This window comes from Patescibacteria group bacterium (assembly GCA_028707065.1).
GTDB lineage: Bacteria > Patescibacteriota > Patescibacteriia > Patescibacteriales > WJLG01 > JAQTUZ01.
The window spans coordinates 113,036-167,794 of the sequence record JAQTUZ010000001.1; the positions used below are offsets into that span (position 1 = coordinate 113,036).

Annotated in this window: 55 protein-coding genes and 7 tRNA genes; 50 read left to right on the forward strand and 12 right to left on the reverse strand. The window is 46.6% G+C overall.

Annotation, left to right across the window (positions count from 1 at the left end):
• The first annotated feature begins 148 nt into the window (after positions 1–148).
• The 24 genes from PHE24_00635 (at position 149) to PHE24_00750 (ending at position 22,627) form a co-directional block, all read left to right on the forward strand.
• Positions 149–222, forward strand: a tRNA-Val gene (locus PHE24_00635).
• Positions 223–226: 4 nt separating this feature from the next.
• Positions 227–297: transfer RNA gene (locus PHE24_00640), tRNA-Ala, on the forward strand.
• A 92-nt stretch (positions 298–389) separates the two neighbouring features.
• Positions 390–462: transfer RNA gene (locus tag PHE24_00645), tRNA-Gly, on the forward strand.
• A gap of 165 nt (positions 463–627) precedes the next feature.
• Positions 628–709: transfer RNA gene (locus PHE24_00650), tRNA-Leu, on the forward strand.
• 126 nt (positions 710–835) lie between these two features.
• Positions 836–912: transfer RNA gene (locus tag PHE24_00655), tRNA-Pro, on the forward strand.
• A 273-nt stretch (positions 913–1,185) separates the two neighbouring features.
• The gene (locus tag PHE24_00660; protein ID MDD4901627.1) at positions 1,186–2,931 is read left to right on the forward strand and encodes an ATP-binding protein; all 1,746 of its coding nucleotides are present in this window, start codon (positions 1,186–1,188) and stop codon (positions 2,929–2,931) included.
• A gap of 162 nt (positions 2,932–3,093) precedes the next feature.
• Entirely contained in the window at positions 3,094–4,260 is a 1,167-nt protein-coding gene (locus tag PHE24_00665) for a class I SAM-dependent methyltransferase (protein ID MDD4901628.1), read from the forward strand.
• 155 nt (positions 4,261–4,415) lie between these two features.
• A complete protein-coding gene (locus PHE24_00670) occupies positions 4,416–6,464 on the forward strand; it encodes an ATP-binding protein (GenBank protein MDD4901629.1) in 2,049 nt (682 codons plus the stop codon).
• A gap of 182 nt (positions 6,465–6,646) precedes the next feature.
• The gene (locus tag PHE24_00675) at positions 6,647–7,027 is read left to right on the forward strand and encodes a response regulator (GenBank protein MDD4901630.1); all 381 of its coding nucleotides are present in this window, start codon (positions 6,647–6,649) and stop codon (positions 7,025–7,027) included.
• An 88-nt stretch (positions 7,028–7,115) separates the two neighbouring features.
• A complete protein-coding gene (locus PHE24_00680; protein ID MDD4901631.1) occupies positions 7,116–7,514 on the forward strand; it encodes a response regulator in 399 nt (132 codons plus the stop codon).
• A gap of 202 nt (positions 7,515–7,716) precedes the next feature.
• A complete protein-coding gene (locus PHE24_00685; GenBank protein ID MDD4901632.1) occupies positions 7,717–8,133 on the forward strand; it encodes a response regulator in 417 nt (138 codons plus the stop codon).
• Complete coding sequence (locus PHE24_00690; protein ID MDD4901633.1) at positions 8,105–8,503, forward strand: response regulator; 399 nt, start codon at positions 8,105–8,107, stop codon at positions 8,501–8,503. Before PHE24_00685 ends, PHE24_00690 begins: the two co-directional genes overlap by 29 nt.
• A gap of 35 nt (positions 8,504–8,538) precedes the next feature.
• The gene (locus PHE24_00695) at positions 8,539–9,246 is read left to right on the forward strand and encodes a type II secretion system protein (protein MDD4901634.1); all 708 of its coding nucleotides are present in this window, start codon (positions 8,539–8,541) and stop codon (positions 9,244–9,246) included.
• A gap of 195 nt (positions 9,247–9,441) precedes the next feature.
• Positions 9,442–10,077 carry a hypothetical protein gene (locus tag PHE24_00700; GenBank protein ID MDD4901635.1) on the forward strand — a complete coding sequence of 212 codons (636 nt, stop codon included), beginning with the start codon at positions 9,442–9,444 and terminating at the stop codon, positions 10,075–10,077.
• 107 nt (positions 10,078–10,184) lie between these two features.
• On the forward strand, positions 10,185–11,897 hold the full coding sequence (locus tag PHE24_00705) for a GspE/PulE family protein (GenBank protein ID MDD4901636.1): 1,713 nt from the start codon (positions 10,185–10,187) through the stop codon (positions 11,895–11,897).
• Between the two features lie 117 nt (positions 11,898–12,014).
• Positions 12,015–13,223, forward strand: a complete 1,209-nt coding sequence (locus tag PHE24_00710; GenBank protein MDD4901637.1) for a type II secretion system F family protein — start codon at positions 12,015–12,017, stop codon at positions 13,221–13,223.
• Positions 13,224–13,265: 42 nt separating this feature from the next.
• A complete protein-coding gene (locus PHE24_00715) occupies positions 13,266–13,721 on the forward strand; it encodes a prepilin-type N-terminal cleavage/methylation domain-containing protein (protein ID MDD4901638.1) in 456 nt (151 codons plus the stop codon).
• Between the two features lies 1 nt (position 13,722).
• Positions 13,723–14,388 carry a hypothetical protein gene (locus PHE24_00720; protein MDD4901639.1) on the forward strand — a complete coding sequence of 222 codons (666 nt, stop codon included), beginning with the start codon at positions 13,723–13,725 and terminating at the stop codon, positions 14,386–14,388.
• A gap of 7 nt (positions 14,389–14,395) precedes the next feature.
• Positions 14,396–15,337: a class A beta-lactamase-related serine hydrolase gene (locus tag PHE24_00725; protein ID MDD4901640.1), complete on the forward strand. Its 942-nt coding sequence runs from the start codon at positions 14,396–14,398 to the stop codon at positions 15,335–15,337.
• 6 nt (positions 15,338–15,343) lie between these two features.
• A complete protein-coding gene (locus PHE24_00730) occupies positions 15,344–19,534 on the forward strand; it encodes a hypothetical protein (GenBank protein MDD4901641.1) in 4,191 nt (1,396 codons plus the stop codon).
• 7 nt (positions 19,535–19,541) lie between these two features.
• Positions 19,542–20,228 (forward strand): hypothetical protein, encoded by a 687-nt coding sequence (locus PHE24_00735; GenBank protein ID MDD4901642.1) that lies wholly within the window; start codon positions 19,542–19,544, stop codon positions 20,226–20,228.
• A 30-nt stretch (positions 20,229–20,258) separates the two neighbouring features.
• On the forward strand, positions 20,259–21,524 hold the full coding sequence (locus PHE24_00740) for a hypothetical protein (GenBank protein ID MDD4901643.1): 1,266 nt from the start codon (positions 20,259–20,261) through the stop codon (positions 21,522–21,524).
• 12 nt (positions 21,525–21,536) lie between these two features.
• Positions 21,537–22,181, forward strand: a complete 645-nt coding sequence (locus tag PHE24_00745; GenBank protein MDD4901644.1) for a type II secretion system protein — start codon at positions 21,537–21,539, stop codon at positions 22,179–22,181.
• Positions 22,178–22,627: a hypothetical protein gene (locus PHE24_00750; protein MDD4901645.1), complete on the forward strand. Its 450-nt coding sequence runs from the start codon at positions 22,178–22,180 to the stop codon at positions 22,625–22,627. Before PHE24_00745 ends, PHE24_00750 begins: the two co-directional genes overlap by 4 nt.
• Positions 22,628–22,746: 119 nt before the next feature.
• Here the strand turns inward: PHE24_00750 and PHE24_00755 are convergent, their stop codons facing one another.
• The 3 genes from PHE24_00755 to pilM all read right to left on the reverse strand — a co-directional run bounded on the left by PHE24_00755 (position 22,747) and on the right by pilM (position 25,423).
• Positions 22,747–23,388, reverse strand: coding sequence for a LytR C-terminal domain-containing protein (locus tag PHE24_00755; protein MDD4901646.1), 642 nt, complete (start codon positions 23,386–23,388; stop codon positions 22,747–22,749).
• Complete coding sequence (locus tag PHE24_00760; protein ID MDD4901647.1) at positions 23,369–23,935, reverse strand: hypothetical protein; 567 nt, start codon at positions 23,933–23,935, stop codon at positions 23,369–23,371. Before PHE24_00760 ends, PHE24_00755 begins: the two co-directional genes overlap by 20 nt.
• A gap of 69 nt (positions 23,936–24,004) precedes the next feature.
• Positions 24,005–25,423 (reverse strand): pilus assembly protein PilM, encoded by a 1,419-nt coding sequence (pilM, locus tag PHE24_00765; GenBank protein MDD4901648.1) that lies wholly within the window; start codon positions 25,421–25,423, stop codon positions 24,005–24,007.
• Between the two features lie 130 nt (positions 25,424–25,553).
• Between pilM and PHE24_00770 the strand changes: the two genes are divergently transcribed.
• From PHE24_00770 to PHE24_00785, 4 genes are all read left to right on the forward strand, one after another.
• Positions 25,554–26,369, forward strand: coding sequence for a radical SAM protein (locus PHE24_00770; protein MDD4901649.1), 816 nt, complete (start codon positions 25,554–25,556; stop codon positions 26,367–26,369).
• A 145-nt stretch (positions 26,370–26,514) separates the two neighbouring features.
• Positions 26,515–26,982, forward strand: coding sequence for a DUF192 domain-containing protein (locus PHE24_00775; protein MDD4901650.1), 468 nt, complete (start codon positions 26,515–26,517; stop codon positions 26,980–26,982).
• 114 nt (positions 26,983–27,096) lie between these two features.
• A complete protein-coding gene (gene pyrF / locus PHE24_00780) occupies positions 27,097–28,419 on the forward strand; it encodes an orotidine-5'-phosphate decarboxylase (protein MDD4901651.1) in 1,323 nt (440 codons plus the stop codon).
• A 143-nt stretch (positions 28,420–28,562) separates the two neighbouring features.
• Positions 28,563–30,323 carry an ABC transporter ATP-binding protein gene (locus tag PHE24_00785; protein ID MDD4901652.1) on the forward strand — a complete coding sequence of 587 codons (1,761 nt, stop codon included), beginning with the start codon at positions 28,563–28,565 and terminating at the stop codon, positions 30,321–30,323.
• A gap of 212 nt (positions 30,324–30,535) precedes the next feature.
• On the opposite strand, the gene PHE24_00790 is transcribed toward PHE24_00785, so the two are convergent.
• Both PHE24_00790 and PHE24_00795 read right to left on the reverse strand, forming a co-directional pair.
• Positions 30,536–30,808: a hypothetical protein gene (locus tag PHE24_00790; protein ID MDD4901653.1), complete on the reverse strand. Its 273-nt coding sequence runs from the start codon at positions 30,806–30,808 to the stop codon at positions 30,536–30,538.
• Positions 30,809–30,927: 119 nt separating this feature from the next.
• Positions 30,928–31,713: a hypothetical protein gene (locus PHE24_00795; GenBank protein ID MDD4901654.1), complete on the reverse strand. Its 786-nt coding sequence runs from the start codon at positions 31,711–31,713 to the stop codon at positions 30,928–30,930.
• Positions 31,714–31,855: 142 nt separating this feature from the next.
• On the opposite strand from PHE24_00795, the gene PHE24_00800 reads away from it, so the two are divergent.
• A complete protein-coding gene (locus PHE24_00800; GenBank protein MDD4901655.1) occupies positions 31,856–32,413 on the forward strand; it encodes a ferritin family protein in 558 nt (185 codons plus the stop codon).
• A gap of 65 nt (positions 32,414–32,478) precedes the next feature.
• Here PHE24_00800 and PHE24_00805 read toward each other — a convergent pair whose 3' ends face one another.
• A complete protein-coding gene (locus PHE24_00805) occupies positions 32,479–32,916 on the reverse strand; it encodes an Ig-like domain-containing protein (GenBank protein MDD4901656.1) in 438 nt (145 codons plus the stop codon).
• 137 nt (positions 32,917–33,053) lie between these two features.
• Here PHE24_00805 and PHE24_00810 point away from each other — a divergent pair, with 137 nt between their 5' ends.
• The 11 genes from PHE24_00810 to PHE24_00860 all read left to right on the forward strand — a co-directional run bounded on the left by PHE24_00810 (position 33,054) and on the right by PHE24_00860 (position 39,732).
• Positions 33,054–33,962 (forward strand): DMT family transporter, encoded by a 909-nt coding sequence (locus PHE24_00810; protein MDD4901657.1) that lies wholly within the window; start codon positions 33,054–33,056, stop codon positions 33,960–33,962.
• Positions 33,963–33,966: 4 nt separating this feature from the next.
• Positions 33,967–34,647, forward strand: a complete 681-nt coding sequence (gene truB, locus PHE24_00815; GenBank protein ID MDD4901658.1) for a tRNA pseudouridine(55) synthase TruB — start codon at positions 33,967–33,969, stop codon at positions 34,645–34,647.
• Between the two features lie 42 nt (positions 34,648–34,689).
• Positions 34,690–34,929, forward strand: a complete 240-nt coding sequence (locus PHE24_00820; protein ID MDD4901659.1) for a hypothetical protein — start codon at positions 34,690–34,692, stop codon at positions 34,927–34,929.
• Between the two features lie 108 nt (positions 34,930–35,037).
• A complete protein-coding gene (locus tag PHE24_00825) occupies positions 35,038–36,525 on the forward strand; it encodes a fused MFS/spermidine synthase (GenBank protein MDD4901660.1) in 1,488 nt (495 codons plus the stop codon).
• A 33-nt stretch (positions 36,526–36,558) separates the two neighbouring features.
• Positions 36,559–36,873 carry a hypothetical protein gene (locus tag PHE24_00830; protein MDD4901661.1) on the forward strand — a complete coding sequence of 105 codons (315 nt, stop codon included), beginning with the start codon at positions 36,559–36,561 and terminating at the stop codon, positions 36,871–36,873.
• Between the two features lie 121 nt (positions 36,874–36,994).
• Positions 36,995–37,258, forward strand: coding sequence for an autorepressor SdpR family transcription factor (locus PHE24_00835; GenBank protein MDD4901662.1), 264 nt, complete (start codon positions 36,995–36,997; stop codon positions 37,256–37,258).
• A 104-nt stretch (positions 37,259–37,362) separates the two neighbouring features.
• Entirely contained in the window at positions 37,363–38,022 is a 660-nt protein-coding gene (locus PHE24_00840; protein MDD4901663.1) for an SdpI family protein, read from the forward strand.
• 60 nt (positions 38,023–38,082) lie between these two features.
• Positions 38,083–38,898 carry an RNA methyltransferase gene (locus PHE24_00845; protein MDD4901664.1) on the forward strand — a complete coding sequence of 272 codons (816 nt, stop codon included), beginning with the start codon at positions 38,083–38,085 and terminating at the stop codon, positions 38,896–38,898.
• A 159-nt stretch (positions 38,899–39,057) separates the two neighbouring features.
• Positions 39,058–39,132 (forward strand) — tRNA-Arg (locus PHE24_00850).
• Between the two features lie 81 nt (positions 39,133–39,213).
• Positions 39,214–39,681: a hypothetical protein gene (locus tag PHE24_00855; protein ID MDD4901665.1), complete on the forward strand. Its 468-nt coding sequence runs from the start codon at positions 39,214–39,216 to the stop codon at positions 39,679–39,681.
• Positions 39,659–39,732, forward strand: a tRNA-His gene (locus PHE24_00860). The genes PHE24_00855 and PHE24_00860 overlap by 23 nt, the downstream gene beginning before the upstream one ends.
• A 155-nt stretch (positions 39,733–39,887) precedes the next feature.
• Here the strand turns inward: PHE24_00860 and PHE24_00865 are convergent.
• Together PHE24_00865 and PHE24_00870 are read right to left on the reverse strand one after the other, a co-directional pair.
• Positions 39,888–40,343: a hypothetical protein gene (locus PHE24_00865; protein ID MDD4901666.1), complete on the reverse strand. Its 456-nt coding sequence runs from the start codon at positions 40,341–40,343 to the stop codon at positions 39,888–39,890.
• Positions 40,344–40,369: 26 nt separating this feature from the next.
• Complete coding sequence (locus PHE24_00870; GenBank protein ID MDD4901667.1) at positions 40,370–40,759, reverse strand: hypothetical protein; 390 nt, start codon at positions 40,757–40,759, stop codon at positions 40,370–40,372.
• 188 nt (positions 40,760–40,947) lie between these two features.
• On the opposite strand from PHE24_00870, the gene PHE24_00875 reads away from it, so the two are divergent.
• The 3 genes from PHE24_00875 to PHE24_00885 all read left to right on the forward strand — a co-directional run bounded on the left by PHE24_00875 (position 40,948) and on the right by PHE24_00885 (position 44,158).
• A complete protein-coding gene (locus tag PHE24_00875; GenBank protein MDD4901668.1) occupies positions 40,948–41,775 on the forward strand; it encodes a helix-turn-helix domain-containing protein in 828 nt (275 codons plus the stop codon).
• 64 nt (positions 41,776–41,839) lie between these two features.
• On the forward strand, positions 41,840–42,847 hold the full coding sequence (locus PHE24_00880; GenBank protein MDD4901669.1) for a M23 family metallopeptidase: 1,008 nt from the start codon (positions 41,840–41,842) through the stop codon (positions 42,845–42,847).
• 192 nt (positions 42,848–43,039) lie between these two features.
• Positions 43,040–44,158, forward strand: coding sequence for a dihydroorotase family protein (locus PHE24_00885; GenBank protein ID MDD4901670.1), 1,119 nt, complete (start codon positions 43,040–43,042; stop codon positions 44,156–44,158).
• 54 nt (positions 44,159–44,212) lie between these two features.
• Here PHE24_00885 and PHE24_00890 read toward each other — a convergent pair whose 3' ends face one another.
• On the reverse strand, positions 44,213–46,003 hold the full coding sequence (locus PHE24_00890; protein ID MDD4901671.1) for a dihydroorotate dehydrogenase: 1,791 nt from the start codon (positions 46,001–46,003) through the stop codon (positions 44,213–44,215).
• A gap of 288 nt (positions 46,004–46,291) precedes the next feature.
• On the opposite strand from PHE24_00890, the gene PHE24_00895 reads away from it, so the two are divergent.
• The 4 genes from PHE24_00895 (at position 46,292) to guaA (ending at position 49,771) form a co-directional block, all read left to right on the forward strand.
• Complete coding sequence (locus tag PHE24_00895) at positions 46,292–46,588, forward strand: glutaredoxin family protein (protein ID MDD4901672.1); 297 nt, start codon at positions 46,292–46,294, stop codon at positions 46,586–46,588.
• Positions 46,589–46,724: 136 nt separating this feature from the next.
• Positions 46,725–47,249 (forward strand): ferredoxin-thioredoxin reductase catalytic domain-containing protein, encoded by a 525-nt coding sequence (locus PHE24_00900; GenBank protein ID MDD4901673.1) that lies wholly within the window; start codon positions 46,725–46,727, stop codon positions 47,247–47,249.
• A 139-nt stretch (positions 47,250–47,388) separates the two neighbouring features.
• Entirely contained in the window at positions 47,389–48,099 is a 711-nt protein-coding gene (locus tag PHE24_00905) for a hypothetical protein (GenBank protein ID MDD4901674.1), read from the forward strand.
• 127 nt (positions 48,100–48,226) lie between these two features.
• Positions 48,227–49,771 carry a glutamine-hydrolyzing GMP synthase gene (gene guaA / locus PHE24_00910; protein MDD4901675.1) on the forward strand — a complete coding sequence of 515 codons (1,545 nt, stop codon included), beginning with the start codon at positions 48,227–48,229 and terminating at the stop codon, positions 49,769–49,771.
• 77 nt (positions 49,772–49,848) lie between these two features.
• On the opposite strand, the gene PHE24_00915 is transcribed toward guaA, so the two are convergent.
• The 3 genes from PHE24_00915 to PHE24_00925 all read right to left on the reverse strand — a co-directional run bounded on the left by PHE24_00915 (position 49,849) and on the right by PHE24_00925 (position 51,456).
• Positions 49,849–50,385, reverse strand: coding sequence for a hypothetical protein (locus tag PHE24_00915; GenBank protein ID MDD4901676.1), 537 nt, complete (start codon positions 50,383–50,385; stop codon positions 49,849–49,851).
• Positions 50,386–50,504: 119 nt separating this feature from the next.
• Positions 50,505–51,035 (reverse strand): hypothetical protein, encoded by a 531-nt coding sequence (locus PHE24_00920; protein ID MDD4901677.1) that lies wholly within the window; start codon positions 51,033–51,035, stop codon positions 50,505–50,507.
• 1 nt (position 51,036) lies between these two features.
• Positions 51,037–51,456 carry a hypothetical protein gene (locus PHE24_00925; protein MDD4901678.1) on the reverse strand — a complete coding sequence of 140 codons (420 nt, stop codon included), beginning with the start codon at positions 51,454–51,456 and terminating at the stop codon, positions 51,037–51,039.
• A 216-nt stretch (positions 51,457–51,672) separates the two neighbouring features.
• On the opposite strand from PHE24_00925, the gene PHE24_00930 reads away from it, so the two are divergent.
• The 3 genes from PHE24_00930 to PHE24_00940 all read left to right on the forward strand — a co-directional run.
• A complete protein-coding gene (locus PHE24_00930; protein MDD4901679.1) occupies positions 51,673–52,173 on the forward strand; it encodes a cupredoxin family copper-binding protein in 501 nt (166 codons plus the stop codon).
• Positions 52,174–52,301: 128 nt separating this feature from the next.
• Positions 52,302–52,538, forward strand: a complete 237-nt coding sequence (locus PHE24_00935; GenBank protein ID MDD4901680.1) for a hypothetical protein — start codon at positions 52,302–52,304, stop codon at positions 52,536–52,538.
• Positions 52,539–52,703: 165 nt separating this feature from the next.
• Positions 52,704–54,759 (forward strand): AIR synthase-related protein (locus PHE24_00940; protein MDD4901681.1); only part of this gene is annotated, 2,056 nt, incomplete at its 3' end.

A 54,759-nucleotide genomic window follows, 5' to 3' on the forward strand; every position in this document is an offset into this window, starting at 1 on the left:
ATCAATTAACAATTAAAAATTAAAAATGAGGAATTATTGTTTATTGAGGGTAATTAGCTCAGTTGGTTATCCGCCCCAGGCGGACCCGCCTTGGGCGGGGAGCGCTACACCCTTAAGCAAATAAAAAGTTTTTAAAACTAGAACACAGGGACAATTAGCTCAGTTGGTTAGAGCGCTGCATTCACATTGCAGAGGTCACTGGTTCGAGCCCAGTATTGTCCACCGAGGGCCTATAGTCTAGCGGTACGACGCTACATTCGCATTGTAGAGGCGGCAGTTCGACTCTGCCTAGGTCCACAAGAAGATTTTTTAGTCGTGAATTAATGATGAAGTCCTCCTTCGCGGCATTGGCGGGCTTAGCCCGCCGAAGTCCGCTTCGGCGGACGAAGGCGGGAGTAGCTCATCTGGTAGAGCGCGACCTTCCCAAGGTTGAGGCAGCGGGTTCAAGCCCCGTCTCCCGCTCATAAAATTAAAAATCAGTTTTTCTGATTTTTAATTTTATCGGACGAAAGGGGGTTGAACTAGGCAGGAGCGAGGCAAATTTTCTGCTATTTCAGTAAGTAAATTGTAAATTTTGAAGCGCAAATTAATTTATAATTTGTAATTCATAATTTATAATTCCAGTAAGGGCATGTGGCGAAATTGGTAGACGCACACGCTTCAGGTGCGTGCGGAGCAATCCTTGAGAGTTCGAGTCTCTCCATGCCCACTACATCAATTAAAAATTAAAAATGCAAAATTAAAAATATTTTAATTGACACGCAAATATTTATATTGTAAGGTAAATTCATTAATTGAATTTTTAACTTTTCACTTTTAATTTTTAATTGATTTTCGGGGTATGGCCTAACTGGCTATGGCGCACGCTTCGGGTGCGTGAGGTTCTGGGTTCAAATCCCAGTACCCCGACCATTTTCACGAGAGTTCTGGGGTTTCCGCGACATTCCGCCATGGGCGGATGCGCGGACCCGCTCGCGGCCCCTGGCCGACGTAGCGGGCAAGTCCCAGTACCCCGACAAATAAAAAAACGGCGAAAGCCGTTTTTTTTGTTGGCATACAGCTTTTAAAAAAGTTGGAAAACAAATTCGCAGCCGTCTTATTTTTATGTTATAATAATCATATTCGTCGTGGCGCAAATTATACAGGGACTGCGGCTAAAAGCGGCTAGCGGTCATCCATTAATTTATGCGAAGGAAAACGGCCAAGGAACCTGAAAAAAATATTTTCAGCAAATTAGGTTTGAAATTGATCATTCCTTTTTTTGCCATTTCTTTTATCGCCTTGCTTTTGATCGGCGGGCTTTTTTATTTTCAATATCAGGCGCAAATCAGCTTCGTGCAAAAGATCGAGCAGAATATTTCTTCCCCGGCCGCCGCTCGCGGGCTATTGGCGGAATTGCCGGCGCAGGAATTGGCGCGGGACAGGCAAATTTTTTATCTGGCCGGCGGCAGCGCGATTTTCATCCTTTTGCTTTTTATCGGTTTGATCATTTTTTTGATTTATCGACAGTTGCTTAGGCCGTTGAGATCTTTCGAGCAAAAGATCGCCGAAATGAAAAAGGGCGGCCTTGATAATAAGATCAAGCTGGCGGCTACGGATGAATTGGGCTATTTGGCGGATATTTTTAAGCAAATAAACGGTCATTTGCAAGAAACTTATGTCCGCGCGGAAGAGACGATCAAAAAAAGAACCAAAGACGCGGACAGGATGGTCGCGGTCTTGCAGAAGAAAAATTTAAAAATGAAGGATAAAGAAGCCACTCTGGCAAATCGGCTCGAAGACGCCTTTTTGCTGGAGAAAGAGCTGAAAGAAGGAAGGGATCGGGTGAGCGCGATCATCGCCTGCATGGGCGAAGGATTGATCGTCACCGACAAGGCGGGAAAAATTATTTCCCTTAATCCGGCCGCGGAATGGATGCTGAAAATAACCGCCAATAAGGTCGCCGGCCAGAATCTTGACGCCGTGGCGCCTCTTTTTATCGGCAAGGAGTGCGAGAAAAGGGTTCCGTTCGTGGATTATCCGACCATCAAGGCCATTCGCTTCAGAAAAATTTTGATTTTCAATCTGACCGATGACTATTATTTCTTATCGAAGTCGGGCGCGAAAATGGCGGTTATTTTATCATCTTCGCCGCTCTTGAAAGAAGGGAGGGTCTTCGGCGCCGTAACTATTTTCAGGAACATGAGCGCGGAGAAGCGGCTGGATGATGCCAAAAATAATTTTATTTCGATCGCTTCCCACCAATTGCGCACCCCGCTCACTTCAATGCGCTGGTTTTCCGAGATGCTTATTTCCGGAGATGCCGGCGTCATCAATAAAAAGCAGACAAAATTCGTGGAGCGCATTTATCAGGGCACGGAGCGCATGATCAGGTTGGTGAATCTTCTCTTGCAGATCGCTCGCGTCGAGGCGGGCCGCGTCAAGATCGAGCCGATCCCCATTGATTTCAAAAATACCATCCAGGGAGTGGAGATCACGCTCAAGACTTTGCTGGAAGAGAAATCGCAAAGATTGAAGATGATTTTCAAGCCCGATCCTTTTCCTTCCGTTTACATGGATCAGGAAGTGATTTGGCAGGTTTTTCAGAATTTGCTTTCCAATGCCAGCCGTTACGCGTCCAGGAGAAGCACGATCACCGTAACCGCTGAAAAAAAAGGCGAGCTGGCGGAATTTTCCATCGCCGATAAAGGGATCGATATTCCCCACGACGCGCAAGACCGGATTTTCCATAAATTTTTCCGCGCGGAAAACGCCATCAAGATCGTCCCCGAGGGTTCGGGGCTGGGCTTGTCTTTGGTAAAATCGCTGGTCGAGGGCTGGGGAGGGAAAATCTGGTTCAAATCCCAAAAAGGCAAGGGGACCACTTTTTATTTCACCGTTCCTCTCTCCGGCATGAAGCCGAAGCGCGGGGATGTGGGCTTGGCAATATAGCGAATAAAGCAAAAAACAAAAAGTAAAATTTTTTTCAAGGCAGGCTAACCATTAACCGGAAGAATCAATTGCTCGGGATTAAGCCGTAAAAAATTAGGGATTAATCCCGAACAGTTGAACGGTTCAGCTGTTTAAACACGCACCTTTTACAAGGGAGCTATCATGGACAGAAGAGAAGCGCTGGAAAAATTTGTTCCTGGCGAAAGGCGGCCTTGGGCATTGGACGTTCTTCAATTGCCGGATAGAGAAATTATTCCCCTGAAAAATAATTTTCATGACGCGGTCATCAGGGGGATTTACTCGAATTATTTTGAAGGGCAACAAATTCTTGCCGCCAGTGGAGATTATACGTTTAAGGGGGGAAATCTGGAAATTTCTCGCGGGTTTTTGATGAATAATTGCGCACCGTTCAGCTTGAGTGATTGGCATGCCCAGCAGCTGCAATGGCAGTTAGCGCGGATAAATAAAAAAATAGAGCGTTACGCGGTTGTCGGCACTGATGCCAGTCTGGCGCAAGCTTTAAATGTTTATTTTTTGCTGGAAGATGTTGTCATCCATGTTTTCGAGCAAAATCCGGAAAGCATAAAATGCGCCAAGCAGTTAGCGGAGAGTTTAGGGTTAGGCAGTGTTTTTAATTTTCATCAAGGCGATGCCGCCGCAATATTGCCGGAGGTGGCGGAAGAAATCGGCGGGTTTGACGTGATTGATCTGCAGTTGGTTCTGCAGCATCTGCGAGGCGATTCTTTCAATAAATTTTGGGAAGGAGCGGTGGGCGCTTTAAAAACCGGCGGTTTGATAAAGATCAATGAATTAATGATCGGCACGCTCGGTTTGGTAAAGACATATGACAGTAAAGATTCTGTTTTAGCCGCGAAAAAAATTATTGAAAGTTATTTTTTCGGCGATAATGGTCCAAAAGTTCCAAGTTTTCTCAATGTCGGCTGGCATTGGCCCAAAGGCCACGCCTGGGGAAACAAAGAAAGGCTGGTTGGCGATATTCTAGCGTGCACAGGAGAAAAATTAATTCTTCGCGAAGATTTCGGGCTCTCTTTGCCGGAGAAGGAAAGTTTTTCTGGCGATGTTCTTCGCTTGACCGGCTTAAGATACGTAGTGGCAAGTTTGGCGGCGGCCATGGCTGCCAAAGCCAATTCTTTAAAGGGTGTTCAAGGCCAAGAAGAGATGGCTGGAAAGTTTGCCGGTTTAGCCGCTTGGGCTTTTAAAGAAGGCCGACGAGTGGATGAAATTCTCACCGGCCAGGAATTCGAGAAAAGATTATTCAGCGTCAATTTTTCAGAAGTTGCCGGGATAGTCTTGGAAAAAGCAGTTTGAACAAAAGTGTGGCGTGAAATTCTGTTTAACATAATTTCACGCCACACCGCTTAATTCCACTTTTGTTAAATTTTTAAAGCAGCGAGTTTTTCTTAATTAATAAATCACCAACGATGTTGCATTATATTCAACTAGGGCTAATTATTATTATTTCTTTGGTTAATTTTTTATTAGCGCTTATTGTTTTGCGAAATAATCCCCGAAATATTATTAATAAAGTTTTTTTTCTGATCAGTGTTTTTTTGGGCCTTTGGGGATTTTCCCTCCTCTTTTATCAATTTCCCCTTATTTTTTCCAGCCTGGCTTGGATTAAAATGACTTATCTGTCAGCTTCTTTTTATTTAATCTTTGTTTTAGCTTTTTCTTTTATTTTCCCCACCGCTATTTATCGCCAATTTTGGCGCCCGGCGGCGTTTTTTAGCTTGATCTTTTTGGCCGTAACGATTTGGCTGTTATTTTTTACAAAAATTTGGATAATTGACGTGGTGGTTGATCCGCAAAAGGGCTTGCAAACTATTTGGGGAAACGGTTATTATTTATGGCTGCTTATTATTTGGATCAGTATTATCTGGACCTTTATCAATCTTATTATTAAAAGCCGCCATTCTTCAGGATTGCGAAAACTGCAATTAAAATTTTTTTCTTATTCGTTTGTTTTGTTTTCTTTTTTAGTCACTGTTTCCGACGGAATAGTTCCGATTTTTTTTAATGATACCCGCCTTTTTTATACTAGCGCTATTTTTAGCATTATTTTCAGCGGCGTCACCGCTTACGCGATTTTGAAACACCGCTTTATGGATATTCATCTGGTGGTCGCCCGCTCGATCTCTTATTTTCTTTTGCTTTTTTCTTTCGGCGTTTTTTATTCGCTGACCTTATTCCTTTGCGCCACTTTTATTATCGCCGAGCCGATCGCCATCGGCACTTATGCCTTGTTTTCTTTGATCGCTTTGGCCGTTGCTTTTTCTTTTCAGCCGCTGCTGGCTTTTTTTCAAAGAATCACCGACAATATTTTTTACAAGCAAAATTATAACGAATCCCGCCTGCTCTATGACTTGGCGCTCTTGATGGCTTCGACTTTCAGCTTGGTGGAATTGACGGACAAATTGCTGGAAAAGATCATGGCCGCGATCCGCGTCAGCTTCGGCGCTTTCGTTTTGATCGACAATAAGAAAATTTTTCATCTGGTCCAGCGGGGCTATGCCGGGAAGATGAAAATTTCCGACGGCGATATTTCCCGGTTCGTCAAACAGACGCAGATAGTTTTATTCGATGAATTGCCGGAAAACGCGCTGAAAGAAACGATGCGGCGGTTGAATATCAATGTTATCATTCCTTTGCGCGTCAAAGGAGAAACCGAAGATGTTTTGATCTTCGGCGAAAAGCTTTCCGGCAACCCTTATACCGATAAAGATATCAGTTTTTTCCAGGTTTTTGCTTCAGCCGCGTCCGCGGCGATCAAAAATGTTTCCAACGTCGAGCAGATTATGCGGCTTGATGAGCTGAAGTCCGAGTTCGTCAATGTTGTTTCGCACCAATTGCGCACGCCGCTTTCCGTCGCCCGCTGGAATTTCGAGATGATCTTGGATAATGTTTTCGGCAAATTGCCGCCCAAAGTGGAACAGATCACCCGGGACACGTATTTGCAATTCGTTACGCTCAATCGGGGCTTGAATAATCTGATGGCGGTTTTGGAGATTGAAAAAAATGAAGTGCTGATGAAGTATGATAAAATCGATATTGATCAGGCGATTATCAAGGAAGTGATCAGCGATCTCGCTGAAGTGATCAAAGAAAAAAAGATCACGATCAAGCAAGAAAATCCGATTGCCAGAAAATTCAGCCTTGACCAAAAGAAAATAAAAGCGGTTTTTGAGATTATTCTGGATAATGCCATCCGCTATTCTCCGGACGGCTCAACCATTACTATTTCCCAGACCTTGCGGAAGGGCAAGAGAAAAAATGAAATTTTGATTTCCGTGGCTGATCGCGGGATCGGCATTTTGTCCGTTAACAAGGAAGCGATTTTTACCAAATTTTTTCGCGGCGAGGAGGCGAAAAAAATGTCGCCGGACGGTTTTGGCCTGGGGCTTTTTATGGCGAAAAAATATGTCAAATATCACGGCGGAGATCTTTGGTTTGAAAAAAACAAAGCCGGCGGCTCGACCTTTAGCTTTTTTATTCCCGAGAGAACGGGAAAATAATTTGCGAGCGTTGAATGATTATGAAACGCTCTCATCCCGATCCCGCCCTAGCGGGAGAGGGATCCCTTTATCTTAAGTCACGAGCATGTCCCGACAAACAATGATGATGTTTTAAACTATTCAACAGCTTAATTTAATCAGATAACTGCAAAATATTTTTTTGCGATTATCCCCATAATTATATGGCCATTAGCCAGACAAAAAAAATTCTGCTCATTGAAGACGACAAGCCCACCGTCAAGATCGTTAAGCTGATGCTGGAACAGGAGGGCTATGAAGTTTCCGTCGCCGGAGACGGCGAAAAAGCGATCGAGGCCTTGAAGAATCCGGCCGACTTGATCCTCTTGGATCTGCTGATCCCGAAAATAGACGGCTTCCAGGTTTTGAAGATCATCCGGCAAGAAAAAAAGCTCAAGCTGCCGGTGGTCGTCTTTTCGAATTTGAGCCGGCAAAGAGACATCGAACAGGCCGCCGAATTGGGTGCCAATGATTATTTGGTCAAAAGCGAATTTTCCGCCGGCAAGCTCAAACAGAAGATCAATAATTTTTTTAACGCGAAATAATTCGGATCAGAAGGCGCCAGCTTCTTCGGGCTCGCCTTGATTGTTTTTTATAATTAAGAAAAGAATTTTTTAATCACCCTAATCTATTATGAGGAAGCAAAAAAAAGAAAATACCGGTTTAAAAACAATTTTAGTGATTGAAGATGAGCTGCCTTTGCGCGAGGCGATCAGCATTAAATTGGCCAAAGAAGGATTTCTCTGCCTGCTGGCCGAGACTGCCGAGGCCGGGCTTAAAATTCTGGAGCAAGAAAAGCCGGATCTGATCTGGCTGGATTTGCTCATGCCCGGGATGGGCGGATTCGCTTTCTTGGAAAAAATCCGCCAACAGCCGAAACTGCGCGATCTTCCCGTGGTAATCGTTTCCGTTTCCGCCAGCCCGGAAAAGATCCGCCTGGCTTTTGGGCTTAACGTCGTTGATTATCTGGTAAAAAGCCAGTTTCGGCTGGCCGATATTGTCGGGCGCATCGGGGGCTATATTAAAAAATGAGCCGTGGATTCCGAATTATTGATGTTCTATTGTTTTTTATGGTATGATATATCTATGATATGCCACAGATAGCGGCCGAGGGAAAAAGGATAAAATAAAGGAAAATCGGCCAAGGGCGTATTTATCAGCCGAAAAGAGCGGCGGCGATGACCCGCAAATTTTATGATAATCGTTAATAATTAATAGCCGGGGCTGATTTGCTATGAGCATTAATCAAAAAAAGAAAATTATCCTGATTGTCGAAGATGAGCAGGCGTTGCAGGACGCTTTAAAGATGAAATTTGAAAAAGAGGGGGTCGAAGTGCTGACGGCCGGCACCGGCGAAGAGGCGCTTGAGGTTTTGAAAAAAAAGCGGCCCGTCCTGATATCGTTGGATATCCTTTTGCCGAAAATGAACGGCCTGGAAGTGCTCAAAAAGATCAGAGCAGACTCCAGGTTGCGCGATCTGCCGGTAGTGGTAGTGAGCGTTTCCGGCGGACAAGAAAAGATCCGCCAGGCTTTTTCCCTGGGAATCGTTGATTATTTGGTTAAAAGCGAATATAAGATCGAAAATATCGTCAAAAAAATAATGGCGATCATGGAAAAATTTTATGCCGAAAAAAATTACAGCCAAAAGTAAAAAATGGGTTTTTATCATCGAAGACGATGTTTTTATCAACCGGGCCTATAAGGCGAAATTCGCCCACGAGGGCATTGAGGTAAAAATAGCGGAAGACGGAGAAAAAGCTTTGCAAATGCTGAAGAAGGGTGAAATGCCGGCGCTGATATTGCTTGATCTGATGCTGCCCAACAAAAGCGGATTTGAAGTGCTCGCGGAAATAAAACAAGATGACAGATTGAAAAATATTCCGGTGCTGATTTTGACGAATTTGGCCCAGGAATTGGATACTGATCGCGGTATCACCTTGGGCGCCGAGGAATATCTGGTGAAAGCCGATATGAAGATCGAAGATCTGGTCAAGAAAGTTCAGCGATATTTGGAAAAATAAACAGGTTCATATAATTAAAATTAATAAATAAACCCATGTATTATCAACAAAACATGAGAAAAGCGCAGGAGGGATTCACTCTCTTGGAATTGCTGATCGTGATCACGATCATCGCGATTCTGTCCGTGGCTCTGGTCTTCATCCTGAACCCGGCGGAAACTTTGCAAAAGTCCCGCGACACCCAGCGCATGGCCGACTTGTCAACTTTGAAGACGGCGATCGGAATTTATCTGACCTCGACCTCCACTCCTCTGCTTGACAATGTCGCGAACAACCTTTGCCTGGGCGGAACCGGTAACGCTACTGTTTGGTATAGCGCGGATCAGACTACGGCTGGCTCTATCACTGATACAGCTTATCCTACCGGCTTCGCGGCTTTTACGCAGCGCGCTACGGCTGCCGCGTCCGCTCCGGTTGACGGTACGGGCTGGGTGCCGGTTAAACTAACTTCAATTATCGGTGGTTCGCCGATCTCGTCAATGCCGGCCGATCCGGTAAATAAATTGGTAGTTGCCGCCGCCACAAATCCCAGCACGCTTAATGCGTTAACCTATAACGCTTTAACTTATCGCTATGCTTGCCGGCTGTCTCCCTTGACCTTTGAAATTAATGCCAAATTGGAAAGCGCGGCCTATGGCGTGGGCGGCTCCGATGATAAATCAACCAAAGACGGCGGAAATAATGCCAATCTTTATGAGGTCGGTACAGATTTGACGATCCTTCCGGGAACACCTGATTTTTAAGCTAATAAGCCAGAATTGAAGGTAATAGATAATTATCCGGGGAGTCTGCAAAGACTCCCCGGGTTGATATTATGGCAGTATTAGGCAAATATATTATATTAACGTTGTTGGGGAAATTATGATATAATTAGTGCAGATAAGAACGCGAATTTGTTTTTACGCCTTTGTTTTTGCGTAATCAATTTCTTTAAAGCGATGATAAAAGTATTCAGCCAAATTTTAAATTATTTTCCGATTTTTGCCGTGGCGGCGGTTTTCCTTTGGGTGATAGCGGCGCATTGGAAAAAATGGAATCTTTGGATTCTGGTCTGGGTGATGATCGGTTTTCATCTTGGCCTGGCCCTGATCAAAAGCATTTTGCAATATTGGGCGTGGGATCAAAGCCAGCTGACGCGGCTATTGCTCAATTTGCCGGTTGATAAAACGGTTCCGGGCTGGTTGGCGCGTTTGCCGATCTTTGCCGATTTTTCCCATGGCTATTTCTGGTATTATATTTGGAATAATTTTTGGAAAGAGGCGCTGTTTTCCCTGATAGCGGCTTTTATTATTTATGGGATTTTTCGGCTTTTACAGCGCTATAAACCGCGTTTTTTCCAGAGCCAGGACAGCGAATTGGGTTTGTTAATGGCTTTGCTCGTCGGCTGGCCGCAAATTATTTTATTTTTACCCATAACTTTTTTGGTGGCGATGGTTTTTTCTCTGGCCAAATCCATTTTTCGTCAAGAAACTTATTGCCCGCTGGCCTGGCCGTTTTTGATTAGTACCGCCCTAATGCTGGTTTTTAACGCTCAACTGTCGGTCTGGCTTTATTTGCTATTGAAAATTATTTAGAATATCCGCAGTAACGTAAAACTTTGCGTTACTATTCAGCTTATCGCAGAACAATTTAGTGGTGTTGGATATCCGACATCCGATATCTGATATCTGAAATCCGATTTATGCATATCACTAAAGAAAAATTAAAAGAATTATTGCTTGATTCCGGCGTGGTGGAAGAAAAGGTCTTTCAGTCCGCTCTCGACGAGTCGATGCGCTTGGGCCAATCGCTCGCGGACGTCTTGATCGGCCGGGGCGATCTGTCCGAGGAATATCTGCTGGAAGTGCTCGAGCCGTATTTTGGCGCGCCCGTGGCGGATTTGCGCAAAAAAACTTTGCCGAAAGAAGTTTTTGAGCTTATTCCGGAAACCTATGCCAAGTCCAAGAACGTCATGGCTTTTGAAATTGACGCGAAAAAAAATGTCTTGAAACTGGCCATGGCCGATCCTTTTGATTATGATGCCATTGAATTTTTGCGGGCCAAGCTCGGCATGGAGATCGAGCCGTATTTTAGCAGTCGCGGCAGTTTGAAATTCGGCTTCAAGCAGTATAAGCAGCAGATCGGCCAGGAGTTTGATAAAGTGATCACGGAAAACGTCGACAAGATCTTAAGGGAGTCGAGCGGCGAGGTTGATATGGCCAAGCTGGCCGACGCTCTGCCGGTGGTGGCGATTTTGGATAGCATCGTCGAACATGCCATCGCCCTGAATGCTTCCGATATCCATTTTGAGCCTCTGCCGAAAACATTGCTGATCCGTTATCGCATTGACGGCGTTTTAGAAGAAATATTGACTTTGCAAAAAGTCATCGAGCCGATTTTGGTGGCCAGAGTGAAAATCTTGGCGAACCTGCAGATCGACGAGCATCGGGCGCCGCAGGATGGCCGGTTCCGCTTTGAAATGGAAGAAGGCGGCTATATCGATTCGCGCGTCAATATCATGCCGGTGATGCACGGCGAAAAAGTGGAAATGCGCCTCTTAAAAAGTTCGGCCCGGGCCCTGACTTTGGAAGAATTGGGCTTGTCCGCCGCGGCGATCAAGATCGTCGGCGAAGAAGTGCATAAGGCGCATGGCATGGTGCTGGTGACCGGTCCGACCGGCCACGGCAAGACCACGACGCTGTACGCGATCTTGCATATTTTAAATACGTCGGAAGTAAATATCACGACGATCGAAGACCCGATCGAATATGAAGTCTCCCGGGTCAACCAAACTCAGGTGAACGTCAAGGCCGGGATCACTTTCGCCAACGGCTTGCGCGCCCTGGTGCGGCAGAATCCGGACATCATCATGGTCGGCGAAATCAGAGACTCTGAGACCGCGGAAATTTCGGTCCATGCCGCGCTGACCGGGCACTTATTGTTATCTTCTTTGCATACCAATGACGCGGCTTCGGCCGTGCCGCGCTTGATCGATATGAAAGTTCAGCCGTTTCTTTTGGCTTCCACGCTGAATTTAGTGGTGGCCCAGCGCCTGGTCAGGAAGATCTGCGGCGGCTGCGTCACTTCTTATCCGATTCCTTCGGATGTGCGGGAGTTGATCAAAAAACATTTGTCGCTGTCCAACGAGAAGGTCGAGAGTATTCCGAAAATGTTATTCCGCGGCAAGGGCTGCAATATGTGCAACCATACCGGATTTCTGGGGCAGATCGGAATTTTTGAATTATTGCAAGTATCGGAAAATATCAAAGGGCTGATCTTAAAAACGGCTCCGGCGGCCGAGATCAAAAAACAAGCCGTGAAAGAAGGAATGATCAGCTTGTTCCGGGACGGCTTGCAGAAAGTGGAGCGGGGCGTGACCACGATCGAAGAAATTTTGCGGGTCATTAGCGAATAGAGGTTCGAGATAAAATATTTTAGCTGGATGTAATACTAATTTAATACAAATACATACTAATCACACGAATTCGTTATATTAGTATGTATTCGTAAATTAGTATTGCATTTATAGGATATGCGTTATTATTTTGAAGCCATTGATCAGCAGGGGGTGCCGGTGATCGGCAAATACGAAGCCGAAACCGAAGCCGAAGTGTCGGAGCATCTCCAAAAACGCCAGCTGATACCCCTGATCATCAGGCCGGAAGGCGGCGTTTTTAATATTAAAAATATTTCATTTTTCGAAGGAATCACTGCCATGGATCGGATCGCTTTGGTGAGAAATTTGGCCGCTACTACCAAGGCCGGCTTGAGCATCATCGAAGCGCTGGATATCTTGGCGCAGGACGCGGAAAAGCCGTTATTGAAAAAGATCCTCCTGGAGATGAAAAGCAATATGCAGAACGGCCAGCCGCTCTGGCAGTCGTTCCAATATTATCGGCGTTATTTTCCGCCTTTTTTTGTGGGTATGATCAGGGCGGCGGAATCTTCCGGCAAGCTGGATACGACTCTGGATGAACTGACGCAATATTTGACGCGCGAATACAGCCTGGTAAAAAAAGTAAAAAACTCCCTGGCTTATCCGATCCTGCTGCTCTTCGCGTCCGGCGGGGTGATAATTTTGCTGCTGGGCTTTGTTTTGCCGAGCCTGGAAAAAACTTTTCAGCGCAGCCAGATGGTTTTGCCGGCCTACACTCGGGCGCTGATGTCGTTTAGCCATGGCATTCGTTATAATATTTGGGGCGACGCGATATTTGTTTTGGTCATCATTGCCATTATCGTTTTTTTCCGGCGCAATGCCTGGCTGAAGAAGCTTGTTTCCCGCTGGTCGTTCAGTGTTCCGCTTTTGCGCGATGTTTTGAAAAAGATCGTTTTGGTAAGATTTACGCGCACCTTGGGCAGCTTGCTCGGGAGCGGCGCGCTGATCACGGAGTCTTTGCAATTGGCGGCTGATTCCGTCGGCAACGAATATTACCGGCAAGCTATTTTGAAAGTAAATGCCGAGGTGATCCGCGGCTTGCCTTTGTCCAAGGCTTTATCCGGCAGCGATAAATTATTTCCCCGTTTTTTGATCAGCCTGGTGATGGTCGGAGAAAAGACCGGCACTCTGGAACATATCCTTAAGACCTTTGCCAATTTTTACGATGAAGAAGTTGAGAATAGCTTAAGGACTATGACCACTTTTCTGGAACCGGCAATGCTCCTGGTCATGGGTTTGGTCATCGGTTTTATCGCCCTCTCTGTTTTATTGCCGATCTACCAATTCGTGGGAAAATTCATTTAATCAATCCGTAGGAACGCAATATTTTGCGTTCTGTTTGCAAATATGTTTTCTCGCCAGGGCTTTACGCTTATCGAAGTTTTGCTGGTCGCCACGATACTCGCGATGATCGCCGGTTTCAGTATCGGGATTTATGATAATTACAGCCGGAACATGGAATTGGAGTCAACGGGCAAAAATATCATTTATGATCTGCGGCAGATGCGCGCCTACGCGGCAGCCGGCGTTGATCAACGCAAGTGGGGAATTCATCTGTCAAATGGCACGCAGGATTATTATGAATTATTTTCCACGCCGACTGACTACGCGGATGCCGGCAAGACGAGAGTCAGCGCTAATTATTTGCCGGCTACCTTGCACTTCGTTAAGCCGGCCGAAGGCGTTAATTTGGATATTATTTTTTCCAGTATCTCCGGCAATACCACGGCCGATTTTTTTACCGTCGGCGCGCCGGGCGGCAGCATGACGATCAATGTCACCGCTTCCGGCGCGGTATATTAATATGAAGCTTGATAACTCCGGGCAAATTCTTTTGGAAGTGCTGGTCGCCATGGCCATTGCCGCCGTGGTGGTGGTTTTGGGTTCGCAATTGATCTACGTCAGCCTTGCCGGCAATAAAATTTCCGAAGATATTGATGTCGCTTTTGGCTTGGGCGAAGAAACCTTTGTCGCCGCGCAAGCGGCGGCCACGGAAAATTGGAACAATCTTTATTCTCTGGCTCATGATGGCACTAAATATTATCCGCAACAATCGGCCGAGAAATGGTCGCTCGCTTTGGGAACGGAAAATATTCCGCTTAATTTTGCCGTTTACAGCCGTTATTTTACCGTCCAGAATGTCTGCCGGGATATTTACAGCCGAGCTATTGTCGGGATCAGCGATAGCGGCGGCAGCGCCGTTACCTGCGATAATTTTCCCGGCAGCAGAATGGACCCTTCGACGCAGAGAATCAATGTTTCCGTAAACTGGGCGAACGCTCCGGTAGTGAGCGTCAGCGATTACCTGACCCGCTGGCGGAATAAAGTCTGCGCCAGCACCAACTGGTCAGGCGGAAAAACAGCGCCGGCCGATAACGCTGTTCTCTGTTCCGATTCGCTCAACACTTATTATGACGACGATGAAAATATTGACGCGAGCACGCTGGGCAAGATAAAAATAAAATCCTAACAGTTTTATGAGTAAAAAAAAGTTTTGGCTGATCATTATCGGAGTTATCGCTTTTTTATCATTAGGTTTTAATCTTTGGGCGATATTTTTTTACGCGCCTAAATTCTGTTTCACTGATAATGAAATAAAGAAATCGCAATTCAGCCTTTTAAATCCGGCGCGGTCGATTTACGAGCAGAAAGACTTGATCGTCAATGTCCAGCCGCTGCGCGATGAGCTGGATAAGATCGGCGCTGATCCCGATATTTCCATTTATTTTGAATATTTGCCGACCGGCGCCAACATCGCCGTTAATAAGGAGGCGGAATTTTTTCCAGCCAGTTTGGTTAAATTGCCGGTAGTGATGGCGGCGGCCAAAAAAGTGGCCAGCGGCCAATGGCGCTGGCAGAACGAGCTGGTTCTGATGAGCAATGATAAAGACGATAAATTCGGCGAGTTGTATCAATCGCCGATCGGCACCACCTTTACTATCGACGATCTGTCAGTTAAAGCTTTGGCCGAATCCGATAATACGGCCTATCACATGCTCTTAAGAAATCTTGAGCCGGCCGAACTGGAAGAAATGCATCAGCATTTGGGGCTGGAAGATTTTTTTACTGCTGACGGCAAGATCAGCGCCAAAAAATATTCAGTCATCTTGCGCGCCCTTTATGGCAGTTCCTATCTCCCCGAAGAGTATTCGCAAAAACTATTAAAGATAATGACGCAAAGCAGTTTTAATCAATATTTGGCCAGCGGCCTGCCAAAAGATATTTTATTCGCCCATAAGATCGGGGTGAGCGACGAGCAGGATGTGGTTTTGGACGCGGGGATAGTTTATTTGCCCGGGCGGCCGTACTTGCTGGCAGTGATGATCAAGACGAAAGATATGGCGGCGGCGGAAATACAGATGAAAAATATTTCCGAAAAAGTTTATAGTTATATCGCCAATTATTCCGAAGAAAAATAAAACAGAATGATTAAAAAAGCTTTAAAAAATATTTGTATTTTCACGATGGTTTTGGGTTTGGTTTTTTCCAGCCTGCCTTATGATTTTTTGACCAACGCTATCTCTGCCTATGAAAAATCCGCCAATATCGTGGATAAATTCTGGCATTTGCAGCGCGATCCGAATGTGGTCGATAATTTCCGGGAAAATAATATTTTTTCCGGCCTGATGATCCATTATGCCAATGCCGCGGTGGGAGATGCGAGAATCCAATATGGCTTTTCCAACAACTCTACTCCCAGAACTCAATTTTATAACGATACGACAAATTCTTACGGGGGAGAAACCACCACTGTTGCTGGTACGGCCACTATCGGCTGGGTCGTTTCCAAAGAATCCACGACTGAAGATCTGACCGTTATGGTAACCCAGTCTACAACCGGAGTAATGGATATTTTTTGCCGCAATAGCGCCGGCACCTGGTCAAAAGATATTTCCGGAGTTTCCGTAAGCGCTAACGCCGCTACTCGGCGTTTTGACGTGGAATTTGAAAAGACTTCCGGCATCCCCATGGTTTTATTTTCCCGCAATGTCGCGACGACCAACGAGCTGGGGTATTATCGCAAAACCGGCGCGGGCTGCGGAGCCGGTTCCTGGACCGGGCCGACCATGCTTAATCCGACCAGAGTGACCGCGGCCGTGCTTTGGGTGGAATTGGCAGCCAGACAAACCAGCGGGACAAATGTATTGGCGGCGGCCTTTTCCGATGCCACGGCTACGCAGGGCGGAAAATTGGAAGCGATGATCTGGACGGGCAGCGCCTGGGGCAGCGAATCCCCGGCTGGCGCGGCCAACGGCTGGTCCGATCTCTCGATCGAATTGCAGGGAACTGCCGGCGCTAACGCGGCTAAAGTTTTTGACTTAGCCTTTGAAACTAATACTGGTGATTTACTGGTAGCTTGGGGAACTTCTTTGGGCGCCAATGGCACGAACGGCTGGCGCTACGCGACTTGCGCGGCAGCTTTGCCTTGTACTTGGTCGGCCGTGCAAACTCCGGCCGGGCCGACCGATGATGCGACTAATGTGGCCTGCGCTCCTGACCCCGGTTCTGACGCGATTGCTTGCGCGGCACAAGGAAATGCCGGCAACGATCTTACTGCCTGGCGCTGGTCAGGCACGGCAGTCAGCGGAACTGTGGCCAATGCCGATACGACTTTATTGGCGACTGCGGCCGGCGATATGCATGTGGATATCGATTGGGTGGTGAGCGGCAGCCAGAGAATGGCCGTGGCAGCCTATGCTAATGGTAATACTGGTTATCGATATATTTATTATGATACGGTTGGCGCGGCTTGGCGGACAAATACAAACACCGGTTTTGCTATTACCGGCGCTCCGGCAACGGCCGGGCAAAGCATCCAGGTCAAAAGAAACCCCGCCAACGCGGCGCAGTTGATGGTTAGTTTTACTGACGCGAATTCTGATCTCTGGGCGAAAAGATTGGCTTACAACGGCGCGGCCGGCGGCGCAACCACTCCCTTGTCCACCTGGTCCAATTCTGATGGCGGAGTGACTTTACAAGGGACGGTGAGCAGTATCACTTCGATGCCGTTTATGCTGGATTGGATTAATGTCTCAATCCAAAACTTGACGATCAACGCCACGGCCGGCTCCCAAGTTGCTAATTTAAATTCGGGGGCGACTTCGCAATACGCTCAAGACGTTTCTTGCAATAGCGCGGCTTCTTGTGCCGCCTTTACCTTGGCGATTGACAGCGGCTCGGAAACATTGACCTCGATAAAAATTACTGAAACCGGGACGGCAAACGCGACCAATGACTTGGCCAACGCGGCTTTATTCTATGATACTGACGGAAATTTTGCCAACGGCGTAACCGGGCAATTCGGCTCGACCGTTTCTGCTTTCACTTCCGAAGCCGCGACTTTTTCCGGATCTTTGGCCATGGTCGCCGGCACCACTTATTATTTTTATGTCCGTTATGATCTGGCCAAGTCAGGCGCTTATCCTGATGGCGGACAGACGGTTAATTTCCAAATCGCGGCCAATGGCGATGTCACAACCAGTGGCAGTTCCATAAAAACCGGCGCGCCGGCATCTTTGGCTGGAGCCACAACCGTGCGGCCGGATATCACGAATATAACTTATCCGATAACTTCGCCCTTGTCAGGCGGCCGGATCGGGCAAGGCGTCACGATCAACGGCTATGGCTTTGGAACTGTTTGCGATGGCGCTAATAATAAAGTTGAGATCGGCACGGCTGTTGTTTCCTGCACCGGCACGACTTTCACTGATACTTCCATTACTGTTTCCAATTTTCAATATTCTTCCGGCGATAGTTATGGCGGAACCGGCGCCAACGGCCTGTTAGCGACAGTCGGCGGGACAGCCAATGACGCGCGCCAGGATTTTTATGTTTACCCGGATATTATCAGCACCACCAATCCGGTTTCCCCTTATACTAACGCCGCCCGCGAATATGACGCGGGCGATACTGATGGCGTCGTGACTTTGAACGGCAATCATTTCGGTTCGGCCCAAGGCACTGGAGTAGTTACTGTTTTGGGCCAGACGGCTGCGACCAATTCTTGGAATGACACAGCCGTGCAAATCCAAATTCCAGACTCGATCCCTGACGATTCTTACACGGGAAATATTATCATCAATCAGGGTGCTGGCGGTAATGATGCCACCACTGATTCTTATGGCGGTGGCACCTATAGAATTTTACCTCGCATCACCAGTTTTGATCCTGTTTCCAATCCGGTTGGTGATTCCGTAGTTGTTACTGGCAATCATTTTTGCCAAAGCGGCACTTGCCCTACAGGTACGACCGGTGTTGATTCGGATCTGGTTAATTCTCCGGCGTTTACCGCCAACGATCGGGTTATTTTCACTTCCGGCATCGTGGCGAATTACTGGGGGGCAGGCGGATGGACTGACACTACCATGGACACCCAAGTTCCTACGGGAGCGGCCGTTGGCAACAACAGTGTTTATCTGAAATCGAATAATTACGATTCCAATGCGAAGAATTTTACCGTGCAAACTCTTGAGCCTGATATGCCGAGCAATCTGCTGCAATCCCGCAATTCCGGCTTTACTAATTTAATTCCTACCGGCGGCTATGCTTCTTCCACGCCGGTTTATTTCAGGTTTGACACCAGCGCGGCTGCCGGCGGAGGCAAGATGTATCCGCAAATTGAAATTCGGCCGGTACTAAATAATTTTGGTTCCACTTGCCCCGGGGCTTATTGTGAAGAAGGAACCGGTGTTGACTATGATAGCGGTATAATAGCGCTGACCATTTCAACTTCATCGCCGGATGACTCGTATCATTGGCAGGTCCGTGCGCATTATGTTAAAAATGGTGATTATTATAGTGCTTGGAAATCTTATCCTGATGTGGAAAATTATGAAACAGATGCCGATTTGATTATTGATACAACCGCGCCGGTCATCTCTTTTTCGTCGTCCTTTTCCCCGCCGGATACTGTTTGCGCTGACGGGCAGAAAGAGCTTAGTGCTAATAATATTAAGATTTTTTGGTATCTGAATGAATCAGGTGACGGACAAATTGAATATTCTAAAAATTCTGATTTATCTTCCAGTATTAAATTTCCGATTATCTGGCAAGTTGGCGATTTTTATCACGAAGTTGGTCTTACCAATCTTGATTCCGGGACCACTTATTATTATAAGGTTAAGTCGCGCGATGCCGCCCATAATTTAGGCCAAAGGCCGCAGTCAACGCCTTATTGTTCTTTTAGGACGAGTAGCGTCACGCAACCGGCCAAGACAACATTTTTTTATATTATGGGCGCGACCAGCGGAATAACGGCCCTGGCAACTTCCTCTTTTTCCGTTATCGCTCCGGAAGATTCGCCATCGGTCAAAAGCGCCTTTATTGAAGTTACCGGCTTGGTCAGCGGCGGGAGCAACTCAATAACTATTCAAGCGAATGGCGTTAGTCCTCGCGAGTATATGGTTAATTCTGCTGATCGCACCTTCTTCAGATTTGTTTATCAGATTACCGGGCCAGACGAGGAAACAAATTTAAATTTAAACGATTCAGGCGCCTGCACTTATGGACATTTAAATAATCCGCCCTGCAATATGATCTCGATTGCGCCGGGCGCCGGGATGAGCGTTGATATTTACTCGGCTAAAATTATTGTTACTTACAGCTATGCGCCCTAAGATTTTTATGAAAAAAAATAAATTATTAATTATCGGCGGAGCAGTAATTTTGCTGATAGTTTTGGCGATTATTATTATTTTGGTCAGCAAGACGCCGAAAACTAATTTGCCGCCGCCGGTGGTTGTGCCGCAAGAGCGGTTATTCGAAGAAGCCTACACTATTCCAAGTACGCAGGAAATTTTTAAGACCGATGCCAACTCAGTCGCCAGCGGACCGGTTAACGTGCCGCTTAGCGCCGCTATCGGCGGGGAGAAGACAGCAGTCCCCGGCGCGATTTTAACAATCAAGGGCGCGTATGATCTGGCCGCCGGCGAAGCGAAAAAATGGGACAGCGCCGCGAAATTGTCTTTTATCAAATCTTTCGGGGCGATAACGCTGGAGGGCAGATCAAGCCAGTGGCAGGCGGTTTTTTCCGCTGAAGAAAAAGCCGGGAAAGCTTACGAGATAATTATTCAGAAAGATAAAATCGTTTCGCAAAAAGAAATTGTTTCGTCATCAGACGCGGCCGGAATTGATTTGCCTGCCGGATGGCCGGATTCGGGGGAATTTATCAGGCAGCTGCAAAATAATCCGAATTTTTCCCAGGCGACGATCAACAGTTTCCTTTTAGCCAGCACGCCCGAATCTGATGACGCCAAGTGGTGGTTTTCTTTGGGCACATCTCAGGGCGTGGTGACTTTTGAAGTGAAATAAAAAGTTAAATAAAGACGGGCAAATTTTTATATGGCTCTGGTAAATAAAACTATTTTTGTCTTAGCATTTTTAGCGTTGTTTTTTTCGGCACGGCAAGTTTTGGCGGCCGATAATATCAAGACAACGGAATTTTATATTTATGATTCGGCTCTGCCGGTCAGTTCGGCGGTCAGCCAGGATTTTTCCGTCTATATCGGCGATAATATCGGCGCGGTAACCGATCCGATCAAATCCGCTTACTTCAAGATTTCCGGAACTTATACCGGCGGCGGCACGCTTGATTTGAAGATTAATTCCGGGAATTCCAAAATTTATAACTTGCCAACGGTCGGCAGCCCGACTTATTTCGAATTGCTTTATGCCGATACTTCCTCGGTCATTGATCCTTCCAGCGCGGGAAATTATAGTTATAATTTCAGCCTGACTCCTGATAGCGTCACTATTTACGGCCTGGGAGTGAAACTGGATCTGACTTACCAATATCAGCCGGCCTTTTGTCCGGACGGCTCGAGCCAAAAAGTTAAGACCACGGAATTTTACGTTTACGACTCTGATTCAGTTATCAATCCCGACTCTAACATAAGCCAGGATTTCCCCGTTTATATCGGCGATAATATCGGCGCGGTAACCGATCCGATCAAGTCCGCTTACTTCAAAGTTTCCGGAACTTATACCGGCGGCGGAAGCATAAATTTCACTCTTAATTCGGGCAATTCCCAGATTTACAATTTGCCGTCAGCGGTCAGCCCGACGTATTTTGAATTGCTTTACGCTGACACTTCGGCGATGATCGCTCCTGGCTCGGCGGGAACTTATTATTTTAATCTGGGCATCAACCCGACCGGCGTGACGATCTATGGCGCGGGAGCGGCGCTGGACCTGACTTATCAATATGCTCCGCCTTCTTGCGCTGGCTTGCCGCCGACCGGAGAATTGACTTCAGCTATTTTCGATACGATTCAAACCGCGGCGTATAATTCGATTATGTGGCAAGGGACGTTCAACGGCGGCAATGGCCGGGTGCGCTTCAAGTTGGCGACTTCCAACAGTTCGAGCGGGCCGTGGAATCCGGAGAATTTTTTCGGCAGTTCAGACAATGGCGTAACCTGCGACAATGTCTCTTGGTATGATCCGGGCGCGCCAGAAACGCCGATCGAAATAACTTGCGCTCCGGCCAATCATAATAATCAGCGTTATTTCCGCTATAAAGTCCAGCTTTGTTCCTATAGTAATTGCACGGATTCGGGGAGTGCCAGCCCGGAAGTAAATAAAGTTATCGTTAATTGGAGCCCATGACCTATGATCAAAATGAATGGTATCAACCGCAGGGCAAGCCCTGCACCCATCTTTTCCAAAAGGTGTCCCCGCCGCAAGCGGACGGGGTATTTTTTCTGCGCTCGCTCGGAAATAATCTCCCCCGCAAAATGCGGGGGGATTATTTCTCTCGCTCGCTTGAAAATAAATAGCAAAGGCTTTTCGCTAATGGAAATTTTAATTTATATCACCGTGATCGCGATCGTGACCGCGGCGATCGGCGGAGTTTTTTTGTCAGTCGCCGGCGGGCAGGCCCGGGCTGACGCGGCCGCCGAGGTAAACTCCAACGTCAGTTTTGCGCTGGACATGATTAATCAGGATATTTTAGCGGCTAGCGCGGTTACGACGCCGGCGGCGGCTACTTTGGCGGTAACCGTTGGCGCCACTTCAATTACCTATTGCGTGGTTAGCGGTCAAATATTCCGCTCGGCCGGCGGAATCTGCAATGGCAGCGCTGAGCCGATTACCGCTGCCGCGGTGGCGGTAAAAAATCTGACTTTCACGAGGCTGGAAAATACCAATACTGTTCTGCCCAAAACGATCGTCAGCATCCAAACCGTTCTGACCATCGGCTATAACGGCGCTAATCCGGATTACCAATATTCTTTAACTAAGCAAACGAGTTCTTCATTGCGATGAAATTTTTTCAAACAACCGGCGGTTTCGCGACCATCCCGACGATTCTGGCGCTAAGCGCGCTGATCCTTGTCGCGGCAGTCGGGATCGCCGCCGCCACTTATACGCAAACCACGACTAACGCGGCAGTAGAGCAATCTGCCGCGGCGTTAAGTTATGCCGAAGCGGGCGCCAAGGATGCTTTAATGCGGATTGCCCGCGATAAAAATTATGCTTGCGCGTCTGTTGATTGCTACACGCTGGATATGGCGCCTAACGGCTGTCTGACAGGCGCAGGTTGCGCGAAGATTTCCGTGAGCGCTGATGCGGGAACAACGGAATATCCTAAGATCATTGCGGCCAAGGGAATCGTGCAAAATAAAACCCGAACGCTTGAGGTTCAGGTAACTTATGACTTGGCAGGCTATGGCGAAATAAATAGCGCCACCTGGTCGGAATTGACTAACTAAATTTGAACCAAATAAAAAAGCCCCGCACCATTTTTTACGAAATGATCAAGAATTTTTTTTAAAACAAATTCCAGTTGTTTTAAATTAACTCTTAAAAATTCATGAAAAATGGTGCGGGGTTATTTTTTTCCGATCAGGATCGAAACGTCATAGTCGGTATTATCCGGTAAATCGCTTCCCATTTGCACAGTGTATTTTTCCGAAATAATTTTTTTGATCAGAGCGATATAATTTTGAAGTTGGGCGCCGGTTGTTTTAAATTGAACGATTGTTTCTTTTAAGACAAGCTGGTGGCTGTCGATTTTCGTGCTGGTAAAACCCGCTTGGTTCAAACTATCTTGCAAGGTTTCTCCGGATTGGTTTTTCCCCGGGCCATTGAATATTTTAATAGTAATGGCGGCTTTGGCAGCGGCTATTTGCGGGGTATCATTGTTTTTGGCCGGAGAACTTGTCGCGGCAGTTGAGCTGGAAATATTCACGGCGCTTGGCACGGCGGGCGTTTCCAGGGAGTTCGGCGCGGGAAGCTCGGGCCAGCCGAATCTTTTTCTGATCAATTCGTAATTGGCCGCGTCAAAGCGGGGAACTTCATTTTTCAAGGAGGCGGTATTTTCGGAAAAAACTTTATTGATGCTGGTGGATAAAAAGACTAAAGTTTTAACGAATAAGATCAGAACGATGGCGGCAAAAATCAAGGTGATCGCGGGATAGATCATCTTGGTCAGCGGTAATCTCTTTAAAGAATTATTGGGTTTGGCGGGCATAAAGCGTGCCGTTAATAGTAATGGAAGAATTGCCATTCCAGCCGTTGGGAGGAGGGGCGAGCAGATTGATCGAACCGATCGCGGTCGCGAAAGGAAGTTTTTCTATTTGTTTAAGATAGGCCGACAGCGTATTTATCGTTCCATTTAAATTTATCGTGTAATCGGTTTTGACCACCGAGATCCCGCCGGCGTCCGTCGTCGGCGTAAAATTGCCGAATCTTAAATTCTGTTGCAGGGAATTCTGCTTGGCGATGCTTTCCAGAGCGCTGACAAAAGCGAGGATATTATCAGCGGGGGGATAAACATCGCGTATTTTCTGATCATTGTCCCCGAGCAAAGTGAGAGAATTTTTCAATTGCTGGATATTTTCGATCCTCAGGGTCAATGTCCGGGATAATTTCTCTTTTTGGGATAAGGAATCGCTTATTTTATTGATCGCTTTGCCGGTGAAAAAGTTGATGGTAACAGCTAAAATTATCGCCAATAAAGCGATGGTTGAATAGCGGGCAAGGATCATTAAGACTTGTTTTCTGTTATTGAACCACATAACTTGGATAGATCCCTCACCCGCCGGGGCGGGCTCGGGATGAAAATATCGGGTAATTACCCGATATTTTCATTTAAAATAGACCGTTTGAGGATCTTTCAGCTTGAAAGAAATGCTGAAAGGAATATCTTCTCGCTGCTCTAAGTTGGTCAGCGGTAAATTTATTTCGGCTAGCAAGGAGGAAGATTTTGATTTGTCCCGAAGTTGGTTAAGGGTGGTGCGGTTTTCGGCTATGCCGCTTAAGGTGATCGTTCCTTCGGCGGAAGGCAAGCTTAAGCCGCTGACAATGATGCCGCCCGTGACTAATCTTTGCAATTCCGCGATGACGATCGACCATTGCGGCGAGTTGGACATGATTTTCGCCGTGTCGGCGATGAGCGTGTTGGCGGTTTGCACTTTCTGTTCAACTTTGGCCAAATCGGGGACGGAAGGCAGACTGCTTAGATCATCGGTTTTTTCGGCGGTCTGCTGCTGCAGAGTGACCATTAACAGCCATACCCCCAGAAAAGAGGCGATAAAAAAAATAGCTAAGCCGACGATCAGCTTGGTGATGATCGAAGAGAAATTCACCGCCTTGTGGTATTTATAAGCCTTTTGCGCGCTGATCGGGGATAAGCTGACAAAATCATCCTCGGCGCGCGGAATGATCCCGCGGACCGCCGCTCCCAAAGCGACCAGCCAAGCGCCGGTATTTAATTCGGGGAAATCTATTTTTCTATCGATTGCCGGCATGTCTTCGCTAAGGTTGATGATCCGGGAAATTTTTTCATTAGCGGCGGATTCATAAAAATTGCTGATCTTTTCCGCTTCTTTCTTCAGCTTTTTTTCCGGGAAATCCGGCCCCAGGGTGCGGGAGAAGCGGATGACATTATTTTTGATGATGAAAAAATTATGGCTGCTTTGATTGGCGATCTTTAATAAGATCGCTTGGTCTTTTTCCTCGGCCGCGGCTCGCGTGAAGCTCTCGGCCGGAAATTCCAGGGCGATCAGATGGAAGGTCTGGCGGAGGCATTCCAGATAAGGATCGATGATTTTTTTGGGAGCCTCGGCGATGAATACTTCCCGCGACCCGTTTCCGGGAAATATTTCCCAAGAGCAATAAGCGTCGTCCGGTTTGAGCGGCAGCTGGAAATTAACGGCCAGCTTGATGGCCTCTTCTAATTTTGGCCCTTCGATATTTTTAGGGAAAGACAGGACCTTCACGTAGATCTTGTCGGCCGGAATGCTGGCGACCGCGTAATCGACCGGTATCCTAAGTTCTTTTTTGAATTCCAAAAGCGCTTGGCAAAGATCAGCCGGGTTTTTTATTTCCCCATTGATGATGATGCCGGCGGCCAAAGGGTGTTCGGAATATTCCCGGGCGGCGATCAAGCCGGTTTTTTTGTTCAAGCTTAATAAAACCAGCCGGAGGCAAGAATCAGAGATCTCCAGGCCGGCAATCGGCTCTTCAGGAACCAGGATTTTTTTAAAAAATGATAGAATCCTCATTTGTTTCGGTAAAATTTTCTCCGCCGTAAAATAGCATCCGTAACCGCGGATTATTATCCATTATAACATAATAAGTGCAAAAGTTCTAACTCGTTTTTTTATTGCCGCAACTGGTGTATAATTTAAAAATATGAATAATAAAGTTAAAATAGCGTGGTTTGGTTTGCATCTTGGCGAAGAGCCGCCGCTGGTTGGGGCCAAGGGTGCCGGTACCGTATTTTTTTCCGGCTGTAATTTGCATTGCGTTTTTTGCCAGAATTGGCAGATTAGTCAGGAGAATTTAGGCAAGGAATATTCGGTGGCAGAGTTGGCGCGAATAATGCTGGATTTGCAAAAGCAAGGCGCGGCGAATATTGACCTGGTAACGCCAACGCCCTGGCGGAGAGAAATAAAGCAGGCGATCATTTTGGCTAAAAAGGATGGTTTGCGAATTCCGATCGCCTGGAATTCCAACGCCTATGAATCAGCCGCGGCAATTAAAGATTTGGCCGGCTTGATCGATATCTATCTGCCGGATTTTAAATATGGCGACGACTTCGCGGCCGCGAAATATTCGCGTGCCTTAAGCTATGCGGAAGTGGCGGAAAAAGCGATCCGCGAAATGTATCGCCAAGTCGGTTTATTAAAAGTTGATAAAAACGGCTTGGCTGAAAAAGGTTTGATCATCCGCCATCTGATCCTGCCGGATAATCTGCCCAACACTTTTTCCGTTTTGGAAAAGATTGCTCTGATCGACAAGAATATCCATTTAAGCCTGATGAGCCAGTTTTATCCGGTTTATCGCGCGAAAGATTTTCCCGAATTGAATCGGCAAGTCTCGCGAGAAGAAATTGAGGCGGCGGAAAAGAAAAAATTCGAGCTTGGTTTGGAGAACGGCTGGACGCAAGAACCGGATTCGAGTGAAATATTTTTACCGGATTTTACCAAGCTAAATCCTTTTGTTTAATTTCTTTCTGGCCATGGCAGAGTCTCCCTCCGCCAGTCGGTGTATCGGGGACTCTGCCTGAATTGGCCGGATTCAGCCTCGCCGCAGTCTTCCCTCGGCAAACTCGGGACAAGCCGCCGCGGGACTGCGGCGTAATTGTGTCAATATGAAAAATATAAACAGAATTTTGATTATTCTTTTAAACCTGATGATTATTTCCGGCGGCCTGGCTTATTTGTTTTTATATTTTCATCAAATCGGCACGGCGGATGTTTTTTTCGCCGATCACCCGAATTTTATCATTCACGCCGAATTGGCCCAGGCTCCGGCCGAATTGGAGCGCGGCTTAATGTTCAGAAAATCATTGCCGGCCGATTCGGGCATGCTGTTTATTTTTCCCCAAGAAGCGCCTCAATCTTTTTGGATGAAAAATACTCTGATTCCGCTTGATATGATTTTCATCTCCGCCGACGACAAGATCGTCGATATTAAAAATGATTTTTCACCCTGCACCGCCGACCCTTGCCCGGTTTATCAATCGGTTGCTCCAGCCAAATATGTTTTGGAAGTTAATGCCGGGATTGTTCAAAAAGGAAGAATCATTATTGGCGAAAAGATTGTGATTGAAAAATGAGCCAAATTTTTGTCCGGTTGACTTTGATGGGGCAATAAGCTAAATTAGTATGATTGGATTTGTACATTTTTTAACGTCAGATAAGGCTACAATCACTTTAACGAAAGGGGCGATATGTTCAGAGTAAATGGTTCTCATTGGCTGGTGCCGAATGAACAGACAGAGGCGATTATTGCCATGGTGGAAAACGGCATTATCAAGTGGGACAACAAGCGGAGCTTGCCGCTCAAAAAAGGCGGTACGACTGATGTTTACATCAATTTGCGCGATATGCGCAGTCATCCGGAGTTGGTCGATTACCTGGCCAAATTGTACGCTAATCCCGTACAACGGCTGCGGGTTGATCGTCTGGTTGAAGTTCCGGACGCGGTAAGTCCTCTGGCCGGCCATCTTTCCGTCATCACCGGCAAGCCGCTGGTGACGATCAGGGAAGAAGCCAAACCCGGACGAGTGACCAAAGGAAAATTGATCGGCGAGATAAAACGCGGCGATCGGGTGGTGATCATTGACGACGTCGTAACCGACGGGGCTTCGAAGATCGCTCCGCTCGTTGAACTTCGTTCGGTCGGAGCAGTCGTTGTCGCAATTATAGTCATGGTCGACCGCCAGCAGGGTTGGCAGAAGAAATTGGCTGAAGCCGGTTTCGGCGATGTCGAAGTCTGGTCCGGAATGACCCTGCATCATGTGCGGCGCCATCTGGTCGAGACCAAACTGATGGAGCGCTGCGATCCGGAAATCGAAAAAAACAATCCGCTGATCGTCGCTTATGACGGCAAGCCGCCGGAAGAAGTTTTTTCTTATCTGGATCTGTTGCGTCCAGCCGGCTGCATTGCCAAAGTCAACGACATGTCTCTTACCGGGAATATAAATGAAGTCATCGCGGATCTTTCTGTTTATGCGCGGGTGATGTATGACCCGAAGTGGCACGATATTCCCAAGACCGTGACCAACGATTGCAAGCGGCTGCGGAAGACTCCGCCTTGGGCAGTTACCGTGCATGCTTCCGGTGGAAGTGAAATGGTCAAAGCCGCGGTCGAAGGAATGGCTGGAACACCGACTATCGTCTTGGCGGTAACGCTTCTGACTTCTATCGGTAGCGAGTGCGATAAAATATTCTGTCGCCAGCCGATCGATCAGGTGATGAAACTCGCCGAACTTGCTTATGACGCCGGGGCGCGCGGGTTTGTCTGCTCGGCCGAGGAAGCGGCAATACTGCGGAAGAAATATTCCGATGCGGTAATTGTCATTCCCGGGCTTCGTTCGCCAGGCAAAGATGCGCACGAACAAAAGCGGATTGGCACATTTATCGGCGCGAAAGAAGTGGGAGGAAATTTCTTCGTCGGCGGCCGGCAGTTTCTTGAGTCGGCTGATCCGGTGGCGGAGATTTTCCGGGTGCTGAAGGAAGAGTTGGGCGTTGAGCTGCCGACTGGTAAGTAATCAAAGCAAGGCAGTCAAAGTGAAGATAGATAGCGGTCACGACACGAGTCGGGACCGCTTTTTAAGTGTAACGATTGTCGTTATTTTACGTATATATTAATATAACCGGCCGGGCAAGAAATTTCTTGAGGCCGTGATTTTTTATGAAAAGCAAGGCTTTGGCGACAATTAAGATCTATTGGGCCAATATCCGCAAGCGGAAAATGGTATTTTTTGGCTTGGCAGGCTTGGCAATCGCGGCGGCTTCGATCGAAACCATCATTCCTATCTATTTTAAAAGAATTATCGACGTCATTGCCGCGCCCGGGGTGAAAGGAATAATGTATCAGGCCGCTTTCGGGTTGTTGCTGACCGCCGCGGCCTTGTCGTTTATCCGCTGGGCGCTATGGCGCGTCGCCGTCATTTTGGATATCAGGCTGGTTTCCCGGTCGATCGCCGAAATGAACAATGACAGCTTCCGGCATCTGCATCGCCAATCTTTTTCTTTTTTCAGCAACAATTTTTCCGGCACCTTGGTCAAGAGAGTCAATTATTTCACCCGAGCCTTTGAAAACATCACGGATAATTTTTTCTGGAATCTTTTGCCGATGATCGTCAACATGGTGATCATCATCACTGTTTTATGTTTTCGCAACGTGGCCATGGGGCTGGCCACCTTGGTTTGGCTGATCATCTTTTTCACCCTCAATTTCTTCTTCGCCAATTGGAAATATAAATATGACATCATGGAAACCGAGGCCATTTCCAAAACGACCGGATTTTTGTCCGACACCATCACCAATTTTTCCAGCATCAAATTATTCAACGGCAATAAAAGGGAAAACAAATCTTATTCCGATCTTACCGAAGATACGCGGAAAAAAATGCAGTACGCCTGGAGCACGGAAGAGATCTTCAACGGCACCTCTTCATTTCTGATGATCGTTTTGGAATTCGGCTTATTGATCTTTGCCATCCGGCTTTGGCGGCAAGGCTTGTTCACGCCGGGCGATTTTGTTTTGGTGCAAGCTTATGTGATTCTGATCATCGATCAATCCTGGCAATTCGGCAGGATGGTGCGTAATTTTTATCGTTCTTTTTCCGATGCCGAAGAAATGACCACGCTCTTGCAAACCACGCCGGAGATCGTTGATCGCCCCGGAGCCAAGGAATTGAAGGTAAGCGAAGGGAAAATCGAATTCAGCAAAGTTGTTTTTTGCTATCATGAAACCAGAAAGATTTTAGCTAACTTCAATTTGACGATCAAGGCCGGCGAAAAGATCGCTTTGATCGGCCCGTCCGGCGCCGGTAAAACCACGGTGATCAAATTGCTTTTGCGGAATTTTGATCTTACCGGCGGGCATATTTTGATCGACGGCCAGGATATCGCCGGAGTTACGCAGGAAAGTCTTTGGAAAAACATCAGTTTGGTGCCGCAAGACCCGGTTTTGTTCCACCGCAATTTGAAAGAAAATATCCGCTATGGCCGTCCTGGCGCTTCTGATGCCGAAGTCATCAAAGCTTCCAAGCTGGCTCATTGCCATGAATTTATCGCGGATCTGCCCAAGGGCTATGATACTTTTGTCGGCGAGCGCGGCATCAAGTTGTCCGGCGGCGAACGCCAGCGCGTCGCGATCGCCCGGGCGATCTTGCGCAACGCGCCGATCTTGGTTTTGGACGAAGCGACCTCTTCGCTTGATTCCGAATCGGAAGGTTTGATCCAGGATGCGTTGGAAAAATTGATGAAAGATAAGACCGTGATCGTCATCGCTCATCGCCTTTCGACCATCCGCAAGATGGACCGGATAATTTTCATTGATGAAGGAAAAATAAAAGAAGAAGGCACGCATCAAGAATTGGAAAACAAGCCGAACGGTTTATATCGCCATCTTTGGGAATTGCAGGCCGGCGGATTTATGGAATAAATTATTAAAATCTTTGCCACTTTTTTTAGAAAAAGTGGCGCATACAAACCACCCCCAGACCCCTCCTTGGAAAGGAGGGGAGGCGCGCAGGCCTTATTTCCTATCACTCCGCTAGTCCCGCTGCGGATTTGAATTACGCAAACAGCAGTAAAAATAAATAGCCCGGAAATCCGCGCAGATTTCCGGGCTTTTTTGATAGAAATAATTATCGGTCAACGAGGGCGCGGAGTTTCTCCGTGGCCCATGTTCAGGCATTCGCCGCCTATTTGTACGACAGGGGGAGCTTTCTGATAGTAGGCGGGTGGAATCGTATTGTGCGTTTCGACTTTTGGCGCCGCAAATTTTTTCAGAACGTGCGGCAAGACTGCATCACGTATGGAGTCGCGGACGGCCTTATTGACCCCCACTGGTCCGGTTATCAATGAATCGGTAGCTTTGAAGCCTCCAGGGAATTCTACCGGCTGTCTGAGCAACTTCTTTTTCATTTTGATCTCCTTGGGCAAAGGTAAAAGCGTTTTTTATTTGATATAACAATAACAAAGATTACCTTTTTTGTCAAGGTAAAAAAAGAGCCCGGGGACTTGAAGAAGTTCCCGGGCCTTGGTTAACGCTGATAAGATTTTCGCAGCATCAGCCGGCTTTTTAATGCTATTACATAGATCGGCAGGATTTGCTGGGCCAGATCGCGGCCAATCATTTTGACTCCGATTTTGGCGTCGATGCCGGACAGATCGCCGGCGCTGATCTTGGCCAGGGAATTTTCTCCTGGCTGGTTGGCCAAAAATCCATCAAGATAATTGAAAAAATTTCCCTTGCTAGCCGCATTGAGTATGTTGGCGGCGGTCATCGCGCTCTCGCGGTCTTCACCGAAGTTTTTTTCCGGCGCATCGGCCGCGGCCGATTGCAAGCCGTAAAAAAGCAGCGCGGCAAAAAGCGATTTGGGGCAATCAATACCCCAGATCAGCAGTCTTTTTTCCTTAGCCTGGTAAGTGATAAAAGGCCGGTAGTCTTTTAGGCTAAGGGGAATAAAACAGATCGACAGGCTGATCTTTTGTTTCGGATTATTTTTCAGCTTTGGATAATAGGCCGAATCGCCGAAAAAATATCCGAAGCGAAAAACCGGTTTGGCCGCCAAATAATCGGCGAGCAAAGTGGTGGGCGGGATCCTGTCCTGGTAAGCATTGACGAGATCGTTTACTTCCACCATCTTTTTTTCCAGCATGCTTTCTGATCCGCTTCCAATAAGCCACCAAGCGGCAGAATCAAGAGGATGCAGATCCAAATAACCATTAACGGCTTGCGCGTTCAGCTCATCAGACGTCTGTGCCGAAACAGAAACCGCCAAGATGGCGATGAAAAAAGAAAGGAACAACAACGTCATTTGTTTCATGATTGCCTCCGGTTTGAATGAAAAAGAGCTTTTCATCATCTTAATCTTTACCGGTTTTTTTGTCAAAATTATTTGTTTTCGCGGTAAAATTGGAATATAATTAGTTTAGCAATCGAGAACTAATAATTAATCAACTAATTTTATGACCAACACGCAAGCCAATCTTTTAAAAGCCATTGCCGGCGAATCAATGGCGCGGAACAAATATACTTATTATGCCGAGATCGCGATGAAGGAAAATTTGGTTTGGGCGGCCAAAGTTTTTGAGGAAACGGCCGATAATGAAAAAGCCCACGCTAAGGAAGAATTGGAGCAGATTGCCGGCCACACCGAGATGACCAATACTTATGATATTCACCCCTTAGGCAATACGCTGGATAATTTGCGCCACGCCGCCGAAGGGGAAAAATTCGAATTCGGCGTGATGTATCCGAATTTCGAGCGGGAAGCCCGCGAAGAAGGCGACGAGAAAGCCGCCAAACTTTTTCACGAGATCGCTGAAGTGGAAGCCAAGCACGCCGAGCGCTACACAATTATGGCTGACCGGCTGGAATCAGGAATGATGTTTACCAGTGAAAAAGAAGTCGAATGGAAATGCTTGAATTGCGGCTATGTCCACAAGGGCAAGACCGCCCCGGGAAAATGCCCGCTTTGCCAGAAGCCGCAAGGCTGGTATATGCAAATCGGAGTCGTCAGATAATTTTTAATCGAATTTTTTAAATAAATAATCCCGCGAGCATGACTTCGCGGGATTTTAGATCTAGTTCATTTTTTTCTGGTGGTGAAGCACCAGCCGATTTTGCCTGGAAATATTGTTTTATTCTTGTCGGCGAGATTGGCGGCGATGACGTGATAAGTGGTTGCCAGATAAAGCGGATGCTCAGGGATCAAGTAAAAAATTCCCCGGCGGCTTTTGATCGCACATTTCACTTCTTCGCCGTATTCGGTATAAAGGCAGCAAAAGGTGCCGGACATCTTTTGAATCACGAGACTGGTATCATAGAAGATGATCTTGATGAGGGATAGCGGGGGCACCTCGGTAGCGCTATCTGGCGGGCTAACGCTGTCGATAACGTCCATGAGGCTGAGAGGGGGCGGAGTATCGACAACAAAATTAGGGGGTTTGACGGCGTGAAAAACCGGCGCGCAACCAAAAAATAACAAGCAGTAAAGAAAGGGCAAGTAAACGATTCCTTTGATCATATTAGCTCCTTTAGCTAAGGTTCACTTTTCAATATGAGCAATATAAATCTTTTTTTCTCATTTGTCAAAGATAATGCCCATATCCTAGATACGTGATATAATTTAGTTATAATTAGGGATTTTACAGCAATATTTTTATGAATTGGTTTTGGCTAGCCTTATTAAGCACTACCTTGTGGAGCTTGACCACTTTTTTGGATAAATATTTGGTCAACCGATTTTTCCAGAAGCGTGGGATGACCGTTTTAATTTTTTTCGGCGCGGTGATCGGGCTATTGCTTTTGCCCGTAATTTTGTTGATCCGCCGGAATGTTTTAGAAATTCCGCTCCACGATATTTTTATTCTGATCGCTTCCGGAATCGTCTATGTTTTCGCGATTCTGCCGTATTTCATCGTTTTGCGCAAAGAGGATCCATCGACAGCTGCGCCTTTTTTTCAGGCTATTCCGGTCTTTTCGTTTTTTCTCGGTTTGATCTTCCTTCACGAAGTTTTGACTTTTAACCAAATTGCCGGCGGGCTGCTGATAATTTTTGGGACAGTTGGCATAGCGGTGGAATTTAAACGCGCGCGCCAGCGGATCCGCTGGCGGTCATTTTTGCTCTTGATGCTGTCAGTTTTTCTTTATGCCCTGAATATTTTTTTATTTAAATTCATCGAGACAGCAAGCGATTTTTGGACGACCAGTTTTTGGGAATATTCTGGGTTTGGCTTGGTGGCCTTAGCAATGCTGGCGATCAAAAAATATCGCTCCGATATCTGGGCGTTTTTAAAAGCTAATGGCCGCCGGATCGTAGGCGTCAGCGCTTTGAATGAGGCGATGAATATCGCGGCCAAGATCATTTTTAATTATGCCTCCTTATTCGCTCCGCTAGCTTTGGTTTGGGTGGTAGGTAGCGCCCAGCCTTTTGTCGTCTTGGTCTTGGGTGCGGTCTTAACTTTGTTTTTGCCGAAAATATTCAAGGAGGATATTTCTCAGAAAACTCTGGCGCAAAAATTCGTTTTCATCGCGGTTATTTTGATCGGCGCCTTTATCATTAATCGTTAATCAAGTGGCAGAATTAAAAAAAGAGGGTTTTATTTTGATCGACAAGCCGGCCGGCCCGACTTCTTTCGGGGTGATCGCCCGCTTGCGGCGGATTACCGGGATAAAAAAAATCGGCCATGCCGGCACGCTTGATCCGGCCGCGTCTGGGCTGCTGCTTTGCGCTATCGGCCGCTCGGCCACCAGAGAGATCGGGCGTTTTGTTAAAAAAGACAAAAAATATGAGGCATTGATCCGTTTGGGCATCACGACTGATACTTATGACCGCGAAGGAAAAATTTTAACCGAATATCATGGCGAGCCGGTTGATAAAAAAGAAATTAAAAAAATCGTGGCGACGCTATCAGGCAAACAAGAGCAGATTCCGCCGATGTTTTCAGCTAAGAAAGTCGGCGGCCGGAAATTATATGAGCTGGCCAGAAAGGGGATTGAAATTATCCGCCAACCCAATCAAATTGAAATTTATCAGGCGAAAATTTTAAAATATCATTGGCCGGACTTGCGTCTGCTGATTCATTGCTCATCCGGAACTTTTATCCGCTCGATTGCCGATGACCTTGGCCGTAAGCTTGGTTGCGGCGCGTATTTGTCCGGGCTTGTCAGAATTGCTTCGGGGAGCTATAAATTAAAGCAAGCGGTTCCTTTAGAAAAAATAAATAGCCAAAATTGGCGAAAACAATTGTTTTAGATCTTTTAAACAAGGACATTATGGTCTTTAAGGAGGTGCTCTATGGGTATTTTTTCCGCTTTGTTTGGAATGCCGACAAAGGTCAATAAGGAAGGCGGCCTTGGCTGTCAGGCGGAATTAGATGAATATTGGCGGGCAATCGCTCCGGACAGCAGCCAAGATCAAAATCCGCCTTCGTATCAGCATATCGAAAAAGCAATTTGCGCTCATTGCCACCATCCGAGTTCTTTTTGCGTCGGGGGAAACTGTAATAGATGTGGCCAACCGTGGCGAGCCGCCTGAAAAATTTCTTCATTAAGCGCCAACTGAATTTGGCGCTTTTCATTTAATCCTCACCTTGTATAATAATGAAGATGTGTTAAGATTAGGCATTAATTGAGACTGATAATTATGAAAAAATATTCTTTGGAAATAACTGTTTTTCTTTGCGGCGCGGCGCTGATGATTTTGGAGCTGGTCGGCTCGCGGGTTTTGGCGCCTTATATTGGCACTTCCACGATTGTTTGGACTTCGCTGATCGGCATCATCCTTGGCGCCTTGAGCTTAGGCTACTATGTCGGCGGGAAAATGGCTGATAAGGAAGCTGACCGGCGCAAGCTTGCCATTATCATTTTAGGCGCGGCTTTTTTTGTTTTGGCGATAGTTTTGGTCAATGAGGAAGTCCTGATTTTTGTCAGGGAAGTGACGCGCAATATTTATGTCACGGCGGTGGCCGCGACCATATTTTTATTTGCCGTGCCCAGTTTTCTCTTGGGGATCGTCTCGCCTTACGCGGTAAAGCTGAAAGTCAAAGATCTGCAGTATACCGGCAGGATGGTCGGCGATCTTTATGCCATTTCCACCATCGGCAGCATCGTCGGCACTTTTGCCGCCGGATTTTTGCTGATCCCTTTTCTCGGCACGATCAATATCCTGTATTTTCTCGTCGCCCTGCTGATTTTTGCTTCGTTAATGATTGTCCCGGGAAAGCTGCTTGGCGCAAGATGGGCCTTGATTATTATTTTGTTCGGGCTGATAATTTTTTTTCTGGCTAAAAGCGCTCATGCCGACGCGAGCCGGTTGATCGACGTCGACAGCCAATATAATCGGATCTGGATTGTTCCGGCTTCGGACGCGGAAACCAAACGGCCGGTTTTGCGCCTTTCTACTGATCCCTACGGCATCCAGTCGGGAATGTTCTTGGACGGCGATAATGACCTGGTTTACCGCTATTCCAAATATTATCGCCTCGCCGATGCGATCAATCCGGCGATCAGGACAGGGCTGATGATCGGCGGCGCGGCTTATTCCTATCCTAAGGATTTTTTGAAAAATCATCCGGGAGCGAGCATGGACGTGGTGGAGATCGATCCGGCGATGACCGAGCTTGCCAAAAAGTATTTTAATCTCAAAGACGACCCGCGTTTGCGTATTTACCATGAGGATGCGCGGGTTTTTTTGAATAATAATCAAAAAAAATACGACGCGGTCTATGTCGATGCTTTTACTTCCCATTTATCAATCCCTTATCAGCTCACTACCCGCGAGGCGGCGCAGGAAATTTATAACGGGATGAATGATAATGGCGTGGTGATCGTAAATATCATTTCGGCCTTGCAGGGTGGTAAGAGCAAATTCTTGCGGGCCGAGCTGGCGACCTACCAGGCGGTTTTTCCGCAAGTTTATCTGTTCCGCGTTTATAATACTGACGCTTACAAAGTGCAGAACGTGATGCTGATGGCGGTGAAAAGCCCGGTGCCGGCGAAATTGCAGAGCGACAATGCCGAGCTTTACAGCTATTTCGAGATGCTCTATCAGCAGCCGAACAAGAATGATTTGCCGGTTTTGACCGATGATTACGCGCCGGTTGACTATTACACGATGAACATGATTAAATAGGAGATTATTGAACTTTTAGCAAGGGAGGTAAAAATGGATCAAAACGCTTATTCGGAAGTGAGCGCGAATTATTTTTGCTGCGGCACAGCTGTTTGCTGCTTGGTTGCCGGGGCGCTAGTCGGAAGCATCATTGGCGTTATTTACGCTGTCAATAGTTTGTCTTTTTGGATGAGCGGCGCCTATGTCTTGCTGGCTTCCGGCGCCACTGCCGTAGTTTTGTCAATCTATATCGGCAGGAGTGAGTGCCATAAAATAGGGGAGATTATCACCAGTTCTTTCTTGGGATATACTGTCGGTTACTGCGTATTTTACGCCATTCTATTCCATTTGTTTCAGTTAGTATTTTAAGGATTCCCTTGATAGCGGCCATTGAATAAATGGCCTTTTTTATTGGTATTGACAATTTTAGCCGGTATGATATTATTTAGATAGTTGTCTAAACATCTAATAATCAGCTTTATTTGAATATATGGTATTAAGCAAGACATTTAATGCTTTGTCCGATCCGAGCCGGCAAAAAATATTGGAATTATTGAAGAAGGGCGATCTGGCGGCCGGAGCGATCGGCGAATATTTTAAATTCACGGCCCCGACCTTGTCGCATCACCTGGGCGTGCTTAAGGATGCCGACTTGATTTCGGTGCGCCGCGACGGGCAGATGCAGATCTATTCGCTGAACTTGTCGGTCTTTGAAGAGGTAGCCGAGAAGGTTATAAAATTTTTTAAGAAATAAATTAGCGTATTAGTTGATTAGTTAATTGGTTAATTAGTTTACGATTTAATAGGCAAAAATCATTAACCCATTCAACCAATTAACTAATTAACCAATTAACTAATATGAATCCCATCAAACTAACAATCAAATCCGAACTATTTTCCATCCTGCTGATCGCGATCTCTATCGCCGCCTCGTTTTATTTTTACGCGCATTTTCCCGACCGGGTGATAACTCATTGGGATTTCGCCGGCGAGCCGAACGGCTGGAGCGGCCGCGCTTTTGCCGCTTTTTTCTTTCCCGCGCTGTTTATCGCCATGTATCTGTTATTTATTTTTTTACCGATGCTTGATCCCAAAAAGGACCGTTATGCCGAATTCGCCAAAATTTATAATGTTTTTCGAAATCTGATTCTGGCGGTTTTGGTGGTTGTTTATTTTGTCGCCTCATTCAATAATTTAGGCGTAAATTCCAACGTCGGGCTTTGGGTTCCCGGAGTGATCGGCCTGTTGTTCATTGTTTTAGGCAACTATCTGGGAAAGATCAAGCGGAATTGGTTCGTCGGCATCCGCACTCCCTGGACCATGTCCTCCGAGACAGTCTGGAATAAAACTCACCGTTTCGGCGGCAAGGTTTTTATTTTCGGCGGCGTTTTAATGATCATCACCGGTTTCGCGCCGCTCTCCTGGCGCTTGCCAATATTCATCGCCGATATTATCATATTATTATTCGGAACCATCATATATTCGTACTTGGTTTATCGCAAGGAAAAGAAAAAATAACGGATAACAAAGAGCAAAGATCAAAGAGCATTAAGGAAATTGTTCCATGCTCTATGATCCATGCTCGATGATTTTATGTCTTTCTTCATCGATAGCGCCGACAATCCGAAAATAAAAAATATCCTCAAATTGCAAAGGCCCCACGAGCGCAAAAAGCAGGGGGTAGTTTTGGTTGAGGGCTATAAAGAAATTCTGGCCGCACTCAAGGCCGGTTTGAATTTGGTGGAAATTTTTTATTGCGCGACTTATGGCGGAGAAAATCCTTCTTTTTTCGGCGTGGACAAAGACAAAAAATTAATCGCCAATGTTTCGCGGGAAGTTTTTGAAAAAATCACTTATCGCGAAAAGCCCGATGGCTACATCGCGATTTTTTTGGCTCGAAATTTAAAACTCTCTGATGTAAAATTAAGCGCGGCGCCGCTGGTTCTGGTGATCGAGGGCGCGGAAAAGCCCGGCAATTTCGGAGCGATCCTGCGCACCGCTGATGCGGCCGGAGTCGATGTGGTCATAGCCAATGATCCGCAATTGGATATCTATCATCCCAACGCCATCCGCGCGAGCATTGGCGCGGCTTTTGACAAGCAGATCGCCATCGCCACCCGCGAAGAAACGATCGCCTGGTTAGCTGAAAATAATATTACGACTTACGCCACTTCTAAGCGCGCCACCAAAGTCTATGTTGATTTTGATTATACTCAAGGCACGGCTTTTATTTTGGGCGCCGAACATGCCGGCTTAAGCGAAGAATGGAAAGATTCGGCTGACGAATTCATCACCATCCCGATGACCGGTATCGTCGATTCGCTCAATCTTTCCGTCAGCGCCGGCATCTTGCTTTTCGAAGCTGTCCGGCAACGGAAAAAAATCCCCTCTTGAGAGGGGTGGCTCGCGCCTCGCGGGACGGGGTGTGTAAATTTGACTTTTCCAGCAGTTTTTGTTAGATTAATCATAGATTATAATGGTTGCCGCGAGGCAATTTTTATTTAGATTTATCATTCAGTTTAATTTGTAATTATAAATTTGTAATTTGAACGGGCGCCCATAGTTCATCGGATAGAACACGACCCTTCTAAGGTTGTGAGGTAGGTTCGACTCCTACTGGGCGCACCAAGAACATTATCAGAGTGTATTAAGTGACAATTAAAGGTGGTTGAGCTTGCTATTTAGTCCACAAAAAGATATAATGATCTTATGACATGGAATTATATAGCAGGATTTTTTGACGGTGAAGGATCTTTGGTCCATCACGGGAAAGGATTTAGGGTTACTATTTCCCAGACGAATTTTGAAGTTTTGGAATCAATTAGGACATTTTCCGGAGTTGGTTATGTTATTAAGCCAAGAAAAAGAAAAGCTCACTGGAAAGATAACTGGGTGTATTATGTGGCCCGGCAAAAGGATGTTTATTTTTTTATGATGAAGATGAAGCCATTTTTAGTTGTTAAAAGAGATCTTTTTCTTTCGGTTGAAAATAAAATTTTAAATTTTGTAAAAAGACAGAAAGAAAAAAATATTTTTCGAGAAAGAAAGGCGAACTTGGCCGTTAGATTAAGAAATGAAGGATATAGTTATCGAGAAATAGGAAAAAGAACGAATACTGATTTTGGACAAATAAGAAGAGTTATTTTAAAGCATGGTGGTCGTAGCTCAATTGGTTAGAGCACTCGGTTGTGGTCCGAGTGGTTGAGAGTTCAAGTCTCTTCGACCACCCTTTTTACCTAATATTAAACAAAAATACAGGATTTTAAAAGTCCTGTATTTTTGTTTTTTTATGTCTCCACAACCGGGTGCTCCACCCTTTTTATAGCTTTGGAAAAATAAAAAAACCTCGTTAAGCCAAATGACTTAACGAGGTGACGAATATTTCAGTACGCCGGTTTTTCAGCGCGAACTTCAATATGTTGGTAGTATCCATCGTGACTCGGATTATCCTTTGTCGGTTTTCCTTTCCAGGGATACGCCGATGTAACATCCAGGAGAAAAGGAGGGCGGCCTTTAATCGGTTGATTGAACATTACATATACTCCGCCGTCCTTTTCAATGTGTCTACTATAATAGACCGGATCTTTTGTCAGCGCTCTAATATGAACATCAGGCACGCTGTGGGCATGTGCTCCCGGCAGAAATATGCCGGTTATAACCGTATCTCCGATAGCAAGCATGTATTTACTGAAATCTATCGGTATATAGCCGCCATCTTCTTTTACCAGCATAACTCCGCCGCTCCAAGGGATAATCCGTGCTTTAAGGATATTGTAGGCGATACAGAATATGACAGCACCGATACAGAGAACAGAAAATGCTAACCACCCTTCATGCATACAACACTCCTTTTTTAAAGTGGATTTCAGTTTAGGTGTTTTTTGATGTTTTCTACGGCTATCGGCATCAGTCTGATCACGATCCAGATACAGATAATCAAAATTACCAAAAGAATAGGGTGATACAATATTCCTCTGACTAAAATGGTTAAAACGGTTATTAACGCCGATAAAGAAGCGATGATTGCAAAAAAGTCCATCATCAAGCTGTCGCCGTATCCGTGAATTCTGTAGTCCGCATAGGAGCCGTTTATCCAATCAAAGAATTCTTTCCATGATTTGGCCTCGGTTCGCAAGTTTATAATTTCAACCATTCGAATATATAACACTAACGGAATTGGTAAGAACAGCGCGGCATAGGTGATAACACCGCATACCGGCGAAACATTTTGGAAGAACCAATTTAATGTTGTCATGTCTGTCTCTCCTTCTTTTGAGTTTGTGCCTTTTCGGCTGTTTATGGGGGTTTCAGATATGTCATTAATTTACGACATTTTATTTAGTTGTCAACGAACTTTTAGTGCATGACTTGATTATAATAGAAAAGTGTGATATAGTAAATACTGTCGGCGAGTTCCGACAAATAACTATTTATTATCAATCTATGCTTGATACTGTTTTTGAGAAATTAGGCTTAAAATCGGAACATTCCGATGTTTATTTGGCTTTGTTGGAAGGCGGTTCAATGCCGGCCGGTAATCTGGCCAAGCGCTTGAATGTTCCCCGATCAACGCTTTACGGCTTGCTGGACGAATTGGCTCGCGGTGGTTTGGTTTTGCAGAACGAGAAAGGAAATGTTAAATTATGGCAGGCGGTCGATCCGGACAAAATAAAAAATATCATCAATGACAAAATCAACGCCCTGGAAAATACGCGCGGCAGTTTTGAAGCGATTCTGGAAAAATTAAAGAGTTCGCAGAAAACGGATTTTGTCAGCCCAAAGTTCAATTATTTCGAAGGCGCGGAAGAAATGAAAATAATGCTGAAAGATGTTTTGCTCTACGATGATCTGGATACGGAACTATGCTGGCCGGTAAGGGACGTGATAAAAGTCGTGGGCGAGGATTTTCTTTTTGAATTGAATAAAAAAAGAGTGCGCAATAATATTTATATCAAAGTTATCTGGCCGCGGGATAAGACCAGCGACGTGGAAAAAAATATTTTTCTCGCGCCAGGCAAGGAAGTTTTGCGCGAAGTGCGGCTCGCGCCGGCCGGCATGGAATTTTCCATGGGTTATTGGGCTTACGGCAACAAAGTGATGTTCATGTCGTCGAAAGCGGAAAATTTCGGTTTTATCGTGGAGAGCAAAGAATTGCGCCAGCTTTTGAAAACGCAATTTGAAATATTGTGGAAAATTTCTGAACCGTTAAAGGCGGCGCCGGAACTTTCAAGAAAGTTTATGGATGAAATCGTTAAGCCGCCTAAAATTTGAGTATTTGTCGCCGGATGGCCTTAATCAATTTTTTATAGTATAATCAATAATTAATCATTAAAGTATGAAAAAAATTTTAATCATGGTTTTGGCGCTTGCTCTGATTTCGCTGGGCGTTTTTGGGGTGATGGGAAAAATGCTGGCGGCCACGGCCGAAACGCGGGTGATCACTTTTCCGACCGACCCGACTGTAACTTTTACCGACGATTTCGGCGATGCCCGCTCCGGGCATTTGCATGAAGCCAACGATTTGATGGGCAAAAAAATGACGCCGCTTTATGCCGCAGTTGACGGAAGAGTTCATGATGTGGAAATTCCGGAAGCTTCTTGGGGCTACGCGATCACTTTGGAAGATGCGGATGGCTATACCTATCATTATTTGCATGTTAATAATGACACGCCGGGCACCGACGATGGTTTGGGCGGAGTTAAAAATGCTTACGCGCCAGGCATTGTTCGCGGTGCCACAGTAACCAAAGGCCAGTTAATCGGTTGGATGGGCGATTCGGGCAACGCCGAAAATGTCGGCTCTCATTTGCATTTTGAAATTCGCCGGCCGGATGGCACGGCGATCGATCCCTATTTAAGCCTGGTTGCCGCGCGCGATCTGGGCAGTTATAATGTTGCGGCCGCGCTGGCCGGAAGTCCGAATATTAACACTGACAAAGGGTTGGCAGCCGGCGGCGGCATCGCGCCTTGCGTTTCCGGCTCATTGATAAAGATTCCGATCGTCTCCGCCGTTTATTATTGCGGCGCCGACGGCAAGCGCCACGTGTTCACCCATGCCAATGCTTTTTTCACTTGGTACAAAGATTTTAACGGAATCTTGACGATAACGCCGGAACAGCTGGCCGCCATTCCCTTGGGCAGCAATGTGACTTATCGCCCGGGAGTGAAATTGATAAAGTCGCCGAGCGGCTCGCAGATTTATGCCGTGGGAAAAGGCGGCGTCTTGCGCTGGATCAGATCGGAAGCAACGGCCGCGTCCCTTTATGGGGCGGATTGGAAGAAAAAGATTGATATCGTCCCCGACGCTTTTATCACGAATTATACTGAAGGTGATCCGATTTAACGGTTGTAACGCCATTGTGGTGGCTAAGAAATTTATTTGTCTGGCGTGACATTGGGCTTTTTGAACAAAAAAGCCTTTTTTGATCGTGCCCGGGAAATTGAGCGATCGATAGCGCTTGAATGTTTTATTAAATTATAGTAGTCTGAATTGAAAGATAAATCATTAACCGTACTTTAAAAAAGGAAAATAACCATGGATAAATTATCCTTTATGCTGCCCAAGCGCATTATCGACGGCCACGTCCATGGCCGGGATATGGACCAGGCAAAAAAGTCGACCGTGCTTCAGATTGTTTATGAAGCTGTGCTTTCCGGTTTGGGCATTATTTGTCTGATGCCGAACACGGATCCGCCGATCAATAATCTGCTGGTTTTGAAGCGCTATTTGAATCTGATTGATCACGCCCAGGAATGTTTTGGCTATTCTGTTCTCTGCTACGTTTTGTTCGGCGTGACCGATAATAATCTCACGGAATGCGAAAAAGCCCTGGAAGATCCCAAAGTGGTCGGTTTGAAGATTTATCCTTGGGGTAACGGCAAACCCGTAACTACCGGAACGTGCGGCGTGGCAAATCCGGCGACGATCATCGCGGCCATGCGCTTGGCCAAAGCCAAGGACAAAGTGGTCGAGGTTCACTGCGATGATCCGGAAATAATCGCCGCCGAAGGCTACACGATCAGGGCGGAAGTAGAATATGATCGAATGGTCATTGAATGCATGCGGCAAGTGCCGGGAGCCAGAGTAAAGATCTGCCATGTTTCTTGCTGGGCCGGCGCCGAACTTATTTTGGCGGCCCAGGCCGAGGGCTTGCGGATCGCCTTGGAAATATGCGCTCAATATCTCTGGTTCGATGACCAGGGCGCCAATTGGCGGCCAGGGCTGTCGCCCAATTATTATCAGTGTTTGAATCGTTTGCGCGGTCCGGATCAGCGGGAAAAACTGGTCGGGTTGCTTTCTCAAGACAGCAATTTGATCATTGTTTCTTCCGATCACGCGCCGCATACGAAGCTGGAAAAGCTGGCCAAAGATTTTCCCAGCGGCATTGTTTCATTGCACGAAAGAGTTCCGGTCGCGGTGACTTTTGCCAAGCGCCTTAATATTTCGGAGGCGCAAGTGGCCCGGCTGATCTCTTTCAATGAAGCTGATTTTTTGGGACTCACCATTGATCGCGAGCTGGTTCCGGTGGAAATCGTCGAAAGAGAAGACGATTTTGTTTACAATAACGGAGCCGTGGAAAATCCTTGGTTAGGAAGCAAAATGTTTTTTCCGGACTGGAAGGATTTGCCATTCAGGCCCGAAGTTATTTTCTAGTATTTAAAAGCCTCGGTTTGGATCGATCCAAACCGAGGCGTTTTTTTGTAGAAATTACTGGAACATTTTTACCTTTCCCGTCAGTTGGCTGACGTGAGACAGGCCATGGCGCTCGAGAAATTTCGGCAAGCCGTTTCTGATGTCTTGAAAAACGTGCTTATTGGGAAAAGTCTCGGTGCCGACGAAAACTGCCGCCGCCCCCACCAGCAAGAATTGCGCCGCATCGTCGACACAGGTGATTCCGCCGCCGCCGATGATCGGAATTTTCAGTTTCGACTGAAAGAGCTTGCTCACCTCGGCGACCGCCACCGGCATTATCGGATGGCCGGAATAGCCGCCATAATTCGTGCCGATCTTGGGCCGGAAAGTTTGAGTATCAATCACCATTCCTTTCAAGGTGTTGATGGCTGAAACAGCATCAGCTCCGGCGTCATCTACCGCGTGACCGATCTCCGCGATATTGGTAACGTTCGGCGTCAGCTTGATGATAAGATATTTGTCCGTAGCTTTACGGATTTCCGTGACCAGGCGATAGACAACACCCGATTCGACGCCGAAAGTCATTCCGCCTACTTTAACATTAGGGCAAGAGACATTTACCTCGTAGGCGGCGAAATCCAGCGGATTAAGCAGTTCTACCAACTCGACAAATTTCGGGGTCGAATCTTCGGCAATATTGACTATTATCTGCTTGCCCAATGCCTGCCAGAGCGGCCATTTTTCTTTGATAAACCGCTTGACGCCGACGTTGGCCAAGCCGATCGAGTTGATCATCCCGCCGCAATCAGTTTCACAGATTCGCGGACCGCGATTTCCCGGACGTTCTTCAAGCGTTACCGTTTTAGTAACGACAATATCCAAATCGCCGCCGAATTCCCGGGCGGTTTTTTCATCAAAACAGCCCGAGCCGTTGGTAATCGGCAAACCGAACTTAAGGGTCCGGCCGCTTTTCCCGCGGAGGATAGTCAGCAAGGGATCGTCCGCCGGATCTTTTTTCGATTTGACGGTTACTTCCGATTCCTCGCTTTTTTCCTTTTCCAGGACGAATTCTGACCAATCGATTTTGTCCGCCGGAAAGATCGGTCCGTGCTTGCAAGCCTGCCGAAAAGTTTTGTCAGTCATTTTGATGGCGCAACCTTGGCAAGCGCCGGTACTGCAAGCCATCAATACTTCGACTGAAACAAAACAGGGCGCGCCGTACTCGACGCATAGCTCGTTGACCTTGCGCAGCATCGGCCGCGGGCCGCAGGCGATCACCGCCGTATCCGGTTTTTTTTCGGCCAGGGCTTCGCGCAAAAGATCCGTAACTTTCCCGCCGTTAACCGGATCGTCTTCGCAGATGCTTTGGATGTCGGTCGGAAAAATTCCGAAATCGATCAAGATCTTATTGCCGAGCAGCTTCTTCTCCGTCCGGGCGCCTTTAAGGAATTGCACATTTTTTCCGGCTCGAATCGAATCCTTTACCAGAGAATACAATCCCACTTCGCCGGTTCCGCCGCTGACGAAAAGCAGATTCTTTTCGGGCGGCAGTTCAAAGCCCTGGCCGCACGGGCCGCAAATTTCTAATTCAGCTCCGGGCTGAAGCTTGGCATATAATCTCGTGTTGGACGATTCGCCGCCGACCGCTTCGATGATCAGATAAAGCACGTCGCCGTTGATCATGGCGATGGAAAATGGCCGCCTCATCCGCTTGCTGTTCAACGGCCGCAAAGTAACGAATTGCCCGGGTTTGATTTTTGATTTTTCAATTCCCGGAACCCGCAGTCGGAAGAGAAAGATTTCCGATCCGTCCTTGGTTTCTTTGATACTGAGAACTTCCGCATTGGCCGACATTTGTTCCTCCATGATTTCCGCCTTTCTGACTTAATTTATAGTTTATTGTGAATGTGCAAAAATTTGGAATATCGCCGGTACGAGTAGCGATATCTTCGGCTAATCTTATAATAAATTAGTGGCGCGGTCAAATCGGGAATACATCGCATTTCCCGCGGTTGACAGACGCGATGAAAGCGGTAAAATCTATATTAGTTACTTAGTTAATTAGTCAATTAGTTGAATGGTTGATAAACGGATGACTTAATTTGCTAATAAACTAAAAATTTATCAACCAATTGACTAATTAACCAATCAACTATGTCTTATCAAGAACATATCGAAGTAGTGGAGGGGAAGCAGCCGAAGAGCAAAATCATGCTTTACGGCTTAAGCACTTGCATGTGGTGCGAAAAAGCCAAAGAACTTTTGGACGAACTGGGAATTGCTTACAGCCATCTGACGGTTGATCAACTGGAGGGCGCCGATCAGGATGAAGCTTATGAATTGGTTTCCAAATATAATCCTGACCAATCTTTCCCGACAATTGTTTTGGACGACGGCAAAAGAGTGATCATCGGTTTTAGCGAAGACGAATTGCGAGCTTTGGCCGCATAATATTCCCCTCCCCAGGAGGCCCGCCTCCGCTAAAGCTGCGGCAGGGCAAGGGTGGCTCATCTTGAAAAAGATAGCTTGCCCAGCGAAGCTCCGCCGCGGAGCGAAGTTGGGGGGTGGGTTTCATTAAATAATTATCATGGAAAAAATAGTCATTCCGCCAAATGAAACCGAAGACCTGTTTAACAAACTGACTCTGCAAGGAGCCGGCCGTGGTTATTTTTTGAATCACAACGAAAAAATGGCGAAGAGCCTGTGCGAAGCCTTGTTGAAAAATGAAAAGCGCTACGGCCATCAGGTTTGTCCTTGCCGCCTTTCGGCCGGCAGCCGCGAAGCTGACCTGGACGTAATTTGTCCGTGCGATTATCGCGATCCTGATCTCCTTCAATATGGCGTCTGTTACTGCGGCCTCTACGTCACTAAAAAAATCTTTAACGATAAAACGCCGACCAAACCGATTCCCGAGCGGCGCCCTAATAAAGAAATAAGATTACAAAATAAACAAAAATACATGGAAGAACAAAACCAACCCAAAAATATCAACAAATTGCCTTATCCCGTGATGCGTTGCTCAGTCTGCGGTTACATCTGCGCCCGCGACGAAGCCCCCGAAGTCTGCCCGATCTGCGGCGCTTCTCACGACCGGTTCCAAAGATTCATTTAACAAAACAGGCCGCGAGGCCTGTTTTCGTTTGCTTTTATAGAAAATCAGTGCTATAGATAATTGATGTTCTTTCCCAAGCGTCTAGCCGTGGCATAGCAATCCGCAAACCCCGGTCAAAGCGCAAAACAAAGGAGAGGTTATGGCTACTAAAGCTCTTTCAGCAGGCCAGCAGCGGGAAATCATTTCCCGTATTGTCGGTCAGGTCGATTGGGATTCTCTTGATGGTGAATACTTACAAAAAAAGGTAATTAGTCTGCCACCAAAAGAATTCGGCAGGCAATTCACTGATTTTTTGCGTTACGGCTGCCAGTTTATCTTCAACAATCCCCGCCCCAAAGAACTTGCCCTCGTTGATTCTTATATTTTTCAGGATAAAAACTGGAAGGTTTGGAAGGGCCCGGTTGATGGCGATGGCTTATCCGGCGAAGAAGATATCGATTGGCGCTCGTTGGCGATCGATAAGATTGAGGCGCATAAACTAATTATCGCCGATTGTCTTTTGGAAGGCGAGAAAGTTATCGCCGCGGAAGAAATACGGCTGCGCCTAAGGAAGAGTAAAATTTTGATTCCGCTCGGCTTCAAAGCCTTTCAATATCTCTGGCTTGATTACCAGGCCGACCGTGGCGGTTCGATTCTTGAGTGGCTTTACCGGACAAAAGGGATTAGGCACCTTAATTTTATGGGAACGATTTTCTACACTAATCACTCCGGTGGAATCGGTTCCGGTTCGCGGATAATGCCTTATTTTCTGCGGCAGCCCGATTATTACTCGGGTCTTTGGGAAGTTAGCGATGAGTGGATGGGTTGTGATTTCGGCAGCGATCGCCCGACCGCTTGTTACCAAGCTTAAGTATGATAGCCGCGGTTTCCATTTCGGAAACCGCGGATTTTTTTGACTTTTGCCGGAATTATGATATTCTATTTTGAAACATTAAATTGGTTAGTACATTATATAACTTTAATGGAAAGGACCTTTTATGAGCGACAGTCCGGAAATTCTGGTAGTTGATTTGGGATCGCAATACACGCAAGTTCTAGGAAGAACTTTGCGCGAAATACGCTATCGTTCGGTCATTTCTTCCCCGGTCAAGGCTGCCAAACAGCTGGAAAAATGGAAACCCAAGGGAATAATCCTCTCTGGCGGCCCGGCCAGTGTTGATGATAAAGATGCGCCGCAACCCCCCGAAGGAATTTTAAACCTGGGGATACCCGTACTGGGAATCTGCTACGGCATGCAATGGACAACGCGCGAACTGGGCGGAATTATTACGAGAGAGGTTGAAAAAAAAGAATATAGCCAGGCGAACGTTCTTCTTTCCCGACACGACCCGCTCTTCGCCAATCTGCCTCGGTTGAACGGAAACGACGAAGTAATCGTCTGGGCAAGCCATGGCGACAGCGTCAAGGAATTGCCCAAGGGATTCAACCAGATCGGTGTTTCTTCGGATGGAAAAACTATCGCCGCCATGAGTTGCCCAGAAAAAAGGATCTGGGGGCTGCAATTCCATCCTGAAGTGACGCAATCAGCGCCCGGCAAAGAAATTTTAAGAACATTTCTTGCCGACATTTGCGGCTGCCAGCCGAACTGGGAACCTGAAGACGCAATCAAAGTAAAAAGGGAGGAAGCGCTCCGGATCATCGGTGATAAAAAAGCCATCATCGGTTTTAGCGGCGGCGTCGATTCTTCCACAGCAGCAGCGCTGCTGTCTCCGGTCTTGGGCGAAAGGCTGCTGGGAATTTGCATTGATACCGGATTCTTGCGGGAAGGCGAGCTGGAAGAAATAAGGAAAAATGCCAGCTTAGCCGGAGTAAAGTTGAAAATCGTACATGCGGCTCGCCGTTTCCGCCGAGCCATTGGCAATACCAATGACGCGGAAACAAAACGCCGGCGCTTCAAGAAGCTTTACGCCTTAATCTTGAAAGAGGAAGCCAAAAAATTCGGAGCCTCTTTCATTATTCAAGGTACGCTGGCAACCGACATCATTGAATCGGGCAAGGCCGGGGAATCAGCCCTGATCAAGTCTCATCACAATGTCGGCCTGAATTTCGGGCTCGAAGAAATCCGGCCGTTCAGCGATTTATTCAAGTACGAGGTGCGCGATCTGGCCAGAAAAATGGGATTGCCGGAAAGTATTTCCGAGCGTCAGCCTTTTCCCGGCCCGGCTCTGCTTGTGAGAATTATCGGTAAATCAGCAACGCCCAAACGGATTAAGATCGTCCGTTGGGCCGATGCCAGAGTTACCGAGATTTTGAGGAAACACAATCTCTATGACGAAATTTCCCAGCTGATCGTGGCACTGGACTGCACGAAGACCGTCGGAATCAAGGGCGATGGCCGAGTCTATAGTTATGCAGTTATAGTCCGCGGCGTAAGCACGGTGGACTTCATGACTTTGCATGGCTATCAAATTCCGGCCGAGGTCAGGCGGGAAATCACCGCCACGGTTACCAAGCATCCGAAGATCGTCAGAGTATTTTACGACGAAACCAACAAACCTCCGGCCACCACGGAAATGGAGTAAGGCTGGGCAATTGAGAAGTTTGAATTACAAAAGACCGTCGACACAATGTCGGCGGTCTCTTTATTTGCCAAAATATTTTATTCAATGCAGCAGTCGATGACTTTTTTCACCAGATCACCCAGCTTGCCCATAAAACCCTTCTTTTCGGTGTCGGCCTTATTGAGAGCGTTGTCGGGAATCTTTTTGATATCGCCGACGTTCAATAATTTCATATTCAATCCCCAAAACAGCGAATAAAGATTATAAGCCTTTTCGAACAGATTATAGGCTTCATCTTTCTTGCCCATGCCCAATTGCTTGGTGCCGACTTCCATTAAGCGCATCGAAGCGGAAAGAAGATGCTTGGAAATGCACCAGACTTCGCCCTCATATTCCTTGATTATTTTTTTCAGCAATTCCTTGCGCATCTCGCGCACATCCTTGATCATATCGTAATATTCGGTCTTGCCGGTTTTGGCGCCGGAAAAAAAGAAATGCTCCTCGATGGCGATCAGGTTCATGATCGCGATCGAAAGATCCTGATCAGAAGAAAGATCCATTTTTTCCTGCTTTTTCATCTGATCGGCTTTCTCGATGAATTCGTTTAAAGTTTTGATGGGGTTGGCGTCGGACATATGATATAAAATGTAATACTAATTGCACGAATACATACTAATATGACGAATGCTCACAAACACTTATTCGTTATATTAGTATGTATTCGTATGGCATTAGTATTACATTAGGAAATTTTTTACTTAGTTAGGTAGTAAAAGACAATGCTCAAAATTATCAAAGGCACGATCGGGAAGACGACTTTTTCGAACGGGAAATGGGCGCGGCCGTTATTTTTTTTCTTGAAATACTCGTAAAGCAAAACCGCGACCATAAAAAGGATGCTGCCGGAAGCGATGCCCACCGCCATCTTATCGATGCCGCAGCCGCAAAAAGTTTCATAGCGAGGCAGGCGCAGATGAATGATCTTTAAAAAATAAAGCGGCAAAACAACCAAGGCGTAATAGCCGATGGTCACTAAAATTTTCCGGCCCTTGAAATGGACATTCTTTTTATTAAGCCAATTGATCGTCCAAAAAATAAGGGAGACGGTCAGGCCGCCGATCCAAATCCCGGTGATGCTGTCATCGACGCCCAGATAGCGGGACAATTCAATTCCGCCGACAACCGCCACGGTGCAAACCGGGCAGACCGCCAAAGCCGCCTGCGGAAGTAAAAAGTAAAAAGTAAAAAGTAAAAAAGGGATAAAAAATAAAGTATATTTTTTCATTTTATTGTTTTAGTTTTTGCTGAAAATAATTTATTGCGTCCTGGTCGCCCATATAGCACTTGCCGGTCGGGCCGTCCCAGATAAAAGGCACGCCGACGTCGTAAGGATTGATGCCGCACTGATTGGCTTTTTCGCTCAAAAGTTCGCTCTCGGGCGTAACCTTGTTGGCAAAGACTTGTTTTTTATCAATTTTTATTTTTTGCCCGACATTATTATCAGCCAAAAACTGCTCGACTATTAAACAGTGCGGGCAGTCGGAGCGGAAAAAAAAGTCAATCTCGGTCGAAGTGGCTTTTGTCTGGCCGGTTATATTTTTATGCGGGATAACGAAAATATTGGGGCTATATTTTATGGCGATGAAGGCGGAAATGCCCAGCAAAACCAGCGCGCCGACAATAATTAAAATCACTTTTTTGTTCATATTTTTTAATATTTTTACAGTGTTTATTTAAAATATCAGTAGATTATCATCTTATCATTTGTTTTTGCCGGGGTCAATTCTGTGCTATAATATAATCAGTTTACCACGGAAAGAGCCTTCGGGATAAATTAGTTTTATACCTGGGGTGGGGGTATAAGGAATCCTGCCGCCAGTCCGGACATTCGTCAATATCTTAATTAATTTAAAATATAACTTATGAAAAAATTTTTATCGCTTTCTTTGCTCCTTGGCGCCGTCATTTTAATGGCGAATAGCTGCGCGACATCGCCCGCGGCCAATAAGAATATTCCGCCCGCGGCCAATACCGGCGGCTTTACCGTCGCGCCGGGAGCGCCAGCCACAACGCCGACACCGACCCCGGCTCCGGTCAGTAATACTCCCAACGCATCAGTGAGTTCGTCTTCAACTCCAGCCCCGACCCCTCCCCCTGCTCCGATCACGCCGCCAGCTGTTACCCAGGGCCAGGTCAATATTCAAAATTTTTCCTTTAACCCGGCCGAAGTTACCGTTGCTGTCGGCGACACCGTAGTTTGGACGAATAATGATTCGGTGCGGCACCAAATCGCGTCCGACTCTTTCAATTCCGTTCCTCTCCCGCAAGGAGGTTCTTTCTCCCATACATTTACCGCGGCCGGAACATTTGATTATCATTGCGCCATCCACCCTTCGATGACCGGCAAAATAATTGTCAAATAAAAAAAATTGGAACCTTTTTTAAAAAAAGGTTCCAAGACCTCCAAAAATTTAAGGTGTCAAACACAAATTTTTGAGCGTGCAAAGCCCTACGGCCCAAAAATTTGTGTTTGACAATAATTTATCTAATTATGCTGACTAACATCACTTATTATTTGATCTTCGGCAAGCCGCTGATAATGTATCTCGGCATCATCACTCTTTTGTCTTTTTTGTTAACCGCGACCGTCGGCTATCTGGTCTTTTCCGGCAAGGCCAAGCCGCCGATTATAACCTTTAATACGCATCGCTGCCTGGCTTACATCTCGATCGGTCTGGCGCTTATTCACGGCACCCTCGGAATCCTCGTGTTTTTCCCCATAAAATAAAGCAAAAACAGCTCCCTCCCGGGGGCTGTTTTTTTGTTGAATTTGCCGATGTTTTGAATAATTTTTCCAATTTGACTTTAGCCATAAAATAAGGTTAAATAAGGAGTTGGCTCTTTGACAACATAACAATAATGAATATAAAAACCCAAACAGAAAGGATTAAATATGCTGCATCTTTTCAAATCAAGGACGGAAAAATTTGAGTATTGTTTCAATATTCAAACATCCAGTCCGTTAATGCCGGAGGAATTGCTGAAATTGAAACAGGTCTTGGCTGACGGTTTCGTGCCCAGCGGAGTGGTTGATAGTTCGGCCTTATCCGGAAAATCAGACATGATAGTTGAACTGGGTCCGAGAATGAATTTCGCGACGGCTTATCAGACTAGCCTTCTTTCCGTGTGCCGTGATTGCGGTTTGACCAAAATCACCCGCATTGAAAGGTCGCGCCGGTATGTCCCTGATAACGGGGCAAACCGGGAAGAGTTCATTAAAAAAAATCATGATCGCGCGGTTGAATGCCATTACCCTGAACCGCTTTCGACTTTCGAAACAGGCATCGTGCCTGTAGCGGTCTACAGCATTCCCATGGGGATGCTGGGACCGGACGCTCTCAACGGCATTGAGGGCTTGGCGATGGATGAATGGGATAGAAATTTTTATTACGATTATTTCGTCAGGCAGGAAAATCGAGACCCGACGAATGTGGAAATTTCTGATCTCAGCAATGCCAACAGCGAACATTCTCGCCACGGGTATTTCCGCGGCAAACAGATTATCGATGGCCAGGAAATGCCCCGCAGTTTGATGGAAATTGTGAAGAACACTTTGGCGGTCAACCCGAACAATAGTGTGATTGCTTTTTCCGACAACTCGAGCGCGATCCGCGGTTACACGGTCTGGACGATAATTCCGTCGCAGCCGGGAACTCCGTCGCCATTCGTGAAGACGCAGGTAACTTATCACTTGGTCTTCACGGCCGAGACACATAATTTTCCTACAGGGATTTATGCTTTTGGCGGCGCGGAAACCGGTACGGGCGGACGGGAAAGGGATAATCGGATGACAGGAAGAGGGGCTTTGTTGATCGCCGGAACGGCCGGATTCTGTACTGCCAGCTTATTGATTCCTGGTTACATTCGGCCCTGGGAAGATCCGACCTTCGCCTATCTGCCGACTATGGAAACGCCTTTGAACATTATGATCAGAGCTAGTGATGGTGCTTTCGATTATGCCAATAAATTCGGCGAGCCCGGAATTCTCGGCTTTACTCGTGAATTCGATATGCGGCTACCAAATGGCGAACGATGGGGTTTTGTTAAGCCCATTATGTTCACCGGAGGCATCGGACAGATCGATGACCGGCACATCCACAAAGCTGAACCGAAGAAAGGAATGAAGATTGTCAGGATTGGCGGACCGGCTTATCGGATTGGCAAGAGAGGAGGCGCCGCTTCCAGTCTGCATCAGGGTGAGAACGATGCTGAAATCGATTTTAACGCCGTTCAGCGCGGCGACGGAGAAATGGGAAACAAAGTAAATCGCGTTATCCGCACCTGTGTGGAAATGGGCGATAAAAATCCTATTCTATCCGGTCATGATCAAGGAGCAGGCGGGCCGGCGAATAATCTCAAGGAAATAGTTGGCGATGCCGGCGGGAAAATTGATATTGTTAAGATCAATATCGGCGATCCCACCCTTTCCGACGAAGAAATCTGGATCTGCGAATATCAAGAAGGCGACGCTGTTCTTATTTATCCGGAAAGCGCCGATCTTTTTGCCGCAATCTGCGAACGAGAAAAAGTTCCTTGTGAATTTGTCGGTGAGGTTACCGGAGACGGTCGGTTTGTGGTAATTAATTCCAGAAATGGAACGACGCCGGTCGATATCGATCTGAAGAAAGTACTGACCGGTTTGCCGCAGAAGATTTTTACGGACAATACTGTTGACATGAAACTTGAACCGCCTCTGTTGCCTGCCAAGCTGGACATTGCCAAGGCGCTTCATTTGGTGTTCCAGCTGATCGATGTCGGTTCCAAGAGGTTTTTAACCAGCAAGGTTGATCGCAGCGTGACGGGTTTGATCGCCCGCCAACAATGCGTCGGGCCGTTGCAGCTTACCTTGGCCGATTGCGCGGTAATCGCGCAAAGTCATTTCGGCCTGACCGGAGGAGCCATTTCGATCGGTGAACAGCCGGTAAAAATGCTCATCAGTCCGGAAGCCG

Bases quoted from the DNA above. Each gene is read 5' to 3' on its own strand.
- PHE24_00660 (MDD4901627.1), top strand. From the start codon at position 1,186: ATGCGAAGGAAAACGGCCAAGGAACCTGAAAAAAATATTTTCAGCAAA.
- PHE24_00665 (MDD4901628.1), top strand. From the start codon at position 3,094: ATGGACAGAAGAGAAGCGCTGGAAAAATTTGTTCCTGGCGAAAGGCGG.
- PHE24_00675 (MDD4901630.1), top strand. From the start codon at position 6,647: ATGGCCATTAGCCAGACAAAAAAAATTCTGCTCATTGAAGACGACAAG.
- PHE24_00680 (MDD4901631.1), top strand. From the start codon at position 7,116: ATGAGGAAGCAAAAAAAAGAAAATACCGGTTTAAAAACAATTTTAGTG.
- PHE24_00685 (MDD4901632.1), top strand. From the start codon at position 7,717: ATGAGCATTAATCAAAAAAAGAAAATTATCCTGATTGTCGAAGATGAG.
- PHE24_00690 (MDD4901633.1), top strand. From the start codon at position 8,105: ATGCCGAAAAAAATTACAGCCAAAAGTAAAAAATGGGTTTTTATCATC.
- PHE24_00695 (MDD4901634.1), top strand. From the start codon at position 8,539: ATGTATTATCAACAAAACATGAGAAAAGCGCAGGAGGGATTCACTCTC.
- PHE24_00700 (MDD4901635.1), top strand. From the start codon at position 9,442: ATGATAAAAGTATTCAGCCAAATTTTAAATTATTTTCCGATTTTTGCC.
- PHE24_00705 (MDD4901636.1), top strand. From the start codon at position 10,185: ATGCATATCACTAAAGAAAAATTAAAAGAATTATTGCTTGATTCCGGC.
- PHE24_00710 (MDD4901637.1), top strand. From the start codon at position 12,015: ATGCGTTATTATTTTGAAGCCATTGATCAGCAGGGGGTGCCGGTGATC.
- PHE24_00715 (MDD4901638.1), top strand. From the start codon at position 13,266: ATGTTTTCTCGCCAGGGCTTTACGCTTATCGAAGTTTTGCTGGTCGCC.
- PHE24_00720 (MDD4901639.1), top strand. From the start codon at position 13,723: ATGAAGCTTGATAACTCCGGGCAAATTCTTTTGGAAGTGCTGGTCGCC.
- PHE24_00725 (MDD4901640.1), top strand. From the start codon at position 14,396: ATGAGTAAAAAAAAGTTTTGGCTGATCATTATCGGAGTTATCGCTTTT.
- PHE24_00730 (MDD4901641.1), top strand. From the start codon at position 15,344: ATGATTAAAAAAGCTTTAAAAAATATTTGTATTTTCACGATGGTTTTG.
- PHE24_00735 (MDD4901642.1), top strand. From the start codon at position 19,542: ATGAAAAAAAATAAATTATTAATTATCGGCGGAGCAGTAATTTTGCTG.
- PHE24_00740 (MDD4901643.1), top strand. From the start codon at position 20,259: ATGGCTCTGGTAAATAAAACTATTTTTGTCTTAGCATTTTTAGCGTTG.
- PHE24_00745 (MDD4901644.1), top strand. From the start codon at position 21,537: ATGAATGGTATCAACCGCAGGGCAAGCCCTGCACCCATCTTTTCCAAA.
- PHE24_00750 (MDD4901645.1), top strand. From the start codon at position 22,178: ATGAAATTTTTTCAAACAACCGGCGGTTTCGCGACCATCCCGACGATT.
- PHE24_00755 (MDD4901646.1), bottom strand. From the start codon at position 23,388: ATGCCCGCCAAACCCAATAATTCTTTAAAGAGATTACCGCTGACCAAG.
- PHE24_00760 (MDD4901647.1), bottom strand. From the start codon at position 23,935: ATGTGGTTCAATAACAGAAAACAAGTCTTAATGATCCTTGCCCGCTAT.
- pilM (MDD4901648.1), bottom strand. From the start codon at position 25,423: ATGAGGATTCTATCATTTTTTAAAAAAATCCTGGTTCCTGAAGAGCCG.
- PHE24_00770 (MDD4901649.1), top strand. From the start codon at position 25,554: ATGAATAATAAAGTTAAAATAGCGTGGTTTGGTTTGCATCTTGGCGAA.
- PHE24_00775 (MDD4901650.1), top strand. From the start codon at position 26,515: ATGAAAAATATAAACAGAATTTTGATTATTCTTTTAAACCTGATGATT.
- pyrF (MDD4901651.1), top strand. From the start codon at position 27,097: ATGTTCAGAGTAAATGGTTCTCATTGGCTGGTGCCGAATGAACAGACA.
- PHE24_00785 (MDD4901652.1), top strand. From the start codon at position 28,563: ATGAAAAGCAAGGCTTTGGCGACAATTAAGATCTATTGGGCCAATATC.
- PHE24_00790 (MDD4901653.1), bottom strand. From the start codon at position 30,808: ATGAAAAAGAAGTTGCTCAGACAGCCGGTAGAATTCCCTGGAGGCTTC.
- PHE24_00795 (MDD4901654.1), bottom strand. From the start codon at position 31,713: ATGAAACAAATGACGTTGTTGTTCCTTTCTTTTTTCATCGCCATCTTG.
- PHE24_00800 (MDD4901655.1), top strand. From the start codon at position 31,856: ATGACCAACACGCAAGCCAATCTTTTAAAAGCCATTGCCGGCGAATCA.
- PHE24_00805 (MDD4901656.1), bottom strand. From the start codon at position 32,916: ATGATCAAAGGAATCGTTTACTTGCCCTTTCTTTACTGCTTGTTATTT.
- PHE24_00810 (MDD4901657.1), top strand. From the start codon at position 33,054: ATGAATTGGTTTTGGCTAGCCTTATTAAGCACTACCTTGTGGAGCTTG.
- PHE24_00820 (MDD4901659.1), top strand. From the start codon at position 34,690: ATGGGTATTTTTTCCGCTTTGTTTGGAATGCCGACAAAGGTCAATAAG.
- PHE24_00825 (MDD4901660.1), top strand. From the start codon at position 35,038: ATGAAAAAATATTCTTTGGAAATAACTGTTTTTCTTTGCGGCGCGGCG.
- PHE24_00830 (MDD4901661.1), top strand. From the start codon at position 36,559: ATGGATCAAAACGCTTATTCGGAAGTGAGCGCGAATTATTTTTGCTGC.
- PHE24_00835 (MDD4901662.1), top strand. From the start codon at position 36,995: ATGGTATTAAGCAAGACATTTAATGCTTTGTCCGATCCGAGCCGGCAA.
- PHE24_00840 (MDD4901663.1), top strand. From the start codon at position 37,363: ATGAATCCCATCAAACTAACAATCAAATCCGAACTATTTTCCATCCTG.
- PHE24_00845 (MDD4901664.1), top strand. From the start codon at position 38,083: ATGCTCGATGATTTTATGTCTTTCTTCATCGATAGCGCCGACAATCCG.
- PHE24_00855 (MDD4901665.1), top strand. From the start codon at position 39,214: ATGACATGGAATTATATAGCAGGATTTTTTGACGGTGAAGGATCTTTG.
- PHE24_00865 (MDD4901666.1), bottom strand. From the start codon at position 40,343: ATGCATGAAGGGTGGTTAGCATTTTCTGTTCTCTGTATCGGTGCTGTC.
- PHE24_00870 (MDD4901667.1), bottom strand. From the start codon at position 40,759: ATGACAACATTAAATTGGTTCTTCCAAAATGTTTCGCCGGTATGCGGT.
- PHE24_00875 (MDD4901668.1), top strand. From the start codon at position 40,948: ATGCTTGATACTGTTTTTGAGAAATTAGGCTTAAAATCGGAACATTCC.
- PHE24_00880 (MDD4901669.1), top strand. From the start codon at position 41,840: ATGAAAAAAATTTTAATCATGGTTTTGGCGCTTGCTCTGATTTCGCTG.
- PHE24_00885 (MDD4901670.1), top strand. From the start codon at position 43,040: ATGGATAAATTATCCTTTATGCTGCCCAAGCGCATTATCGACGGCCAC.
- PHE24_00890 (MDD4901671.1), bottom strand. From the start codon at position 46,003: ATGGAGGAACAAATGTCGGCCAATGCGGAAGTTCTCAGTATCAAAGAA.
- PHE24_00895 (MDD4901672.1), top strand. From the start codon at position 46,292: ATGTCTTATCAAGAACATATCGAAGTAGTGGAGGGGAAGCAGCCGAAG.
- PHE24_00900 (MDD4901673.1), top strand. From the start codon at position 46,725: ATGGAAAAAATAGTCATTCCGCCAAATGAAACCGAAGACCTGTTTAAC.
- PHE24_00905 (MDD4901674.1), top strand. From the start codon at position 47,389: ATGGCTACTAAAGCTCTTTCAGCAGGCCAGCAGCGGGAAATCATTTCC.
- guaA (MDD4901675.1), top strand. From the start codon at position 48,227: ATGAGCGACAGTCCGGAAATTCTGGTAGTTGATTTGGGATCGCAATAC.
- PHE24_00915 (MDD4901676.1), bottom strand. From the start codon at position 50,385: ATGTCCGACGCCAACCCCATCAAAACTTTAAACGAATTCATCGAGAAA.
- PHE24_00920 (MDD4901677.1), bottom strand. From the start codon at position 51,035: ATGAAAAAATATACTTTATTTTTTATCCCTTTTTTACTTTTTACTTTT.
- PHE24_00925 (MDD4901678.1), bottom strand. From the start codon at position 51,456: ATGAACAAAAAAGTGATTTTAATTATTGTCGGCGCGCTGGTTTTGCTG.
- PHE24_00930 (MDD4901679.1), top strand. From the start codon at position 51,673: ATGAAAAAATTTTTATCGCTTTCTTTGCTCCTTGGCGCCGTCATTTTA.
- PHE24_00935 (MDD4901680.1), top strand. From the start codon at position 52,302: ATGCTGACTAACATCACTTATTATTTGATCTTCGGCAAGCCGCTGATA.